Below are 56,362 nucleotides of genomic sequence, written 5' to 3' on the forward strand. Positions count from 1 at the left end.
TGCCCTTGTCGACCAGGAAGGCTTGCGTGGCGATCTTCTGGCGCGGGCGGGCGACGACGGTGCCGGCAGCGTCGCGGATCTCGGCGCCGTCGCGGGTCAGGATGGTCCAGTCACCCTCGTCGAGATAGGTGATCTCGTCGGTGAACGGGGCGAGCGCCAGCGCGTCGGAGCCGAGATAGGTCTCGCCGTCACCGAAGCCGACCGCGAGCGGCGCCCCGTGGCGGGCGCCGATCAAAAAATCCTCCTCGCCAGCGAACAGGAAGGCGAGGGCGAAGGCGCCGCGCAGGCGCGGCAGCGCCGCCTCGACCGCGGAAACCGGCCCGAGGCCGGTCCGCATCAGGTGGGTGACGAGCTGGGCCACCACCTCCGTGTCGGTCTCGGTCTCGAAGACGCAGCCCTCGGCGGCCAGTTCCGCCTTCAATTCGCGAAAATTCTCGATGATGCCGTTATGCACCACCGCCAGGCGCTCGGTGGCGTGCGGGTGGGCGTTGGTCTCGTTCGGCCGCCCGTGCGTGGCCCAGCGGGTGTGGCCGATGCCGATGGCCCCGGCGAGCGGGTTCTGCAACAGCTTGAGCTGCAGGTTCGACAACTTGCCCTCGGCGCGGCGGCGCTCCAGCCGGCCGGATTCCAGGGTGGCGATGCCGGCGGAGTCGTAGCCGCGGTACTCGAGCCGGCGCAGCGCGTCGACCACCTGTCCCGCCACGGCATTCCGGCCGACGATTCCAACGATCCCGCACATGCTCACCGCCTCACGTCTCGCTCGCAGAGTGTCCCGCTGCGGGACGCTCCGGCCATTGTGCGGAGCAATGCGGCAGGATTCCTGCCGCACCGCACCCGCCACGCTCTGGCGCCGTTCTACCGGACCGGCCGGCGCCGAGGCCAGTCAACTTCCGTAACGGTTTGTGACGGCCAAGGTTCACGGGCTGGTGGCATCGCGCGGGGGCCGGGCGGGCCTGCCGCCCGGCCCGGCGACTCAGGGCATCAGCACGGTGTCGATGACGTGGATGACGCCATTCGACTGCATCACGTTGCCGATCGTCACCCGGGCGGTGTTGCCCTTGTCGTCGGCCACGAACAGCCGCTTGCCCTTCTGCATCACCGTCAGGGTGCCGCCCGCGGCGGTCTTCAGCTCGGCCTGGCCGCCGCCCTGCTTCACCAGCCCCATCAGGTCCTTGGCCGTGTAGGTGCCGGGCACGACGTGGTAGGTCAGGATCTTGGTGAGCGTCGGCTTGTTCTGCGGCTGGACGAGGGACTCCACCGTACCGGCCGGCAGCTTGGCGAAGGCGGCGTTGGTGGGGGCGAACACCGTGAACGGGCCGGGCCCGGCCAGGGTGTCGACGAGGCCGGCGGCCTTCACGGCGGCGACCAGGGTGGTGTGGTCCTTCGAGTTGACCGCGTTCTCGACGATCGACTTCGAGGCGTACATCGGCGCGCCGCCGACCATCGGGTTCTTGGCATGGGCGCTGCCGCCCGCCGCCGCCAGGGCAACGGCGAGGATCAGGGGGCGGGCGTATTTCCGGATCGTCATTGGGGATCGTCCCGTCTCTCGTATCGGCCCCGCTCTCGTCGGGGTCGGGGGCCGGTACGGAGGGCCGGGCGGGAAAGTTTCAGGTGGCGGCGATTTTTTCGTGCCCGGCCGCGCCGGGGCGATCGTCTCGCGGCTATTCGCGAATGAGGCGGCCGCGATAGACCGCCGGCCCGGTCGGGGCGCCCGAGGGCGAACCGCCCGGCGGCTCCACGGTGACGGCGAGGCTCGCGCCGTCGAGCAGCCCCCTGTCCCCCGCCGGCAGGGAGAGCCGGGTGCCGGCCTGCTCCTCGACGACGCCGAGGGAGCGCGGGGCGCCGGAGGCCGGCACGACCCAGAGTTCGAGGCTGCGGTCGCGGGGCGCCTCGGCGGCGAGGGCCCGGACCTGAACCGTACCGGCCCGCGTGTCGACCCGCACCACCAGGGCCGGCAGCTCGCCGCCCCGGTTCACGACCGCGAGGTACTGCGCCGTCTCTCCCCTGGGCGCGAGGCGCTCGACGGCGATGAACAGGGCGAGGCCGGCGGCGAGCGATCCCGCGGCGATGGCCGCGCGGCGCCAGCGCCGGAGCGCCGGGCGCAGATCGACGACCGGGGCAGAGGGGCGCGGCAACTCGCCGGCCACGCACGCGGCGATGCCCTCCCAGGCGCCAGGCGGCGGCGCGACCTCCGGCACGGCCTCGGCCAGGGGGGCGAGACGCGCCTCCCAGGCCCGCTCGGCCGCCTGGAGCGCCGGCGAGGTGGCCCGGTCGCGCCGATAGGCCTCGCGCTCGGCGGCGCTCAAGGTGCCGAGCACGTATTCGGCGGCCCGCAGGTCGGTCTCGTCGGGGGCGCTCATGCGGCCTCGTCCAGGCAGCCCCGCAGCAAGGCGAGCCCGCGATGCAGCCAGGTCTTCACGGTGTTGACCGGTCGGTCGTAGCTTGAGGCCAGCTCCTCCCGCGACAGGCCCTCGCAATAGGCCCGCACCACGCAATCGCGCTGCACCGGTTCGAGCCGTTCGAGGCAGGTGAGGAGAGCGTCGCGGCTCAGGAACTCCGCCTCGCGGTCCCGCGGGTCGGCGACGCGCTGGAGCCAGTCCTCCTCCTCGTCGTCGCTTGCCGGCATCGGCACCTCGCCCTTTCGCCGCACCAGGTCGATGGCGCGGTGGCGCGCGATCGCGGCGAGCCAGGCCATCGGCCGTCCCGCCGCCGGGTCATAGCCTGCCGCATTCTGCCAGACCCGCAGGTAGGAATCCTGCAGCACGTCCTCGGCGGCACCCCGGTCCCGGACGATACGCAGGATCAGGCCGAAAAGTTTCGGGGCCGTGCGGTCGTAGAGCGCCCGAAGGGCGTCCTGCCGTCCCGCCGCCACCCGGGCGATCAGCTCGGCGAGGGCGGCGGCCTCCCGGTCGCCGGGCGGGTCTCGCTGGGGACGGTCCTCGACGCGCAGCATCGCTTGAAAGTCTCCGGGGGCGCGCCGCCCCTCTCGACCTCCGCCATAGATCAATCGCGCGAGAAGGACCACGGGGCGGCGGGAACATGACTGGGCCGAAAGCGGCTGCGACCAGCGTCTTCCGGTCCTGCCGGACTCTGCGCCATGATGCCGGCACCCGGGCCCTGACGACGAAGAGGCCCGGCCGAGGGAGGCCTGCCATGATCGCCGCACCGAGGGAGGCCCTCGCGCTCCCGTTTCCGAAGACGCCCTCCGAGACCATCACGGTCCTGGCGCATTATCACCGGGCCGAGATCGCCCGGATGGCCGGCTGGCGCGACCGGATCGACCGCACCACCAACTGGGCGATCACCGTCATCGCCGCGATGCTGTCGGTCTCGCTCTCGACGCCGACGGCGCATCACGGCGTGCTGCTGTTCGCCATGCTGCTGGTGATGCTGCTGCTCGGCATCGAGGCTCGACGCTACCGCTTCTTCGACGTCTACCGCACACGGGTGCGCCAGCTCGAGCGGCACTATTACGCCGAGGTCTTCGCCCCCGGGCCTCCATCCGATCCCGGCTGGACCCGGCGGCTCGCCGAGGACCTGCGCCAGCCGATGTTCCATATCAGCCTGCGCGAGGCCTTCGGGCGGCGGCTGCGGCGCAATTACGGCTGGATGTTCGCGATCCTGCTGCTCGCCTGGGTGCTGAAGATCACCTCCGCCCGACTCCAGGAGACCGGGCTCCAGGCGAGCGTCGGAGAGACCGCCCACGGCCTGCCCGAGATCCTGGCCGGGGCCGGCCTCGGGCCGCTGCCCGGCTGGCTCGTGCTCGCGGGCGTGGCCGCGTTCTACGCCTGGCTCCTCGCGGCGGGCCTGCGGGCGGGCCGCCGCGACCCCGACGACGGGTCGGTGCACGTGTGAGGGCGCGCCCTCACCCCTTTTTCGGCTTCGCCCACCCGGTCTTGATCACCTGGCGCCCGCGGCCGACCGCGAGCGCCCCCGGCGGCACGTCGTCGGTGATGACCGAGCCCGAGCCCACGAAGGCACCGGCCCCCACCGTCACCGGGGCGACGAGCGCCGAGTTCGAGCCGATGAAGGCGCCGGCGCCGATCACCGTGCGGTGCTTGTTCACGCCGTCGTAGTTGCAGGTGATGGTGCCGGCCCCGAGATTGGCGCCCTCCCCCACCTCGGCGTCGCCCACATAGGTGAGGTGGTTGACCTTGGCGCCGGCCCCGATCGCGGCGTTCTTCACCTCGACGAAGTTGCCGATGCGGGCTCCCTCCGCCAGCACCGCGCCGGGCCGCAGGCGGGCGTAAGGGCCGATCTGGACGCCCGCGGCGAGGCGGGCCTGCTCGAGATGCGAGAAGGCGTGGATGGTGCAGCCATCGCCGACGACGACGCCGGGGCCGAACACCACGTGGGGCTCCACCACCACGTCGCGGCCGAGCGCGGTGTCGTGGCTGAAGAACACCGTCTCGGGGGCGATCAGAGTGGCGCCGGCCAGCATGGCGCGACGGCGCAAGGTCGCCTGCACCGCCGCCTCGGCGGCCGCGAGCTGCACCCGGTCGTTGACGCCCTGCGCCTCGGCCTCCGCCACCGGCACCACCGCGACGGCCAAGCCGTCCGCCACCGCCAGGGCGACGGCGTCGGGCAGGTAGTACTCGCCCGCCACGTTGGCGTTGCCGATCCGCTCCAGAAGCCTCAGGGCGTGGGCGCCGGAGAGCGCCATCAGGCCGGCATTGCACAAGGTGACGCGGCGCTCGGCCTCGCTCGCATCCTTCTCCTCGCGGATCGCGGTCACCCGGCCGTCCTCGACCAGCACCCGGCCGTAGCCGGTGGGATTCGGGCTCTCGAAGGCCAGCACCGCGACCGCGGCGCCCTCCGCCAGCGGCGCGCGCAGGCGCGCATAGGTCTCGGGGGAGATCAGCGGCGTGTCGCCGAAGGCCACCACCACGTCGTGGGCGCCCTCGGCCAGGGCGCGGCGGGCCGCCAGCACCGCGTGGGCGGTGCCGAGGCGCTCTCCTTGCGGGAAGGTCTCGGCGCCGGGGAACTCTGCGACGATCCGGGCGACGTCGTCGCGGCCGGGCTCGACCACCACGGCGAGGCGGCCCGCCCCGGCTTCCGCCACCGACGCGAGCACGTGGGCGAGCATCGGCCGGCCGGCGATCGGGTGGAGCACCTTGGGCAGGGCGGAGCGCATCCGCGTGCCCTTGCCGGCGGCGAGCACGACGGCGAGGAGGGAGCGGGGCTCGGGCGTCCCTGCGGGCTTCGGCGTGGCGGTCATCGGCGGCCTGTCAATGTCTCAGGGGTGTCGTCCGGGCGTGGTGCACCCGTCTAGCCGATCGTCCCGGTTCGGCAAGCGCGCGGCGTCCCGACCCGCACGCCCCGACGGAGCGCCCTGCCCTCGCGGTGCCTGAGACGCGATTCTTAACCCCCGGTTCAGTAGGGATCGTGGTAAACGGCCGGCGCCCCCATCCGAATCCGGCACGGCCCCCTCTTTAGCGATGATGCAACCCCCCACCGCTCCGCCCCCTCGTACAGTCCTCGACCGACGCACGGTGCTGGCGCTCGCCGGTGGCCTCGCCGCGACCGGCGCGGCGGGTGCGCAGCCGGCGGAGCCGGCGCCCCTGTCGGACGGCCAGCGCTTCGATCCCGGCCAGGTGGTCGAGCTCGCCCGCGCTCTGGCGAAGAAGCCCTACGCCGCCCCAGCCGCCGACCTGCCCGATCCATTCAAGGACCTCACCTACGAGCAGTATATCGGCGTGCGGGCGCAACCCTCCGCCCTGCTCTGGGCCGGCGAGGGCCGCGGCTTCGTGGTCGAGCCGCTGCACCGCGGCTTCGTGTTCACCACGCCGGTGGCACTCCACGCGGTCGAGGACGGGGTGGTGCGCCGCATCGCCTATGACCGCAGCCGCTTCACCTTCGGCAAGCTGAAACCCCCGGACGAGGGGCGCGACCTCGGCTTCTCGGGCTTCCGGCTCTATGCCAGCTTCAACGGCGCCGCCCCGTCCGATTGCGCGATCTTCCAGGGCGCCTCGTTCTTCCGGGCGCTCGCCGCCGGCCAGAGCTACGGCGTCACCGCCCGCGCCCTGACCTTGAGGCCGGCGGAGGCGAAGGGCGAGGAATTCCCGCTGTTCCGGGCCTTCTGGCTTGAGCGGCCGGGGGCCGGCAGCGGGCAGATCGTGATCCACGCCCTCGTCGATTCCGAATCCGCCACGGCGGCCCTGCGCATGACCTTGCGCCCGGGCGAGGCCACCATCGTCGACGTCGAGGCGACGCTCTGCCCGCGCACGAACCTGGAGCATGTCGGCATCGCCGGCATGACCGGCGCCTACCTGTTCGGGCCCACCGATCACCGCAGCGTCGACGACGCCCGCCCCGCCGCCCACGAGATCGACGGGCTGCAGATCCGCAACGGCTGGGGCGAGGCGATCTGGCGCCCGGTCCAGAACCCCGAGACGCTGCAGATCTCCGCCTTCCTCGACCAGGACCCGAAGGGGTTCGGGCTGATCCAGCGCGCCCGCGCCTATGCCGACTACCAGGACGACGTGCAGCGCTGGGAGAAGCGGCCGAGCCTGTGGGTCGAGCCGCTCGGCAGCTGGGGGCCGGGCGTGCCGCAGCACGGCTGGGGCACCGGCGCGGTGCAGCTGATCGAGATCCCGAGCGAATCCGAGGTCAACGAGAACATCCTGACCTACTGGCGGCCGAAGGACCCGGTCGCCAAGGAGATCGCCTTCAGCTACCGCCAGTTCTGGTGCTGGGCCGTGCCGGGGGCGCCGCCGCTCGCCGCCTGCTCCGGCACCCGGGTCGGCAAGGGCGCCGCGGGCAAGCGCCGGCTGTTCCTCGTCGACTTCACCGGCGAGGCGCCGTTCGCGGAGGGCATCGACCCGAACGCGCTGCAGATTGCCCTGCATACCGCGCCCGGCACCATCACTCGCCAGCGGATCTACCCGTATCCCGAGCGCAAGACCGTGCGGGCGGTGTTCGAGCTCGATCCGGGCAACGACACGTCTTGCGAGCTGCGCCTGATCGTGAAGGCGGGCGACAAACCCGTCAGTGAGACATGGCTGTATCGGTGGACCCCGTGACCCTCGCTCCCGACCTCGACACCCTCCGCCGCGACGCCACACCCCTCGCGGTCGCGCCCGCGGTGCCGGAGGAATCCCCCCTCGCCATGCCGGTGCAGGACCTGCGCCGGTGGTCCGAGGCGCAAGAGCACAAGGTGCCCGGCCGCCGGGCGCCCTGGGGGGCGCGCGCCTTCGTGTTCGGCGGCGGCCTCGCGCTCACGGCCTACGGCGCCGTGCAGATGTACGAGGTCGTGTCGGTCGCCGGCTCGACCACCTGGCTGCAATGGCTGCTGCTGGCGCTCTTCACCCTCAACTTCTCGTGGATCGCGCTCGCCTTCACCTCGGGCCTTCTCGGCTTCCTGGCGCTCTTGCGCCGGCGCCGGCCGGAGGTCCAGCCGGCGCCCCTCACCACCCGTACGGCCGTGGTGATGCCGGTCTACAACGAGGCCACCGCCCGCACCTTCGCAGCGGTCGAGGCGATCCGCGCCTCGATCGAGGCCACCGGCGCGGGCGCGGCCTTCGATTACTGGATCCTGTCGGACTCGACCCAGGCCGATGCCTGGATCGCCGAGGAGCGGGCCTACCTGGCCTTGCGCGCGCGCCTCGGCCAGGACGCCCGCCTGTACTACCGCCACCGGCCGAAGAACCACCACCGCAAGGCCGGCAACATCGCCGACTTCGTCACCCGCTGGGGCGGCCATTACGACCACATGCTGGTCCTCGACGCCGACAGCCTGATGAGCGGCGACTGCGTGGTGACGCTCGCCCGCGCCATGGAGGCCGATCCGGATGCCGGCATCATCCAGTCGCTGCCGCTCATCATCAACCGCAACACCCTGTTCGCCCGGGTGCAGCAATTCGCGGCGCGCATCTACGGCCCGGTCATCGCCACCGGCCTCGCCCTGTGGTCGGGCCGGGACGGCAATTACTGGGGCCACAACGCGATCATCCGCACCAAGGCCTTCGCCGATCATTGCGGGTTGCCCGACCTCTCCGGCAAGCCGCCCTTCGGCGGCCACGTGCTCAGCCACGACTTCGTCGAGGCGGCCTTGATCCGGCGCGCCGGCTGGAGCGTCTACATGCTCCCCGCATTGCAGGGCTCCTACGAGGAGAGTCCGCCCTCGCTGATCGACGTCGCGATCCGCGACCGGCGCTGGGCGCAGGGCAACTTGCAGCACAGCCGCGTCATCGGCACGGCGGGCCTGAAGCTCGCCTCGCGCCAGCACTTCGCCACCGGCATCGCCGGCTACCTCGCCTCGCCGCTCTGGGCGGCGCAGCTCGTGGTCGGTATCGCGCTGGCCCTCCAGACCGCCTATATCCGCCCCGAATATTTCTCCACCGAGTTCCGCCTGTACCCGGTCTGGCCGCGCTTCGACCCCGTCCGCGCGCTCCAGCTCTTCGGGATCACGATGGCGATCCTGCTCGCCCCGAAGCTGTTCGGCCTGATCCTCGGCCTCCTCGACGGCAAGGTGCGGCGCGCGAGCGGCGGGGCGCTGCGCCTCGTGCTCTCGGCCCTGATCGAGACCCTGCTCTCGGCGCTGATCGCCCCGATCGCGATGCTGGTGCAATCCGGCTCGGTGATGCAGATCCTTCTCGGGCGCGACACCGGCTGGAACCCGCAAAGGCGCGACGACGGCTCGATCCCGTTCTCCGACATCGTGCGCCGGCACCGCTGGCACATGATCCTCGGCCTCGTCGCGGGCGTCTCGGCCTTCGCCATCGCCACCTCGCTGTTCCTGTGGATGTCGCCCACCATCCTCGGCCTCGTCCTGGCGATCCCGATCTCCTGGGCGAGCGGACAGCTCGCGCTGGGCCTGGCTCTCAAGCGCGCCGGCCTCTTGATGACGCCCGAGGAGCGCGAGCCCCCGGCGATCGCGGTCGCCGCCAGGGCGATCGAGGCACAGAACGCCGCTCTGGGCTTCGACGACGCCGACGGGTTGCGGGCGCTCCACGCCGATCCGGACCTCCAGGCCGGCCATCTGGCCTTCCTGCCCCCGGCCGAGCGCCGGCCCCGCGGCGCCCCCCAGCCCGACCACGTCATGGCCCAGGCCAAGGTGGTCGAGGCCGAGACCATCGACGAGGCCGCGGGCTGGCTGAACCCGAAGGAGAAGATGGTGCTGCTGCACGACCGGGCGCTGCTCGACCGGCTGGCGCGGCTCGGGGGGTGATTCCCTTCGCCCTTTCCGGCCCCGGAAAGGGCGAGACGCAAGGTGAGTGGCGTGAGCCGATCGACCTCCGATCGGCAACCGCATGACACTGCTCAGAGCCGGCAGCGCATCAGCACGGCCGGGAACGCCGCCGTGCCGCCCATCGGGATCTCGCGCCGTCCGAATGCGCGGAACCCGAGGGCACGGTAGAACGGTTCAGCGTTGAGGCTGGCATAGCATTCGAACGCGGGCACACCGCATTCCTGGGCGTGCGCCCGGCACGCCGAGAACAAGCTCCGCCCGACACCGCAGCCGGTCCAGGCCGGGTGCACGGCGAAATGGCGGATATGGCCGAGGCCGGGTTCGATCTCACCCGTTCCGGGCCGTTCCGGCGTCCAACCACCGACGCCCACGACCGAGTCCAACCTCTTCGCCAGATGGAAGCTGCCGGAGGCGAGCAAGGTCGGATTGGCGCGGACCATCAGCGGCAGCGCCCGCGCCAGCGTGTCAGCCTCGTAGGACGCGGCCCTCAGAACCGGGTAGCTCGCCGACAGCACGGCCGTGACGGCGTCGCCATCGTCGGGGCGGGCGGGGCGGATGGTGATCTCGTGACGGCTTGTCATCCGACCCTGTCGGTGGCGCGGCAGCTTATGCTGCCGGCTTCTCCCACTCCATCATCAGGAACCACGGCACCTGCCGGTAGCGCGCGACCCTCGCCGGATCGCCGCCATGCGGCATCGGCTCGTCGAAGTGGCGCAACACCAGTCCCTGCCCCAGCAACAGGTTCATGTAGAGGGAGAGCGGCCGGTGCCAGTTGTGCACGCGGATGCCGTGCCACTCCGCCCACTCGGCCCGCTCGTCCAGGTAGCCGTCGATCCGGAAGCTCCGGACGCCGTCGGCATCCTCGGACCAGCCTCCGGCGGTGCTGAAGCTCGTCAGGTTGGCGATCAGGAGCGTGCCGCCGGGCGCCAGAACGCGGGCCATCTCGGGGATCGCCGCGCGGATGTCGGGGATGTCGATCAAGGTCAGGTAGCTGACGACGAGATCGAAGGCGCCATCCCCGAAGGGCAGCGCCTCGGCGCGACCGGGAATGTAGGTGCCCTCCGGATCGCGCGCCCGGGCTCGGCGCAGCAGGACGTCGGTCGGGTCGATGCCGACGGTCTCGATCCCGAGATCCCGCACCATGCGGCAGAAGCGGCCCTCGCCGCAGCCGACATCGAGGGCCCGGCGGAAGTCCCGCCCCCGGAGGCGGACGAGCATCGGCGCATCGAGCACGCAGGCGCGGCCGAAATCGCCCGCCTCGCCCATGTCGGCGATCCAGGCGGCGGCCGACTCGTCCCAGCCGTTGCTCATCGCGTGCCCCGCTGATTCCCCGGGGTCAGAGTCTCGCATGCCGGTGCAACGCTCGCCACGGTCCGCGTGACGCGGCGGCGACGCTCGATTATCGATAATTCATGACGACAGCCAAAGACGAACCGATCGCCGTGCGGATCAGCCGGGCCCTGGCCGAGCGCATCATCTCCGGCGCCCTGGCGGCGGGCTCCCGGCTGCGGCAGGACCACGTCGCCGAGGAGTTCGACGCCAGCCACGTCCCGGTCCGGGAAGCCTTCCGGCGCCTCGAGGCCCAGGGGCTGGTGGTGAGCGAGCCGCGGCGAGGCGTGCGCGTCGCCGGGTTCAGCCCGGAGGAGGTGCGCGAGGTGGCGGAGATGCGGGCCGCCCTCGAAGTGCTGGCCCTGCGCCACGCCGCTCCGCACCTCACCGCGGCGATCCTCGACCGGGCCGAGGCGGCGACCCGCGCCGGCGACCGCGCCGGCGGCGACGTGCACGCCTGGGAAGAGGCCAACCGGACGTTCCACCGCCTCCTGCTGGCGCCCTGCGCCATGCCGCGCCTGCTGAAGACGATCGACGACCTCCAGGCAGCGAGCGCCCGCTTCCTGTTCGCCGGCTGGCGCGCCGAGTGGGAGGCGCCGACCGACCGCGATCACCGGGCGATCCTGGTCGCCCTGCGGGCCGGCGACATCGACACGGCGGCGGCGGTCCTGGCCCGCCACGTCCAATGGGTCGGGCACCGGCCCGCCGCCGCGTCCCGCCATGGTACCTGATTATCTATTATTTTGGAGTCATATTGCCTTTACCGCGAGGTTGTGGATTTCTTCCGGCGTCGATCCGACATAATTATCTATAAAAAATGGATGTTGCAATGACCGCTCTCGTCGTCGGCGGCGCGCCCCTGCGCGCAGCCCGGACCGTCGCCCTCGTCCTGTCCGGCGGGCTGCTCATCACGCTGGCGGCCAAGGTCCAGATTCCGTTCTGGCCAGTGCCGATGACGCTGCACACGCTCGCCATCCTGGCGCTCTCCCTGGCCGTCGGACCGCGCCTCGCGGTGGCGATGGTGCTCGGCTACCTGGCGGCGGGCGCCGCCGGCCTCCCGGTCTTCTCCGGCACGCCGGAGCGCGGCCTCGGCCTCGCCTACATGGCGGGACCGACCGGCGGCTACCTGGCGGGCTATCTCGTTGCCGCCGGGCTGGTCGGTGCGCTCGCCGCAGGGCGCGGGTTCCTCGGCCGGGTCGCCGCGATGCTCGCGGGACTTACGGCGGTCTACGTCCTCGGCCTCGCCTGGCTCGCGCTGTTCGTTCCGGCCGACCGCCTCGTCGCCCTCGGCCTCGCGCCCTTCCTGCTCGGCGATCTCGTCAAGGTCGGCCTCGTCGCCGCCGGCGCCGCCGCCCTGCCGGGCCTGCGCCGGATCGCCCGGAGCACGACCCGATGAGCCCGGAGGCGACTTGCCCCCAGGACGGCGCCGTCCGGCACGACTGGACCTCGAGGGAGATCGAGGACCTGCATGACCTGCCGCTGCTCGAGCTGGTCGGCCGGGCCAATGCCGTGCATCGGCGTCACCACGATCCGAACCGGATCCGCAAGGCGAGCCTGCTCTCGGTGAAGACCGGCGGCTGCCCGGAGGATTGCGCCTATTGCCCGCAATCGGCGCATCACCGCACGGTCGACTTGACCCGCGACCCGCTCATGGACCCGGACACGGTGCTGGCGCGGGCAGCCCGGGCCAAGGCGGCGGGGGCGGAGCGCTTCTGCATGGGGGCGGCCTGGCGCCAGGTGCGGAATGGAGCGGAGTTCGATGCCGTGGTGGCGATGGTCGAGGGCGTGCGCGCGCTCGGCCTGGAGGCCTGCGTCACCCTCGGGATGCTGAAGGCCCACCAGGCCGCGCGCCTCGCCCGAGCCGGGCTCACGGCCTACAACCACAATCTCGATACCGGCCCCGGCTTCTACGACCGGATCGTCACCACCCGCCGGTACCAGGACCGGCTCGACACCCTTGCGACGGTGCGGGAGGCCGGCATCGGCCTGTGCTGCGGCGGCATCATCGGCATGGGCGAGGCGATGGCGGACCGGGCCGGCCTGCTGCAGGTGCTGGCGGGACTGACGCCGCACCCCGAGAGCGTGCCGATCAACGCCCTGGTGCCGGTGGAAGGCACGCCCCTCGCCGACCGCCCCCGCATCGATCCCCTCGACCTCGTGCGCATGGTGGCGACGGCACGCCTCGTCCTGCCGGCCTCGATCCTGCGCCTGTCGGCCGGCCGGGCGCAGCTCGGGCGCGAGGCACAGATCCTGTGCTTCCTCGCCGGGGCGAACTCGGTCTTCACGGGGGACACCCTGCTGACGACGCCGAATGCCGAGCAGGACGACGACGCAGCCCTCTTCGCCGCTTTGGCGCCCCGGTCGCCCTCCAGCACACGGACCGCGCCGTCCTGATGGTCGGAGGATTGGCGACGTCACAGACCGACATAACGGCGAGCTGCGGCGGTGCGGATGCAGGCCGCATGGTGAGGCGGCATCTCATCATGCAAAACCGGGCCCTGCGCCAAGAGGAACCCCACCGTACCGCGGCCACGAAAGACGACCCGCAGCTTAATCCATCAATTTGAAGGCAAAGTTCTCAACGCACGGCGCTTGTCGACGCGCCGTGCGGCATCGTATGCAAGATCAGACACCCGAATCGGGAGGAATCGATGAGCGTCTCCGCCCATTTCGTTCGACCGATCTACCCTCAAGCCGTGATCGTCTCGCTGTCCGGCTACCTGGCGGCCGCGGTGATGTGCGCCGACCGGCGGGCTGTGGCGCGCTGAGGCGTACAGACGCGGCGTCAGGCGGCGAGGAGCTGCCGGTCGCGGCGGTAGCTGTCCAGCAGGTCGGCGGACAGCGTCTCCGTGACGGCGTCGACGGCGGCTTCGCTCACCAGGACGCGGGCGAGCACCCGGGCCTCGTCGCGGGCCGCCTCGGCGTCGAAGCGGTTGAGCAAGGCGACGATGGCGTGGGCGTCGGCGAAGGGCAGCCGCTCGCAGGCGGTCACTGCCCGCTCGATCATCCGCCGCGACAGGCCGGCGCCGCTGCTCTCGCGCAGGCCGCTCGCCTCCTCGTGCCAGGCGGACATCGCCGCCGCGAAGGCCGGTTCGAGGGCGGGCGGCAGTCCGGCCCGGCGGTAGAGCGCTGCCATGCCGCTGCCGCGCGGATCGTGCAGCAGCCCCGCCACCCGCTCGACGGCCAGGCCCGAGAGGTCGGCCAGCGCGGCCTCGGTGAAGGCCATCCGGCCCGACAGCATCGCCCGCAGGATCAGCCCGGGGGTGAGCTGGCCGGACCCGCGCAGATGGGCGACGAGGCGGCGCAGGTCGGCGCGGTCCGAGCCTTCGGCGAGCCCGAGCGTCGTGCGCTCCCGCGCCTCCCGGGTCACCCGTTCGCTGCGCTCGGGCGAGAGCCAGCCGCAGCCGCTCACGAAGACCGACAGGGCGCTGGCGAGGCGGGCGGTCACCGCCTGGCGCACGTCGAGGGGCAGGTCGGCCCGGGCGAGGAGGGCCTCGCGCAAGGCGCCGTCGTCGCCGTGGCGCTCGACCATCCGCAGCAGGCTGCCGCGGGTGATCTCGGCGCCCGGATTGGCGGCGAGCATCCTGAGGGCGGCCGCGCCGGCGATCTCGGAGAGCGCCCCGCACAGCATGGGCGAGAGGTGGGGCCTCCCCGCGATGGCGATCCGGCCCGCCTCGTCGCCGACGGCGGCGCAATCGACGAGGTCGGCATCCGACAGGACCGGCGAGCGGGCCAGGACCAGCCCGGCGATCTCGGCCTGGTCCTGGGCCAGGGCGACGACCACGGTCCGGGGCGCCTCCGCGGCGTTGGCGCAGGCCTCGGCCAGCGCCCGCCGCACCAGCGGCGAGGGATCGTCGAGGAGCGCCGTGATGGCGGTCTTCGCCTCCCAGCGCGCGGCGGGATCGAGCTTGGCGTAGAGATAGGCCCGGGCGAGCGACGAGGCCGCCTCGGCCCGTCGCCCGGCGGATTCGTGCTGCGTCCAGAGCAGGAACTGGCGGATGATCATCGGCGCGGCTCCGTGACGGGTCTTCAAGACTGGATCGAGGAAGGCGTGAGGGCGGCGCGGTGGCGCCCGCCGAATTCCCGCGGGCGGGCCGGCGGCAGCGGCACCCCGGGGGTCGCACTGTCTGGGATGGTGTCTTGGCCAGCGTCTTGGATGGTGTCCCGGATCCCGGCCGGCGCGATCGAGGACGGCGCGGGCATCGCTGAGGCGATCACCGGCGCGTCGCTCGATCGCGGGAAGTAGCTCGGCGCCGCGGCCCCGCCCCGGCTGCCCCACAGCTTGGCGACGCTGTCGGAGACCGGGCCGCGGCGGGCATCGGTCTGGAACAGCGAGCGCAGGCCGCTGCCGGCCTCGGGGGCGTAGGCGGTCGGGGCCGCGGCCTGCGCGGCGAGCGTGCCGGTCGCGGCGGGGGCCGCCGGGCTGGTGCCGAGCACGGCGTAGAGCTCGGAGGCGCTGCGGGCCCGGCCGGTGCGGTCGTAGAACAGGCCGCGATTGCCGGCGGCGGCCTCCGGCAGGTCGGCGGCGGCGGAGCGCCCGGGAGCGCTCTCGGCGGCGCGGATCAGGGTCAGCGCGCCACGCACGCCGAGCAGATGGGCGGCGTAGAGATCGGCACGGTTCGGCTCGCGGCCGAGCGCCTCCGAGAGCGCGTCGGCGTTGCGGCGGGTGAGCGCCCCGGCCATCGCCGAGGAGACCTCCGGGTCCCGCCGCAGGTCGAGGATCGCCTGGCGGGCGGCCGGATCGCTGACCGTGTAGCCGCCCGACGAACGGGCGGTGATCGCGTCGGCGTAGGAGCCGAGGCCCAGCGACGGGCCGTCCTGCTTCATCACCCCGAGCCAGGTCTGCTCGATGAACTGGAACAGACCGGTGGCCGAGGAGGAGCCGGCCTTGGCGCTCGGGTTGAGGCTCGATTCGCGCTGCGCCGTCGAGAGCAGGTAATCGAAGGCGGCGCCGGTCTTCTCGGCGCCCTGGCGGATCGCGTCGATCACCGGGTTGCCCGAGGCCGCGCGGCCGGCCGCCTGAGCGGCCCCCTGGCTGGCAGTCCCTTGCGACGGCGTGCTGGTGAACAGGAACATGGCGGCCCGGTGGAGCGGCACCACGACGCGCGGGCCAGCTCTCTCTTGGTCCCCAGGATGCTGGCGTTATGGTAAAGGAAGCTTGAAACGGGGACGGGCGACGGCGTCCCGCGTTCCGTCCAAGCCTCGCCCTCCGGATCGCGACCGAGAAACAGGGCCTCGAAGTCCCGTCCCCCATAGAATTCGTTGGTGACCAGCACCTGGTCCGCCTCCACCAGATAGGTGATCACGGCACCGTGCTCGACCGGCACGGTGCGGAGGCCGGGCTCCAAATCGTCCCGCGGCCGTTCGCCGGTGGAGCGTCGCCGATGCGTGTGCACCGATCCCTGATCCGGCGCACGGAGCCTTTCGCGGTTGTCAGGTTGCGGCTGTCTTGCAGACAACCAGAAAGATGGTGGCCAAGCGGTGCTGTTCGGACGTGATGCCGATCGTCTCGGCGGCCTGCATGGCGGACCCTGTCCGAGATCAGCCATGCCGGCAGCACCAAATCGCGCCCGGATCACGCGCGCGCCTGCGGGTGCGCGGCCCCCGGGCACCGCCCCTGCGGCGCGGGGCGCCCCGTCACCGCTTCGGCACGTCGCCCCCGCCCGGCGGCCGGCGCATCTCGAAGCGGTTCTCGGACTCGACCGTGAAGTAGTCGAAGTAACCGCCGCGCATGATCGGCCGCATCGCCCCGGTATCGACCCGGCCCTCCGGCGTCACGAAACGGTCGTCGATATACATCGACACGACCTGGCCGATCACCATGAAGTAGGCCGGCTCCCCGCCCTCGGCCGGCACGAGAGGGATCGTCTGGAGCCATTTGCATTCGAGGGCGGCGGGCGCGTCGGCGACCCGCGGCGGGCGCACCTTGCGCGACGGGGCGGTGGCGAGGCCGGCGGCATCGAACTCGCTCTCGCCCCGCGGCAGCGGCGCCGAGGAGACGTTCATCCCCTCCCGGAGATCGAAGGTCGCGAGGCTGCAGACGAACTCGCCCCCCTCCTCCGCGAAGGTCAGCGCGTCCTTGCGGCCGAAGGAGGAGAACATCACCATCTCGGGGTTGTCCCCGATCCCGTTGAAGAACGAGTAGGGCGAGAGGTTCAGCTGCCCGGAGGCGCTGAGCGCGCTGACCCAGCCGATCGGGCGCGGCGCCACCAGGGCCTTGAACGGGTTGTGCGGCAGGGTGCGGGTCTCGGCGTCGTAATGCATCGGCGGCCCCGGGGCGTGGCGAGAACTGGCGGCGGCCCGTCGGCATGGCCGTCCGCCGCCAGTTAGATCATCCGCGGGGCCGGGCGCCAGCCCGCCCCGTCGCGTCCTGGGCGGGATCCCGTCAGTACCGCGTCACGATCTCGGCAAGGGCCGGCCGCGGCCGGTCGGGCGGGACCTGCTCGGCCCGTCCGACATGGACGAAGCCTGCCAGCCGCTCGGCCGGGTCGAGGCCGAGCGCGTCGAGCACCCGGCGGTCATAGGCCATCCACTCGGTGAGCCAGGAGGTGCGGAAGCCGAGCGCATTGGCCGCCACGATCAGGTTCATCGCGGCGGCGCCCGCCGAGAGAACCTGCTCCCAGTCGGGGATCTTCACGTGGGGGCCGGCCCGCGACACCACGGCGATCACGAGCGGTGCCTGGGCGAGGCGCCCGGCCTCGAGGGCGAGGCGCTTGTCGTCGGCCTCCGGGTGGTCGGCCCGGTAGGCCTCGGCCACCACCCGGCCGATGCGGGCCTGGGCCTCGCCCTCGATCAGGATGAAGCGCCAGGGGGCGAGCTTGCCGTGGTCCGGCACCCGGGCGGCGGCGGCGAGGATGGCATCCAGCTCCTCCGGGGAGGGGGCGGGGCCGGCGAGGTGCGCCGGCGGCACCGAGCGGCGGGTGCGGAGAAGGTCGAGGGTTGCGTTCATCTCGGCTTCAGTGGCTTGAGCTATAGCGGAAGGGACGGGGAGGACAGGCTGCCATCCTGGCGCCCCGATGCTCCCTTTAAGCACCATTCCGCCCCGGACGGCCACGGCCGGGCGCGACGTGAAGCCGGGCGCCGGGCAAGCCGGGGCCGAGGACGCCGACCGCACCATGACGCGCTCTCCCGCATCCCCCTCCCATGCCTGGACCGCCCGGGACTTCTGGCTGGCGCTCGCCGCCGTGCTGCTGTTCTGGGCCGCCGCCGCCGCGGTGTGGCCGCTCGCCGGTGCGGTGGTGCCCTGGGATTCCAAGAACCACTTCTACCCGATGCTGCGCTACCTCGGCGCGGCCCTGGCGAACGGCGAATTGCCGCTCTGGAACCCCTACCACTTCGCCGGGCACCCCTCGGTCGCGGATCCGCAATCGCTGCTCTTCACGCCGACGATGCTGCTCTTCGCGTGGCTCGACCCCTCGCCGTCGATGGAGCTGTTCGACGCCGTGGTGTTCGCCCACCTGCTCCCGGGCGCGGTCGCGACGCTGCTGATCTTCCGCCGTCGCGGCTGGCACCCGGCCGGCGCGGTCGCGGCCGCGATGGTGTTCGTGCTCGGCGGCTCGGCCTCGGCCCGGCTGCAGCATACCGGCATGATCATCTCCTACGGCTTCGTGCCGCTCGCCTGGTGGCTGCTGGAGGAGGCGCTGGCACGCCGCTCCTACGCTTTCGGTGTCGCCTTCGCGATCGTCGCCGCCGTGATGACGGTGGGGCGCGACCAGGTCGCGTTCCTGTGCGGCCTGAGCCTGATCGGCGTCGCGGTCCATGCCGTGCTCACGGCGCCGGCGCCGCTCGCCTCCCTGCGGGCCCGGATCGGCGTGCTCGCCGTGATGGCGGCGGTCGGCGGCGCGCTCCTCGCCGTGCCCTCGCTGCTCACCATGCAGTTCCTGATGACCTCGACCCGGCCGTCCTTCGGCTACGGGGCGGCCATCATGGGCTCGCTGCCGCCGTCGAGCTTCGCCACCGCGTTGTTCGCCGACGTGTTCGGCTCCCTGCGCTGGACCTACGATTACTGGGGTCCGGACTGGCAATCGATGGACGGCAACACCTGGACCGACCGGGCGGTAAACTATCTCTTCGCCGGCACCCTGCCGGCGGTCCTGATCCTCTGGCACGGCATCGCGGGCGGGCGCCTCGCCGCGCGGGAGATCCGCTATCCGGTCATCGTGCTCGCCGCCGCCACGCTCTACGCGCTCGGGCGCTACACCCCGCTCTTCGCGCCGGTCTTCGACCACGTCCCCGGCGTCGACCTGTACCGCCGGCCCGCCGACGCGACCTTCGTCATGAATATCGGGCTCGCGCTCACCGCCGGGTACCTCGTCCATCGTTACGTGACCGAGGGCGCGCCCCGGTTCCGGTGGTCCGGCGGTGCGGGCCTCGCGCGCGCCGCCCGGCTGGCCGTGCCCGCCCTCATCCCGCCCGCTCTGGCCGTCGCGATCCTCGGCGGCATCCTGCTCGTGTCCTACGCCTACGCGGCCAAGGCCCACCACCTGCCGGATGCGCTCCGCGACGGCCTGATCGGCACCGGGATCGCGCTGGCCGCCATCGTCGTGATGCTGCGTGCTGCCCCCGGCCGGCGGGCGCTGGCGGCCTCGTGCCTCGTCGCGCTGCTCGGCGCCGAGCTCGTCTGGCGCAATGCCGGCAACTCCCTCAACGCCGAGCCGGCAGGCCGCTACGCGGTGTTCCAGCACCTGCCGCCGGAGCAGCTCCAGGGCCTGACCCTGCTTAAAGCCGAGCTCGATGCCCGCCACGCCAAGGGAGAGCATCCGCGGGTCGAGATCCTGGGACTCGGCGGTGCCTGGCAGAATGCCTCGATGGTGCTCGGTCTCGAGGACACGATCGGCTACAATCCCCTGCGGCTCGCCGATTACGAGCGCGCCGTCGGCCCCGGCGAGAACGCCGCCGACCCGAACCTGCGCCAGTTCCCAGGCCTGTTCCGCGGCTACCGCTCGCGGCTCGCCAGCCTGCTCGGCCTCGAATACCTCGTCCTCGACCGGCCGGCCGAGCGGCTGCCGCGGCACTTCCCGCAGCTGACCGGCGCCAAGCTGCTCTACGGCTCGGGCGAGATGTGGATCTACCGCCTCGATCCGGCCAAGCCCCGGGCCTATCTGGCGACCCGCCTCGTCCCGGTCGATTCCGAGAGCGTGCTCAGCCAGGACGAGCTGCCGGAATTCGAGGCCAACGAGACGGCCCTGGTCGACCAGGACAGCGTGCCGAAGATCAAGGGCGAGTTCGGCCTCAAGGACCCGGCCGCGCCGGTCGCCGCCGCGAAGGGCACCGCGACCATTCTCGCCTATCGCCGCAATGTCGTCACGGTGGAGGTCGAGACCGACCGCGACAGCGTGCTGGTGCTGCACGACATCTTCTATCCGGGCTGGCAGGCGCGGGTGGACGGTGCCCGCCGGCCGATCCTGCGCACGAACCTGCTGTTCCGCGGGGTCGAGGTGCCGGCCGGCAAGCACGTGGTCGAGTTCCGGTTCCGCCCGCTCTCGGTCGACAACCTGGTGGCGGCGGCGAGCGAATTGCTGGCGAGGGACGATGACGCGGGCGAGACGGCGGTTCGGTAAAACCCTGGCGCTCGCGCTCGCGGCGAGTCCTGCGGCGGCAAGTCCTGCGGCGGCAAGTCCTGCGGCGGCAAGTCCTGCGGCGGCAAGTCCTGCGGCGGCAAGTCCCGCCCTCGCGCAAGGCCCCAGCCTGGCGCAAGCGCCCGGTCCGTCGCCGGTCGTCCCCCCGGGCGGCGCGCCGCAAGGGAGCGCCCCCCAGGGCGTGGCGCCGCAGGGCGTGACCCAGGGGCCGCCCCCGGCGCCGGCCCCTGCCGAGGCCAGCCTGTCCCTGCGGGCGGTGCTGACCAGCGAGGCGAAGCCCCTGCGCGGCGGCCTGACCTGGCGGATCTACGAGGACCGGCCGGAGGGCGGAAAGCCCGTGGTGCTGGCCCGCTCCGAGGAGGCGCAGCCGACCTTCCGGCTGCCGCCGGGGAGCTACCTCGCCAACGTCACCTACGGCTTCGTCAGCACCTCGAAGCGCGTGACCCTGAATTCGGGCGCGACGAGCGACCAGCTCACCGTCAATGCCGGGGCGTTGCGCCTCTCCGGCGCGGTCGGCGAGGCGAAGATCCCGGGCGGCCAGCTCGCCTTCGCGGTCTTCGTGCCGATCGGCAACAACCCGGAAGGGCGGCTCGTCCGCGACGGCGTCAAGGCCGGCGAGGTGGTGCGCCTGCCCGAGGGCACCTATCACGTCGTCTCGACCTGGGGCGATTCCAACGCGATCCAGCGCGCCGACCTGAAGGTCGAGAACGGGCGCCTCACCGACGCGACCCTCAACCACCGCGCCGCCACCGTGACCCTCAAGCTCGTCGCCGCTCCCGGCACCGAGGCCTTCGCGGGCACGGCCTTCAGCGTGCTCACCCCCGGCGGCGACACCATCCGCGAGGCGATCGGCGCCTTTCCGCAGGTGACCCTGGCGGAGGGCGAGTACCAGCTGATCGCCCGCCACGACGGCAAGGTCTACACCCAGGACTTCAAGGTCGAGAGCGGTGTCGACCGCGACATCGAGGCGATCGCCAAGGACCCGTGACGGGTGGTCGGGTGGGAACGGCGGACCGCGGCATCATAGCTTTCGGCGAGCGGGCTAACCCCTGGTTAAGCGAGCGCCACATGAGTGCCTGCCTGATCGCCAATTAACGTAGGGTCATGCGCATCTCTGGCGTCCGCTTATCCGGATCTTAACCGAGTGACGCAAGGTTGGTCGCATGCCATGCATGCCCGACCTCATCCATGACAAAAAGGGAGCGACGACCGTCGAGTTCGCGCTCGTCGGCATGCTGTTCCTCACGGCGCTGCTGTTCACGATGGTCGTGGCCGAGGTCCTATACTTCGGCCAGAAGCTCGACTACGCGACCGAGCAGGCGTCGCGGAATATCCTCATCGGCACCTCCCAGCAGAAGCAGCAATCGAATCCGGCCAATCCGGCAACCCTGGCGAGCTTCACGCAGGAACTCTGCGGCTATCTGCCCGCCGCGATGTCCTGTAGCGACGTTATCGTCAACCTATACAAGGTGCCAGCAGCGAATCCAGGCTACTACGCCTACGTCAAAACCGACATGAGCGGCCTGGCGCTGCCGCCCCTGACGCCGGGCAGCGGCCAATTCGCTCTCGGAAGCCAGGGCGACTACCAGTACCTGCAGGTCATCTATCCGGTCACGCTGCTGCCCGCCTTCATGACGAGCTGGCTCGACACCAACGCGACCTACAAGGGCAAGGCGGCCTATCTGGTGATCTCGACCGCCGCCTTCCGCGTCGAGCAATTCTGATGCGTGCCGCTCCCTTTGCCAGGATCCGGCGCTTCCGCTCCTGTCAAGGCGGGGTCGCCGCCGTTGAGCTCGCGCTGATCCTGCCCATCCTCCTCACGCTGATGCTCGGCGGCATGCAGATCGTCGCCTACATCAACGCGTCGCGTAAGGTCGACCTTGTGGTGCGGTCGATCAGCCAGATGATCTCCCAGGCCAAGCCCGAGGGCGCGACCACCGTCGCCACAGTCAACCAGGGCGACCTGCATTTCAGCTTCGACTCTGCCCTAGTCCTGTTCCCGTTCCTGTTGAGCGAGGGCAAGCGCCAGCGCAAGCCATGGTGGCAGATCATCACGATCAACTACGCCAGCGTCCGGTTCAAGCCGGTCGCGGCGACCTGCCAGGACCCGAGCGACCAGAGCGCCTGCTACAGCGCCGAGGTGGTCTGGACCAGCACCGGAACCACGCAGCCGGCGAGCGGGCCGCTCTATCGGCGGTGCGGCACCGCGCTCACCCCGGTCGACAACACCGCGGCCCCGAGCCCGACGACCCTGCCGCGCTCCCTGTTCGGCCCGGCCACGATGGTCGTGATCGACGTGGTGTTCACGTTCGTCCCGACCTTCGGGGCCCGATACCTCCCCTCGATCCAGATAGCACGCTCGGCCTACGTCCAGCCGCGCTACGCCTCGCTGATCGATTACGATCTCACCGGCAACGACGGAATCGCCACGAAATGTCCCTGAACTGCGTATCCCGGTTCGCTGCGGCGCTGGCGTCGCTGATGCGGGGCCGCAACGGCGGCGTCGGCGTCGTGTTCGGACTCAGCCTGATCCCGATCATTGGCCTCGTCGGGCTCGGGATCGATTACGGTCTTGCCATCACCAACCGGTCCCGGCTCGACCGGGCAGCGGACGCCGCGGCACTCGCCGCCGTCGTGACCGCCAAGGCCTACGTGGCTGCCAACTCGTCGCAGGTCGGCGTGATGGAGGCCGCACGCATCGCAGGCAAAGTGCAGGCCACCAATACCTTCAATGTCAATGTCGGCAAGATCCCGATGGCGGACGTGTCGCTCCAAACACCGGACTTGACGATCGACGGACAGACGATCAATGCCAAGGTGACCTACACGGTGACGATCCATAACATCTTCGCCAAGTTGTTCCGGGTGCCAACCACGACGGTAACCAACACGAGCAAGGCCTCGGCCGATCTGCCGAGCTATCTCGACTTCTATTTGATGGTCGACGTATCGGGTTCGATGGGCTTGCCCACAACCTCGACCGGCATGATTCAACTCGCCAAAGACAACGACGACATGGTCGAAGACTATAAGCAGGGCTGCCAGTTCGCTTGCCATTTCTCCGGCCGGAAGGGCTGGGGCCTGGCGGCCGGCAAGATCCAGCTGCGCTCGGACGCGGTGAATAACGCGGTTTGCGCCCTGCTCCAGCGGGCTTCGTCTTCCGTCGTTCCGGGCCAATACCGGATCGGCATCTATCCGTTCATCAACCAGCTGGCGACGCTGGCTGCCCTCACCGGCGACGTGAGCGCCCTGAAGACAGCCGCCCAGTGCTCGAACACTTGGCCGCTCGCCTTCACCAATCTCCTCGACACCGGCACGACGCAGCTCAACTCTCCCGGGGACCCAACCACCGGAGTCGGCTCGGGCGGCACCCACTTCGAGACCGCCTTCCCGCAGATGAAGGGAATCGTTGGCCAGGGTGGCTTCGGGGACGGGTCGACCAGCACGAGCCGCAAGCCGTTCGTGTTCCTCGTCACCGACGGGATGCAGAATGGACAGCACTTCTTCGTCACGGCGAACGGGAAGAACGCTTACCCCGGCCGACCGTCGCAGTTCCCGGGCTACAACGATGCTTGGTGGTCCGAGGGCGGCTCTAAGCCGTCCCAGATAGACCCGAAAAACTGCAACGCCTTGAAAGCCGCCGGCGCGACGATCTCCATCCTCTATATTCCCTATAACCAGATCAGCTTCGTTGATAAGGGCGGAGGCATCGCTTGGGAGAACAACCGGGTCAACGGCTTCAGCCCGAGCTTGGCAAGCCCGCTCCAGGCCTGCGCGTCCCCGGGCTACTTCAAGACCGCCGACTCGCCGGAAGCTATCACTGCCGCCCTAAAAGCGATGTTCGATCAAGCTTTGAAGGTCGCCCGTCTTATCCAGTGATACGACCATGCCTTCGAACGGACTCGTTCAAAGGCACCGGCTAAGCCCGAAGGGGCGCCGGATGCTTTCGCATCGACGTGTCGATGCGAAAGCCCGATGATATGAAGGGACGCAAGACCGAGCGCAACTTTCCGCCGGCGACCGGCCGGACGTGTCCTAATCTGGACGCGAGGAAATGGAGCCCGGGCGGGCCCAGCTCCAGGCAGCAGGGTCCCGCGAGTGACGGCCGGACGGCGGTCTTACGACGGCCGTTCCGCCCGGTATGCCCCCTACGGCACCGGCGTTTCCCCGTGCTGCCCGTCCAGCGCCACGCCCTCGCTCGGCACGCTGTCCGCCACGGCCTGGGCCCGGCGCAGGTCCGGGAAGGTCGCCTCGGCCACCAATTCGGCGAGCGCCTGATCGAGCGGCAGGGTGCGGCTCTGCGGAGAGCCGAGGCGGCGGATCGAGACGGTGCGCTCCTCGCCCTCCTTGCGGCCGACGACCAGCATCACCGGCACCTTGGCGTGGGAATGCTCGCGGACCTTGTAGTTGATCTTCTCGTTGCGAAGATCGGCCTCGGCCCGCAGACCCGCCGCGTCCGCCGCCTTCAGGACCTCGCGGGCGTAAGGATCGGCCTCGCCGGTAATCGTCGCGACGACCACCTGCAACGGCGCCAGCCAGAGCGGGAAGTGGCCGGCGAAGTGCTCGATCAGGATGCCGGTGAAGCGCTCCATCGAGCCGCAGATCGCCCGGTGGACCATCACCGGGGTCTTCTTCTGCCCGTCGGCATCGACGAAGAACGCGCCGAACCGCTCCGGCAGGTTGAAGTCGACCTGCGTCGTGCCGCATTGCCAGTCGCGGCCGATGGCGTCGCGCAAGACGTACTCGAACTTCGGCCCGTAGAAGGCCCCCTCGCCCGGGTTGATCGCGGTCTTGATCCGTCCGCCGGACTGCTCCTCGATCTGGGCGAGCACCCGGGTCATCACCTCCTCGGCATGGTCCCAGAGGGCGTCCGACCCGACGCGCTTCTCCGGCCGCGTCGAGAGCTTCACCACGATCTCGTCGAAGCCGAAATCGGCGTAGGTCGAGAGGATCAGGTCGTTGATCTTCAGGCACTCGGCGGCGAGCTGGTCCTCGGTGCAGAAGACGTGGGCGTCGTCCTGCGTGAAGGCGCGCACCCGCATCAGGCCGTGCAGCGCGCCCGAGGGCTCGTAGCGCGACACCGAGCCGAACTCGGCCAGCCGCAGCGGCAGGTCGCGGTACGACTTCAGCCCATGCTTGAAGATCTGCACGTGGCCGGGGCAGTTCATCGGCTTGATTGCGAAGACACGGTCGTCCTCGGTCTTCGTGACGAACATGTTCTCCCGGTACCAGTCCCAGTGGCCCGAGGTCTCCCACAGAGCCTTGTCGAGGATCTGCGGGGCGTTCACCTCCTGGTAGTCGCCCTTCAGGCGCCGGCGCATATAGGCGATGAGGGACTGGAACAGGGTCCAGCCCTTCGGGTGCCAGAACACCACGCCCGGCCCCTCCTCCTGGAAGTGGAAGAGGTCCATCTCGCGACCGAGTTTGCGGTGGTCGCGGCGCTCGGCCTCGGCGAGGCGGTTGAGGTAGGCGTCGAGGTCGGCCTGATTCGCCCAGGCCGTGCCGTAGATCCGGCTCAGCATCGGCTTCGTCGAATCGCCGCGCCAATAGGCGCCCGCCACCTTCATCAGCTTGAAGGCGGTGCCGACCTTGCCCGTCGAGGTCATGTGCGGCCCGCGGCAGAGGTCGAACCACTCGCCCTGCCGATAGAGCCGCAGATCCTCGCCCGGCGGGATCGCGTCGACGAGCTCGACCTTGAACGCCTCGCCCTTCTCCGCGAACAGCGCGCGCACGTCGTCGCGGGCCCAGACCTCCTTGGTGAAGGGGGCGTCGCGGGCGATGATCTCGCGCATCCGCGCCTCGATCGCCGGAAAGTCGTCCGGCGAGAACGGGGTCTCGCGGTGGAAGTCGTAATAGAAGCCGTTCTCGATCACCGGGCCGATCGTGACCTGGGTCTCCGGCCACAGCGATTGCACCGCCTCGGCGAGCACGTGGGCGCAATCGTGCCGGATCAGCTCAAGCGCCCGCGGGTCGGTGCGGTCGAGGAACTCGATGCGGACGTCCTCGGCGATCGTGTCGTCGAGGTCGCGGACAGCACCGTCGAGGGCCATCGCCACGGTACGCTTGGCCAGCGACTTGGCGATGCCCTCGACGACGGCGCGACCGGTCACGGCACCATCGTAGGACCGCGTGGCGCCATCGGGAAATGTCAGGATCGGCATGAGACTTTACAGACTCCTCGGGGCTCACTCCTGCGCACGGTGCAGGTAAGCGGGGCGGCAACGGGTCCGGCGGGCCGACGGGCCGCGCACCGGACCGGCGCCGTATACCAGCGATGGCGGGACATGTCAGGCAGTCCGGCGCCGTCTCGCGGTCGAGGCGATCAGCCCTCGACGCCCTCGCAGAGCGGCGGCGGCGCATTGACCCCGCGCCAGCGGCCATAGGCCCAGGGGCGGTGCCAGGCGGCGCCGGCGGGCGGCGCCTCGGGCACGAGATCGATGCCGTGGGTGCCGAACGGGCCGCAGCGGCAGAGGCGGGCGACGCCCATCCAGCCGCCGGCCCAGAGGCCGTGGCGCTGGATCGCCTCGTCGGCATAGGCCGAGCAGGACGGCCAGTGCCGGCACTGGCGCCCGACGAGGCCCGACAGGGTCAGCTGATAGCCGCGGATGGCGAGATGCGCCGCGCGGCGGGCCGGGCTCACGCCGGCACCGCCTCTTGCGTGGCGGCTTTCCGGGCCTCGATCTGGTCGAGGGCGTCCACCACCGCGTCGAAGGTCAGGAGCGTCGAGGCGTGGCGCGCCTTGAAGTCCCGCACCGGCTCCAGCACCGCGAAATCGGCGAATGTCCCTGTCGGCGCCGGCCCGCCCTCCTTGAGCATCCGCCGCACGGTCTCGCGCAGGGAGCGCAGCTCCTCGGCGCTGGCGCCGACCGCGTGACGCGCCATGAGCGAGGAGGCGGCCTGGCCGAGGGCGCAGGCCTTCACGTCGTGGGCGAAATCGGTGACCCTGCCGCCCTCGGTGACGAGGTCCACCGTCACGGTCGAGCCGCACAGCTTCGAGTGCTTGGACGCGCTCGCCTCCGGCTGCGGCAGACGGCCGAGGCGGGGGATGTCCGCCGCGAGGGCGAGGATGCGGGCGTTGTAGATGTCGTCGAGCATGGCATTCGTACTTTGGACGAGAGGGGCCGCGGGACGGACGAATCGGGCTTGACCGGACGGGTCTGACCTTGGCTTGACGAAGGGATGGGCTCGGAAGGCGCGGTGACCTGCTGCGCGCCCGGTGCATTGCGTGCGCCGGGCGGATTCCCGATATAGGCACGGTTGCCCGGCAGCGCGAGGCGCGGCCGGATCGGGGCGCATCTCGAGTCCCGGCATGGCTCTCCCTGCGGGGCGGCCTGGATCTTGGAGGCGTGATGGATGCGGTGCTGAAGTCCTTGTCGGTCCGGGCCCCGGAGGCGGCCGACAAGCGCAGCGACGCCCCCCGGCCGGAGCGCGTCACCGAGCGCCCGACCCGCCAGGAGGCCGAGGCCGCCGTGCGCACCCTGCTGCGCTGGGCCGGCGACGATCCGGAGCGCGAGGGCCTGCTCGAGACGCCGCAGCGCGTGGTGAAGGCCTACGAGCAGATTTTTGGGGGCTACCGCCAGGACGCGGATGCCATCCTCGACCGGGTGTTCGAGGAGGTCGAGGGCTATTCCGACATCGTGCTGGTGCGCGACATCGCCTTCCACTCCCATTGCGAGCACCACATGGTGCCGTTCATGGGGCGTGCCCACATCGCCTATTACCCGCGGCGCGGCGTCGTCGGCCTGTCGAAGCTCGCCCGCGTCGTCGATGCCTTCGCCCGCCGCCTCCAGACCCAGGAGACGATGACGGCTCAGATCGCCGACACGATCGATTCGGTGCTGCATCCCCGCGGCGTCGCCGTGATGGTGGAGGCCGAGCATCTGTGCATGGCGATGCGCGGCGTGCAGAAATCCGGCGTCTCGACCATCACCACCCAGTTCACCGGCGTGTTCAAGCAGGATCCGAACGAGCAGGTCCGCTTCCTCACCCTGGTCCGCGACCGGCGATGAACCCGCTTCCCGCCTTCGCCGCCCCCGGCTCCAAGCACGAGCTTGAAGAGGGCGAGACCTTCACGCCGCGCTTCGGCCCGGACGGGCTGATCACCGCGCTCGCGGTCGATGCCGACAGCGGCGCGGTCCTGATGCTCGCCCACATGAACGCCGAGTCGCTCGCCCGCACCCTCGCCACCGGCGAGGTCTGGTACTGGTCGCGCTCGCGGGCCGAGCTCTGGCACAAGGGCGCCACCAGCGGTCAGATCCAGACCCTCGTCGAGATGCGGGTCGATTGCGACCAGGACGCCCTGCTGCTGCGCGTGCGCGTCGGCGGCGATGGCGGCTGCTGCCATACCGGGCGCCGGGACTGCTTCTACCGCGGCGTCGTCTACGAGGCCGGGAGCGGGACTGTGACGCTGGTCTCCCGCCCCTCTTAGTCCACCCGCGAGATCCTCCTGCCCTGCATGGGCAGGGGCGGTCTCAAGCCCCTCACCCCCCTGGCCACCACCCCCGCCCCCGCGCTAGCACAAGCTCCGGACCCCCGATCCGGAGCCGCCCCTTGCCCGACGACCGCCAGCCGCCGCCCCGCTTCAACGGCGCCCGCTACTGCCTGGAGGCGAATGCCCGGGTGCGGGGCGACAAACCGGCCCTGGTCATGGTCGGCGACAACGGCCGGACCGACATCATGACCTTCGCCGAGGTCGACCGGGCGGTGCGCGGCGTCGCGGCGGGCTTGCGCGAGCTCGGCCTGCCGGCCGGCGCCCGGGTGATGATCCGCATGGGCAACGACGCGGATTACGTCGTCACCTACTTCGCGGCGCTCGCCGCCGGGCTGGTGGCGCAGCCCTCCTCGCCCCAGCTCACCGCCGGCGAGGCGGCGTTCCTGATGCAGGATTCCGGCGCCGCGGTGATCGCGGCCGCGGACGACTGCCCCCTCGACCCGGAGGCTTGCCGCGGCCGGATCGTGCTGCGCCGGGACGACATCGCCCGCCTGCGTGCCGGTCCTCCGCTCGACGGTTACGCCGACACCGCCGCGGACGATCCGGCGACGCTGGTCTACACCTCCGGCTCCACCAGCCGGCCCAAAGGGGTGCTGCACGCCCACCGCACCATCTGGGGCCGGCGGCCGATGCACGATTTCTGGCTCGGCCTGCGCGAGGACGACGTGGTGCTGCATGCCGGCACCATGAACTGGACCTACACCCTCGGGGTCGGCATCCAGGATCCCTGGGCACGGGGCGCCACGACGGTGCTGTATAACGGCCGGCGCGATCCCGCCCTGTGGCCGGCCCTGATCGCCCGCCACCGCGCCACCCTGTTCGCGGCGGTGCCGAGCCTCTACCGGCAGATCCTCAAATACGCCGATCTCCCGGCCCACGACCTCTCCTCCCTGCGCCACGGCATCACGGCGGGCGAGGCGCTCTCGCCCCAGCTGCTCGCCGAGTGGCGGGAGGCCACCGGCACGCCGCTCTACGAGGCGCTCGGGATGAGCGAGATCTCGACCTACATCTCGACGAGCCCGCGCGTCGCGATCAAGCCCGGCTCCCCGGGCAGGCCGCAGCCGGGGCGGCGCGTCGCGATCCTCCCCGTCGAGGGGGCGCCGGAGCCGCTGCCGGTGGGCGAGGTCGGCCTGCTCGCCATTCACCGCTCCGACCCGGCCCTGATGCTCGGCTACTGGAACCGCCCCGAGGAGGAGGCGGCGGTGATGCGGGGCGACTGGTTCACCGGCGGCGACCTCGCCTCGCTCGATGCCGACGGTTACGTCTGGTTCGAAGGGCGCAACGACGACATCATGAACGCCTTCGGCTACCGGGTGTCGCCGAACGAGGTCGAGAGCGTGCTGATCGCCCATCCGGACGTGCAGGAGGTGGCGGTGACCGAGCTGTCCGTCCGCGACGACGTGCGGGTGATCGCCGCCTTCGTGGTGCCCAAAGCCGGCGCCGAGCCGCAGCGGGACGCCCTGCTGGCCTGGTGCGGCGAGCGGCTCGCCGCCTACAAGTGCCCGCGCGAGGTCGTCTTCCTGGAGACGCTGCCGCGCACCCCGAACGGCAAGGTACAGCGCAAGCGGCTGGCGGCGGCCTGACGTCAGGCCCCGCGCCGCGTCACGTTGCGCGCCATGACGAGGAGCGCCCGCTCGGGCAGGCGGACGGTCCCGCCGGCCTTCACGCTCTCCCGCCCGCCGGGCCGTCCGTCCGGCTCCGTGGTGTCGAAGAGCGGGGTCCACAATCCCCCGATCACCGGGGCGAGCCGGAAGTCCAGGGCCGCCTCCCCCGCATTGGCGAGGATCAGGAGCCGGCGCCCGTCGGGGGCGTCGTTGCCGATCTGCATGCCGAAGGCCCGGCGCTCGCCGTCGCCCCAGGCGCCGTCATCCATCTCGGCGCCGCAGGGCGAGAGCCAGTGCACGTCCCTCAATCCGCCCGGCGCCACGGTCTCGCCGGTGAGGAACTTGCGGCGGCGCAGGGCCCGGTGGTCGCGGCGCAGGGCCAGCAGGTTGCGCACGAAGGCGGTCAGGCTCGGGTCGCCGTGATCGTTCTCCCAATCGATCCAGGAGGTGGCGTTGTCCTGGCAATAGGCGTTGTTGTTGCCGCCCTGCGTGCGCGAGCGCTCGTCGCCCATCAGCAGCATCGGCACGCCCTGCGCGAGCAGGATCGTGGCGAGCAGGTTGCGCTTCTGGCGCGCCCGGACCGAGAGGATCGCCGGATCGTCCGTTGACCCCTCGACGCCGTAGTTGCGCGAGACGTTGTGGCCATGGCCGTCGCGGTTGCCCTCGCCGTTGGCCTCGTTGTGCTTCTCCTCGTAGGCGACGACGTCGGCGAGCGTGTAGCCGTCATGCGAGGCGATGAAGTTGATGCTGGCCCCCGGGCCCCGGCCGGAAGCGGAAAAAATCTCCTTCGAGCCGGTCAGCCCCTGCGTCAGCTTCGGCAGCTGGCCGGCATCGCCGCGCCAGAAGCCGCGGGCCGCGTCGCGGAACTGGTCGTTCCAGTCGCTCCAGCCGACGGGGAAGCCGCCGAGCTGATAGCCGCCCATGCCGATATCCCACGGCTCGGCGATGAGCTTAACCCGCGACAGGATCGGGTCCTGCGCCATCGCCTGGAGCACCGCGGCGCGGGGCGTGAAGTCGTGGGGGGCGCGGGCGAGGCTCGAGGCGAGGTCGAAGCGGAACCCGTCGATCCGGTAGGCCTCGACCCAGTGGCGCAGCGAATCGAGCACCATCTGCATCACCCGGGGCACCGCCACGTCGAGGGTGTTGCCGCAGCCGGTGCAATCGATGTCGCGTCGCGGATCGTCGGGATTCAGCTTGTAGTAGCTGGCATTGTCGATGCCGCGGAACGACAGGCTCGGGCCGGTATGGTCGGCCTCGCACGTGTGGTTGTAGACCACGTCCATCAGCACCTCGATGCCGGCGGCATGGAGCTGGCGGATCGCGGCCTTGAGACCGGCGGCGCCCGCCGGCCCGAGATAGCGCGGCTCGGGGGAGAAGTAGTTGAGCGGCGAGTAGCCCCAGAAATTCGTCAGGTCCTTCTCGACCAGGAAGCGGTCGTCGACGAAGGCCTGGATCGGCAGCAATTCGATCGCCGTGACGCCGAGGCGCACGAGGTGATCGACGATCGCCGGATGGCCGAGCGCGGCGTAGGAGCCGCGCCAGGGCAGCGGCACGCCCGGATGGGTCTGGGTCAGGGCCCGGACATGGGCCTCGTAGATCACGCTGTCGACGAGCGGGTGGCGCAGCGGCGGATCGTCGTGGACCGGCGCCTCGGGCGCGGTGACGACGCCCTTCGGCATCATCGGGGCGCTGTCGCGCCGGTCGAGCACGTCCTCGCGGTGGCTGCCGCGGCGATAGGGATAGAGCGCGTCGTGCCAGCGCACCCGTCCATGCAGCTCGCGGGCGTAGGGGTCGATGAGGAGCTTGTGCGGGTTGAAGCGGTGGCCCCGCGCCGGCTCCCACGGGCCGTGCACCCGGTAGCCGTAGAGCTGACCCGGCAGCACGCCCGAGAGGTAGCCGTGCCAGACGTCGTCGCTGCGCCGCGGCAGGCGGACTACGTCGGTCTGCACCCGGCCGGTGGGGTCGAACAGGCACAGGTCCACCGCCGTGGCATGAGCGGAGAACAGCGCGAAATTGACCCCGCGCCCGTCGAAATGGGCGCCGAGCGGGCCCGAGGCGCCGTCATCGAGTGCGATCATCCGGTCCGTCCACCCTCGGGCGCGAGCCTGTTCGGAACCGAACATGCCCCTGGACCGGCCGGCTGCCAAGCTGACGGCGCGCGCCGTCCTCAGGCGGCCGCGCTCGCCGCCTCGCGGGAGACGAACGCCACCGCCTCCCGCAAGGTGTGCAGGCCCGCGTCGGACCGCGTGCCGGCGACCGAGAGGTGGCGGCGATAGGGCCGCGCGCCCGGGCGGCCGTTGAACAGGCCGAGCATGTGCCGGGTCATGGCGTGCAGGCGCACGCCCTCCTGGAGCCGCGCCGCGATATACGGCTCGTAGGCCTCGATGGCCGCGAACGGATCGGCCACCGGCGCCGGCTCCCCGAACAGTTCGGGATCGACGCCCAGCAGCAGGGCGGGTTCCGCATAGGCCGCGCGGCCGAGCATCGCCCCGTCGAGGGCGAGGCCGTCGCGCGGCTCCAGCTCCGCCTTCGCCGCCGCCAGGTCCTGCAGGCCGCCGTTGAGGGCGACGGCCAAGTCGGGGTTGGCACGTTTGAGGCGGTGGACCCGGCCGTAATCGAGGGGCGGGATATCCCGGTTCTCCTTCGGCGACAGGCCCTTGAGCCAGGCCTTGCGGGCATGGACGACGAGCGCGTCGACACCCGCCGCCCGCACCGTCGCCGTCAGGGCGTCGAGGGCCGCCTCCGGGTCCTGGTCGTCGACGCCGATGCGGCACTTCACCGTCACGGGCACGGACACCGCGGCCTTCATGGCGGCGACGCACTCGCCGACGAGCGCCGGCTCCCGCATCAGGCAGGCGCCGAAGCGCCCGTCCTGCACCCGGTCGGAGGGGCAGCCCACATTGAGGTTCACCTCCCGGTAGCCGAACTCTTCCGCGATGCGCGCCGCCGCCGCGAGGTCGCGCGGGTCCGACCCGCCGAGCTGGATCGCCACCGGATGCTCCGCCGCGTCGAAGCCGATCAGCCGCTCCCGCGGCCCATGCAGCACGGCGCCGGTCGTCACCATCTCGGTATAGAGCAGGGCGCGGGCCGTGAGGGTGCGGTGGAAGGCCCGGCAGTGGCGGTCGGTCCAGTCCATCATGGGTGCTATGGAAAAGCGCCAGGGACTGAAATTGACCATTTTTTCAACCATGGCAGACACCTAGCTCGACCTTCGCGCTGTCCGATTTGCCGCTGTATCGGACGGTTTGAGCCCATTTCTTGCCCGGAGTACAGCAATGCTGCACGCCAGGGACCCATGCTGTACCGCGCATGCGGGCGTCGTGGGTACCATCGTCGAGCGCAAGCGCAAGGACGGGTCCGTGGGGGACCACGCTCCGCCGACCCTGGCGGCTTCTCCGAAGCGGAGAGTCCAGCAGCTCAGCTTGTTGGTCTTGGTCGCGCCAGGAACGGAGGCTCCTCGACGTGCAGCGAGAACGCGCTCTTGTGACGGCAGCCCCGACGTTGCCGATATTGACATAGTTCAAAGTATAACCGGATATAGGTGTTATTTTTTGGGTATGTCGCCTTCATTGGTCGCCCTGTTCCGACCCAGAGGCTGACAAGCGCGACACGATCAATCCTTTGGGGAGCGACAATCCATGTGTTTCGCTTGCAGTCCGTTCGCCGACGCCCTCAGCGCCGCCCTCTCGCGCCGCGCGCTCCTGAAACATACGGCTGCGGCTGTCGCATGGGCCGGGGTGGCGGGGGCTACGCGCAGTTTCGTCTGCCAGTCGGCGCAAGCAGCCCCTCGCGTGGTCAAGCTGATTGGGTTCTGCCCTTGAACCCGGAACCCACCCGCTGTCCGCCCGTTGGCTGATGGATCTTCAAGACCCGAGACCCCGCCTTCAGTCCCGCCGGCAGCCACCGAGCGGGGTTTTTTTCCATGCGAGTGTCACTCCACCATCGGCGGAATTGACTCTCTACTTAGGCCCTGCTTCAATCCAGAGGCAATCGGTGGCTTTCAGTTGTCCGCGCGATTGCTAACTAAGCATGTTTGTCGGGAGGAGATGGTATGTCGGAAATTCATCCCGCCTATCGCATGAGCGTTCGCCCTTCTCCGCAAGACCGCACGCGGTTTCTCTGGTCAATCCATGGTACTCAGTCCATGTTCTGGGAAGAGTCATCAGTCGCCTTCCTCTCAGTCGAGCAAGCCCTGAGCGCTGGGAGAGAGCGGCTGGCCGAACTGACGCGCTGATGCCATCTCGCGCTGGAATGCGCCGAGCCCAAGGGCTCAAGCTGCTGGCCGCTGTGGGCCCCGCCCGTCCGGCCACGGCACGTCGTCGCCAATGACGAGGCTCACTGGGATTGCCCGGTTTTCTGTGGATCTTGCTCACTTTGCGTGGATCAGGCCGCCAGAACCATGCGGCATTTCAGGAGATCGAGGCCTGCCCGTCCATAGCATTGGCGCTTGATGAGCTTGAGCCGGTTGACCTGACCTTCGGCCTGGCCTCTACTCCCGGGCTCCGTCCGACACCTTGGCGCTACAGCGAGGCAGGGCTTGTCACTCCCGACCTCGTGCCGCTCGACGAGGCGCCCCGGCCTCTGTTCGACGCTCTCGACCGGGAGCAGTCCGGCGCGCTGATGGCGGCGATGGACGCCTGCAACTGCCGGTTCGGGCGCGTGGCCATGGTGCCGGGGCGGGCGGGGTTGGTCGAGAAGCGCACCGAGTCGACGAAGTTCGAGATGCGCTCGCCGCGGTTCACGACGCGGTTGAGCGACGCGCCGAGGGTGAGCGCGGCCGCTCTGTGACATCCTGCACCTGGGCCGCTCATCAGTGGCTAAGGGATCAGGCTATGTGGAAACGCTGGCGCGCGCCGACATCGTAGAACAATCCTTTGCATGGTAGACGTTCAAGCTTGCTGAGGGCTTCTCGGCGCCATCAAAATGCCTGGTCTGGTGCCCCGCTTTGTACGAGGTAAATCATTCTGCCGCTTCCGCGCACCGAACGTTTCCAGATCGATTGGTGATATGTTTGTTCACGATGCTTTCATTCTACTATCGGGGCATGAAATGCCCGGATTTTACCGATATTGCACACGATAAACTCTATTCTGCGGTGTCGAATAATGGCATCTGAGAGCATCCAGCGAACGCCCGCGGAAAACCGCGCAACTGATCGAAGCTGAGTTGCATCGAAATCTTACAGATTTCTGTCTGATCAGAGCATTCCAGCCATCACGGCCTGAAACGACCGGCGGCATGACACCGAAACATTTAAAGTTAGGCCAATAGGCGAGATTGGCCGCTTCAGACTTACCTGAGGCGGAAAGATGCTCTACAGCTACAGGGTGTGGAAGCAATCGGTCGGGCGCCGTGGCAAGCCGTCGGTCTTGCCGACGTTCCATCCGAGGTTTCCATATTCCTGCATCGGATTCAGCTCGCCAGGTTCGAGCACGCATCATGGCATCGTAGAACAGCATGCTGTCTCAGTTTCTTCGCTCAGCGACTTGGGCGCCTACAATCGCTTTATCGTGGTTTTGGGGGCTCGGATTTTTCTACTCGATCCATGTTACTTTATTATATGGATGGATGGGATTTCTGTCATTTGCACTACCAAATGCAGCTGGGCTTGGTCTGTTTGGCTGGATACTCGGCGCTCCGAGGCGAAATCCTGATAAGATTGCGGCTGCCATTCAAGGGCCTTACGCCGTTCTTTTCCTTGCTTGCCAGTTCCTCGCGGTTGCAATCACGATCTTCGGCTTCGCGGCTTACGCTTGGGCACCCGTAGTCGGTCGCGACGCCGCGATGGGCGTGATCGGGCTCGTCCTTGTGGCCTCCTCGCTTGGGCACGCCATGCCGCTTCGTGGCATCAAGATCTTGCATGGCGTCGCTCTGATCCCGTTGATCTGCGCCGGCGTCGCGATGCTCGTGGGGCTCACGACCGAGTCGAGCGGCTTGGGAGTTCCGCTGTCGTCCTTCGACGAGCGCTTCTACGGTCTCGCGCTTCCCTCGCTGGTAGGCTTCCTGCTCGGTCCGTGGATGGACGTGCAGCAGTGGCAACGCGCGGTCGAGATCCGGCGCGCAGGTGCTTCCGTCCGGCTGTCCTACGCGACCGGAGCGATCCTCTTCCTCGGCCTGCTGACGATGAACGCTCTGCTCGCGGCCACGGCAGGCCTCGGTGAGCCGGTCGTGTCGTCCGATGGCTTGCCTGGGGCGTACACCGCCTTGGCGCAGGCGATCGCACGAGACGGCTCGGCCGGCGTGACCGTTGCGTTCCTGATCTGGACCGCCGTGGCAGCGGCTACCACGATCGACAGCTTCTACTGCGCGACGCGGTGGCTGATGGCGTCCGTTACGACGCGCAGCAACTCTCCGCTCCTCGCGTTCGTGCCGGCGGCTCTGGTGTCGTCTCCGATCTGGACCCTGATCGCGGCTCTCTCCGCTGCGGTCGTTGCGGCCCAGATCAATCTGTCGCTGATGTACTTGATGATGCCTTTCGCGACGATCCTCGTCGGAGGGGCGGCCTGCCTCGTCTGCGAGACGCTTGGTGCATCCCGGCGGTACGACCCGGTCCTCTGCTATATGATCGGTCTGGCCTCTGCCCTCATTTTCTTCACCGGTTACATCGCGCCGAGCTGGTCGTTACTGGCGATCGCGCCGCTCGCCGGTCTCGTCGGTGCGCTGCCGATGATGGCCGAACTGGCTGGACGAGGCAGCAAGCCGGCAGCAGGTGCACCGGTACTGACGGACGAGACCGCTGCGAGGACAATCGTGATGACCGTCTCGCGGAATGAAGGGATCACCTCGCACGGCTTCGACGGACAATGGTTCGTTCTGAGGTTGGTTCCCACCTACGACGACACCAATTCAGTCGGAAATATCTATTTCGCGAACTATGTTCGCTGGGTAGGCAAGGCGCGGGAACTGTTCTTCAATACCTGCATGCCAGATTTCAATTTGAAATCGACCGAATTCTACGTGTTGACAAAGACATTCCAGCATGATTTCCGACGAGAAGCGGTCGAGTTCGAGCCAATCTCGGTTCGCGTCCGCATTGCCAGCCACAACCGGAAATTTGTCACGCTAGCGCATGAGATTCATAGCGAAATCAACGGCTTGCTTGGGAGAGGGGAACAGTCCCTGATGTTCGTGGACGCGACGCAATATCGTCCGCTGGATATTCCACGATCCATTATCGAGGGCTTTCTTCCGTATTGGCCCAAGAGTTCTCCGCATGCGGCTTCGCCCGCGCCACATGCCTTGCCCGTCAAGAGCCCGGGCGCCTAGGCCACCTCGTATACGCCAGCGTCGTCCAACGGACGTGTTCGACGGCGCTGGCTAAGTGTCTCTCACAAAACTCCCGGTCCCTCTTGTCGCTCGCTGTGGCGGCGCCGGTGCAGCGGGAGTTTTGTGAGCTACACTAAGCCTGGATCGGCACCGGCGATGATGCGCCGCTGGCAACGTCGCCGTGGTATCAGGCGGCATGGATCTTCCCGCGTCGCAGTCCCAGCCTGTTCGTCAGGATCTTGGTCTCTTCGGCCGGAACGGGTGTGCTGAACAGGTAACCCTGAAGCTCGTGGCAGCCCAAGCTCGCCAGGCACCGACGCTGCGCTTCCGTCTCGACCCCTTCGGCGATCACGGTCATTTTCAGGCTCGTTGCCAGATCGATGATCGCACGGACGATTGCTGCGCCGCTGTGTTCGTGCGGAAGATCTCTTACGAAACTCTGATCGATCTTGATCTTATCGAAAGCAAGGCGTCGAAGGTAGCTCAAGCTGGAATATCCGGTTCCGAAATCATCCAGGGACAGACTTAAACCCATCTCCCGCAGTTCGGCGAGCGTGACCTTGACGGCAGGTGTTGCCTCGAGGAACACCGACTCCGTGATCTCCAGTTCGAGTCGCGAGGCCGCCAGGCCGCTCTCGCGTAGGGCGGACCGCACCAGAAGCGGCAGATCCGAGTGGCGGAACTGGATTGGTGACAGATTGACAGCGACGCTGACATCGGCCGGCCACTGCTTCGCGATCGTGCAGGCTTGCTGCAGGATCCATTCGCCCATGGGAATGATGATGCCCGTTTCCTCGGCCAGAGGAATGAATTCGGCAGGTGAGACGAAGCCGCGCGTCGGGTGCTGCCAGCGCAGGAGCGTTTCGAAACACCGAAGATGACCTTCCTTCGTCACAATGGGCTGGAAGTAGAGCAGGAACTCATTACGGTCGAGAGCGCCCCTGAGATCGGTTGACAATGCACGACGTGCCTCGATCCGCTCATCCATTTCGGCTTCATAGAAGCAGTAACCGCTGCGGCCCTCGCTCTTTGTTCGATATAATGCGAGATCGGCTCGCCGCATGATCTCCAAATCGCCGTCCTGCGGAGCGACAGCGATGCCGATGCTGACCCCGATGTTCAATCGGATGCTCTCGATGGTGAAAGTCGAACTGACCGCTGTGACGATATCGCTCGCCAGGACCGCGAGAGTGTGGCGGTCCCGCGCCGCCTTCCCGGTCGCCAGAACCGCAAATTCGTCTCCTGCGAGCCGGGCGAGTTGCACGTCTGACGACTTAAAGGCCTGCAGGCGTTCGGCAACGGCCCGAAGCAGCTTGTCGCCAGCGGCATGCCCGAATGTGTCGTTCACGCTCTTGAACTCGTCAAGATCAAGAGCGAGCACGGCGAATCTCTCCGACGCTGCAAGCTGATCACGCGCATGATCCAGAAACTTCTGAAACAGGACTCGATTCGGGAGATCGGTCAACGAGTCGTGCATCGCGAGATACGATAGGCGCTCCTCCGAGCGCCGCTTCTCCGTCACATCGGACCCAACGCCGCGATACCCCGCAAAGCTGACACCATCGGTAAAGGTCGGCTTTCCACTCACCACCCATGTGCGTTGCTCGCCCGCAATGGTGAGCGGAAGGATGAGGTTGCGAAACGCGCGACGCTCCGCGATGCAGGTCCAGAGGGCGATGCTTGGATGCCCATCGGGCGGAGCGGTCGCGGGCAGCAGCAGCCGTTCCAGGGGTAAGCCGAGAAGCTGGCGCTCCGACGAGCGGGCGACCTCGATCAGCCTCGTCGACACATGTTGAAGGCGGAGTTCGGCGTCCGTTTCCCAGAGCCAGTCGCTGGCATTCTCCTCGAAATCGTTGAGCAGCAAGTGTGTAAATTCCTGCTGACGCTCCAAGTCGACCTGTGCAACAACGCGCATCGTCACGAGGTGGCTGAGATGAACGATCGTAAAAACGATGAATGCGGCATAGAATGCAAGAAGGATAGCAACGTAGGTATAGAATAACTCCCCGGTTGCCGCCAGTCCGAAGAATGATCCGACGATGATGGGGCCGGAGAACCCGACGGCGATGCGCGGCAGCACGGCCGCGCTTAAGCCTGTTGCGATCAGTCCTGCACAACTGGCGGCGATGAGGAGGCGGCCGTGCGAATCCGCGCCAGCAAACAGCATGACGGGGATCGAGGCGAGGAGACAGCCATACGCGTACGCGGCCGAGACGGCGAGACGGACGAAGGAGCCGACCACTTCACGCGGCTTGGGACGCGAACGCCAGAGCCAGCATTGGTGGAGCACAGCGATCGCCAGCGGCAGGATGGCGGCCTCCAACCCAGCCAGGTACGCCCGATTGGCGGGGATCCAGAACAGGTAGACGATTACCTGCACGACACTGAGGCTGACGAGTACGGTGAAGGGAACGAGACGGAGGGCGACGTCGAACTGCTCCACGCGCACACGCGCCCTCAAACTCGCGTCGAGAGAATTGTGTTCGCGATCGGTGTCGACCAGGAAGGAAGCGTGCATCTCAAGTGACACAGACATCTCATCGAGAAAGCATCAGATACGGTATTCAAACTCGCGAATTCGACGATAAGGCATGCATACGCAACCTTCCATTGTAATATGAAATTTTAAGATTAATTAGCGGTTAATGACAAATAGGCAATTTGAGTTTTTTGGTTTATATCGTAGTAGTAAACTAATTTCGATTCACTGCGCAGTAGCACTGATAAATTGGAATTCACGCTTCCGTCGAGGCTCGATCCCGACTGCCGTAATGGTCGCATCAATCCTGGCATGGATGGTCGCGTGTTGCGAGTTCATCCGGTTAGGTCGAAGGTTTTGAACGGCGGCCTGACGCACTCGCTGCAGGCTGACCGCACTCTCTCAAACGATGCACGCTGACGCTAGCTGTCCGATAGATGCTCCAGTGCTCGAGAGTGCCGGTGCAATTAGCGTAATCTCGATGCCGGTCATCCGCCAAGCCATCCTGGACCATCTCAGCCGGCCATCGCCGCAGCGATGCCCGCATTGTGATGCCGCCCCCGACCAGCCACCTTAAGGGCAATCTGCCAAAGTAGTGATATTGGTCTGAGTTCGAAGAGGTTTGACACTTTAGCCGGGTGGGCGGATCGTTGGGTGCTTCCTGATGGAGGTGCGCCATGTCGCGTGGCCCAAAGGCAGTCGCTCTCGATCTCAGCCAGCAGGCGCAAGGTGAGATACAGCGCCTGCTGCGCCGACACGGGACCGGGCAGGCGCTGGTTTCGCGCCTGCGCATCATCCTGGCCTGTGCCGAACCGGGCGCGACCAACCTGGGGGTGGCGACGGCACTGGGGGTCAGCCGTCAGACGGTGGCGCTCTGGCGGAGCCGCTTCGCCGCGCATCGGCTGCCGGGGCTGGTCGACGCGCCGCGCTCCGGAGCGCCCCGCAGCATCGGTGACGAGGCCGTCGAGCGCTTGGTCGCTCTCACTCTGGAAGAGGCACCGGCCAACGCCACGCACTGGAGCACCCGCGCGATGGCGCGCCGTACGGGCATGAGCCAGACGGGCATGAGCCAGAGTGCGGTGTCACGCATCTGGCGCGCCTTCGGTCTGCGGCCGCACCAAGCCGACACCTTCAAGCTCTCCGCGGATCCCGCGTTCGTGGAGAAGGTGCGCGACGTGGTCGGCCTCTCCCTGGCCCCACCCGATCGCGCGCTGGTGTTGTGCGTCGACGAGAAGCCGCAGATCCAGGCGGTGCAGGGTACGGCTGCAGCCTTTCCCCTCCGGCCGGGCCAGGCCGAGCGCGTGACACACGACTATCGCCCGCATGGCACGCTCGACCTGTTTGCCGCCCTCGACGTGAAAGCCGGAACGGTGATCGGGAGCTGCAAGCCGCGTCATCGCAGCGTCGAGTTCCGCGCCTTCCTGGAGCAGGTCGAGAGCAGCGTCGCACGCGATCTGGAGGTGCATCTCGTGCTCGACAACCTGAAGACGCACAAGACGACCCTGGTGCATGACGGGTTGGTCCAGCATCCGCGGTTCCACCTCCACTTCACGCCGACGAGCGCGTCGTGGCTCAACCTCGTGGAGTGCTGGTTCTCCGTTCTGAGCCGGCGTCGGCTGGAGCGCGGTGCGTTCAGCAGCACAGAGGGCCTGGAGGCAGCGATCCGAGACTACATCGCCGAAACCAACGCTCATCCCAAGCCATTCGTCTGGACCAAGTCAGCCGACGCGATCTTGGCCAGTGTCGGCCGCTTCTGCACACAGATCTCTAACTCAGACCAATAGGCAAAAACGCCTTAGTCCGCCCCATCCATCATGGGTGCTGTGGAAAGGCGCCAGGGACTGAAAACGCCGGATTGCTCGATCGAGACCGTCACCTGTTCGCCGTCCCGTGCTGCATCGCCGCTTCCACGAGAGACAGCTCTCCGCTCGCATCGGCGCCCGGGTTGTACCGCGGCCTCGACGGCGCGGGTCCCCCGGCCTGTCATGGGACAGGAGCAGCGACGAGCGCACGCCGCCCCGCCCTCACGCCGCCTTCACGCCGCCCAGGAAGGCATCCACCTCCCCGCGCAGCCCCGTCGCGGTGCCGGCGAGCGCCTCGGCGGCGGCGAGCACCCGGGCGGCGGCCTCGCCCGCTCCTTCCGCGTCGCGGCGCACGTCGCGGATGCCGGTCGAGACCACCTGTGTTCCCTGTGCGGCCTCGCCGACGTTGCGGGCGATCTCCTGGGTCGCCGCGCCCTGCTGCTCCATGGCGGCGGTGATGCCGGTCGCGATCTCGGACATCTCGCCGATCACCCCGCCGATCGCCTGCAGGGCCGCGACGGCCTCGCGGGTCGCGCCCTGGATGCGGGCGATCTGGTCGCCGATCTCCTCCGTGGCCTTGGCGGTCTGACCGGCGAGCTGCTTGACCTCCTGGGCGACCACCGCGAAGCCGCGCCCGGCCTCGCCGGCCCGCGCCGCCTCGATCGTCGCGTTGAGCGCCAGCAGGTTCGTCTGCCCGGCGATGCCCTGGATCAGGGCTACGACCTCGCCAATGCGCTCAGCGCCGGCGGCAAGCGCCGCGATAACGGCATCGGTCTCCCGGGCGCGGCCGACGGCGTTCGTCGCCATCTCGGCCGAATGCGCGACCTGGCGGGCGATCTCGCGGATCGAGATCGCCATCTCCTCCGTCGCGGCGGCGACCGTCTCGACATTGGCCGAGGTGCGCTCGGCGGCGTCCGCTACCTCCGCCGACCGGACGTTGGTGCGCGCGGCTGCCGCGGACATCGACGCGGCCGTGCCTTGCATGGTGTCGGCGGCCTGCGACAGGCCCCGGGTCGAGGACGCCATCGTCTCCTCGAAGCCTGCGGTCAGCGTTCCGAGCCGGCGTGCCCGCTCGGCCTCGGACCGGGCCGCCTCCGCGGCTTCGGCGTCGCTCTGCGCCTTGGCGACGAGGGCCTCCCGGAACACGCCCACCGCCCGCGCCATGCCGCCGATCTCGTCGCGCCGCTCCCGGGCCGGGACCGCGACCGAGAGGTCGCCGGCCGCGAGCGCACGCATCGCGGCGCCGAGCTGCCCGATCGGCCGCACGATGCCGCGGGCGAGCCATAACGCCGCCGCGATGCCGAGGGAGGCGGCCAGCGCCACGCCGACGAGGAGGAGGATCTCGGCGGCGCGCCGCTCGGACCCGATCCGGGCGAGCTCGCCGTCGCCCGCCGCGTGGGCGGCGACGACGAGGGAGGCCAGGTGCCCGTCGCGCTCGCGCAGGATCGCGGCTTGCGCGCCGTTCGCCGCCACGATCCCCGGCACCTGGCCCTTGATGTCCCGCACCTTCGCGATCAGGTCCTCGATCGATTGCCGCACGGCCGGGTCGGTCTCGACCCGGAGGATCGTCTCGACCGCCTTCATCAGCGCGTCGGCGCTGGCGACGACCGCCGCGCCTTCGTCCCGGGCCGAGAACAGGGCGGTCTCGGCGATCTGGAGCGACTTCGAGGCGTCGATCGCCTGCGCGCTGGCGCCGAGGAGCGCCGCCGCCCGATCGACCCGGTCCTGCTCCGCTTGCAACCGGGCCTGGACCGCGCTCCCGGCATCGCTCTGCACCTGCTCGACCTCCCGCAGGGCCGCCATGATCGCCGCGAAGGACTTCGTGATCGTCTCGGCCCGCCCCGCTTCCTCCGGCGGCAGGTCGATCGCGTCGAAATAATCGTCCAGGGCGTCGATCGCGGCCTTGGCCGGGATCCGCATCGCGTCCTGCCCGCCGAGGCGCTTCAGGATCGCCGACAGGAGCCGGTAGCGCTCGGCGATGGCCGCCCGGTCGCCGCCGGGGGCCTGCTCGCTGTTGCGCATCTCCAGCGCGCCGCGGACCGCGGAGCCCGCGAGCGAGCCCGCGGTGGCGGCTTCCTTGAGCGCCTCGACGCTCTCCTGGAGTGCCCGGCTCGCCGCCGCCAGGCGGGCCTGCTGCGCCTCGCCGATCCGGCTGGCCGCCGCCTGCAACTCCCCGATCAGGGCGAGATGCGCGGCCTGGACCCGCGCCTTGCGGTCGTGCTCGGCGGCGTAAGCGGTGCGGGTGAGCGCGAAGGCATCCGTGCCGCGGGCCATCGCCTCCGCGCCCGGAACGGCGGGGAAGCCGGCGCGGACCTGCGCCAGGCCGTCCGTCACCGCCCGCTCCCCCTGGCCGGTGGCATCGTGCAGCGACCGCTCGGCGGCCAGGGCGAGGTCGCCCACCCGGCCCGCGAGCGTCTGCGCCGCGTTCGCGGTGTCCACGCGCTGGGCGAAGCCGGAGAGGCTGACCCAGCCCGAGGCGGCGACGCCGGCGGTCAGCGCCAGCATCACCGAGAAGCCGCAGAGGAGGCGCGCCTTGATCGTCATCGGACCGTGGACCCAGGTCTTCCTGTCACCGGGCTCAAAGATATGACAGCCGGCTTAAGTCCGACTTAAGACTTCGCCGAAGGATTGATTTTGCACCGCACAAAAATCCTAAGTCGCGGCTCGTCGAGCCGAGTGGACGGGCAGTGACGCGGCCGGCATCGGCCCCCGGCGCAGGATGCCTGCCGGACGAGCGAAGTCTCGCCCGGCAGACGACGGATCATCCCACCCCGGCGGCGGGCGACCGGGGGGACCGGACGACCGCGCCGGACTGGTCAGGAACGGCGCAGGGACCGCGGTCAGTGGCCGTGCTGGCAGCCCGGGCCGTGGACGTGCCCGCGATCATCGCCATGATGCTTGCGGTCGTGGCTGTGGCCGTGGTCGTGATGGGCGTGGTCGTGATGCCCGTGAGCATGGTCATGAGCATGGTGGTCGTGGCCATGGTGGTCATGATCGTGGTGACCATGGGCCTGGGCCTCGTGCCCATGATCGTGATGATGGTGATCGTGGCCGCAGGTGCTGTGGTCGTGCGCCGCCGCCTCCTTCTCGGGACGGAACGGGCGCCGGAGCGCCGTGGCCTTGCAGCCCTGGCCGCGGATCAGCTCAGCCACCACCGGATCGTCGAGGACGTAGAGCGCCTCGGGCGTCACCTCGGCCTGGACGTGGTTGCTGCCGAGCTGCCAGGCGAGGCGGGTCAGGCGGACCGGGTTCTCGGCCGTGACCGCGAGCAGCGCCTGCGGGGCGGCCAGGATGCGCACCAGGCGGCCATCCTCCAGGCGCACCGCGTCGCCGTCCTCGAGGGTCGTCGCCCGGTCGAGGTCGAGCCGGATGGCGAGGCCGCCCTCGGCGGTCAGCTCGGCGCGGCGGCGGGAGCGGGCGGCGTGGTCGAGGGCGACCTCGTCGGCGACGGCGTCGGGGCGCACGGCGGCTTTGCGGACGATGGTGGTGGCGCGCTGCATCGGGTCCTCGCGGTCATGCCGGGAATTTCGCCCCCCCCTGTAGAGCATTTGCCGGTCCGGTGGCAGGGCCCCCTGTGGCTTTGGCGCCGCACCTCCGCGTTTCGTGTCCCGCCCGGCCTGGCGCCCGGGAACCATCCGACGGCCAAGCTCATTTGGCGTTCAGCCGCGATACGGCTAAGCTCGGAGGCAGGGTGCGGGGTCGACGACCCGGTTCCGGACCGCGACATGCACGAGGGGAGAATTCCATGAAGAAGCTCATCGCCGCCACGCTCGCTGGCGCCATGGCGCTGTCGCTCGGCGCCTGCAACACCCCGGGCGACCGCGCCGCGGGCGGCGCCGCCCTCGGCGGCCTGACGGGCGCCGCGGTCGGCGCGGCGGCCACGGGCCGGGCCAGCGGCGCCCTCGCGGGCGGCCTGATCGGCGCGGCCGGCGGCGCCGTGGTCGGCGCGGCCACCGCGCCGCAGTGCCCCTACGGCACCTATCGCGATCCCTACGGCAACGTCTACTGCCGCTGATCGGCCTCGCCTGAGCGCACCCGGCGGATTCGCCGGGTGCGCTACCACATTCCGCGGGCGGCTCGGGGACGCTACAAGGGCGCCATGACGCCTGCGACGACGCCCTTGCCTCCCCGGGACCGCCTGGCTTGCCGGAATTTGGCTTGCCGGACCCTGGCTTGCCGGAACCCGAGACGCCTCCCCCGATTGGCCGTGCTCTGTCCCGAGATCCGGAGGCGCGCGTGACCCAGGGCGTGTGGGGCAAGCTCGGCGGTGCGGGCATCGGGCTGGCCGCCGGCGGTCCGCTCGGCGCGCTGATCGGCGCGGTGGCGGGCCATTTCCTCCTCGACCGCGAGGGCTCGCTGTTCGGGCCTACCCCCCGGGAGGTGGTGTTCACCACCGGGCTCGTCGCGCTCGCCGCCAAGATGGCGAAGTCGGACGGGGTGGTGACGCCCACCGAGGTCGCGGCCTTCGCCGATATCGTGCAGGTGCCCGACGACGAGCGCGCCGGAATCGAACGGCTGTTCGACCTCGCGAAGCGCACCACCAGCGGCTTCGAGGGCTATGCCCGCCAGGTCGCCGACACCTTCCACGATGAGCCGGCCCTGCTCGAGGACGTCCTCGACGGCCTGTTCCACATCGCCAAGGCGGACGGCGCGATCCACGAGAGCGAGGCGCGATACCTCGCCGAGGTGGCGGCGATCTTCGGCTTCGACGAGGCGCGCCTCGCCGCCATCACCGCCCGGCACCTGCGCCTCGCCGACGATCCCTACGAGGTGCTGGGCGTCGCCCGCTCCCTCACCGATGCCGAGCTGAAGGCGCGCTACCGAGCCCTCGTCTCCGAGAACCATCCCGACCGGGCGATCGCCCGCGGCCTGCCGCCGGCCGCGGTCGCCATCGCGACACGGCGGCTCGCCGCCATCAACGCCGCCTATGACCGCATCGCCGCCGAGCGGCGCCTGAGCTGAAGAGCCTCGCCCCTGCATGAGCCTCACCCCCGACAGCCCGGTCGCCACCCAGGTGGTGCCCTCCCCCAATCACGACGAGCGGACCCTGCCGGTCGACGCGCTGATCCTGCACTATACCGGCATGGCGAGCGCCCCCGAGGCGCTGCTGCGGCTCTGCAACCCGCTCGCCAAGGTCTCCGCGCACTACCTCGTCTTCGAGGAGGGCCGGGTGGTGCAGATGGTGCCGGAGGCGCGCCGGGCCTGGCACGCCGGCGTTTCGGCCTGGGAGGGAGTGCGGGACATGAACTCGCGCTCGATCGGGATCGAGATCGCGCATCCGGGACACGCCGAGGATGGCAGCCTCGCGCCCTATCCGGAGGCGCAGATGGCGGCCGTGACGGCGCTCTGCCGCGACATCCTGGGGCGCTGGCCGATCCGGGCCGACCGGGTGCTGGCTCACTCCGACATCGCGCCGGAGCGCAAGATCGATCCGGGCGAGAGCTTTCCGTGGGACACCCTGCATCGGGACGGCATCGGCCGCTGGGTGCCGCCGGTCCCGATCCGCGACGGGCGCTTCTTTTCCGAGGGCGATGCCGGCCAGCCGATCGAGGCGCTGCAATCGATGTTCGCGCTCTACGGCTACGACGTGCCGGTGAGCGGCACGTTCGACGCACGGACGAAGGCCGTGGTCACCGCGTTCCAGCGCCATTTCCGCCCGGCCCGGATCGACGGGGTGGCCGATGCCTCGACCATCACCACGTTGCGCGACCTGCTGGCGGGCAAGCCCGCGTGAGGCGAATCAGCTGAAGCCCTCCGTCATCCCAGGTTCCGCTGCGCGGGCCCGGAATGACGAGGAGATATGCATTGGGTCGACCGAGGCAGGCAGCCCGCGAGGTATGCCGGGCGGTGCGCGATCCGCGCCGCTCTCGCCCGGCCTCGCGTCAGGCGGCGCCCAGCGCGTCGCGCGGGACCGGCGGCAGCGGACGCTTGGGGAACGGGATGACCTGGCAGCGGCTCTCCGAGTCCGCAGCCTCGCGCCGGCGGGCGGCCGAACGCTCGACCGCGGAGGCGATCGCCAGCTTCGCGCGCGGGGAATAGCCGCGCCGGCGCAGCCAAGCCGGGATCGGGGAGAAGCTTTTGTTCGACATGGTCCGTGTGCCGATGCAGGTGGGCGACGGCGTTAGTTCAAACATGGATGCCGGACCCGGGAAACGCCGCAGCGTCCCAATCTCTTGTCCCAGAATCCCAACGCGTGGCCGGCTACCTTGAACTCCGCGGCTGCGGCCCGACCTCGATCGGCCGCGCCGCGGCGACGGCGCCAGGAGAGGACGGCGCCAGAAGAGGACGGCGACAAGCGGCGCCGAGCGGCCGCTGCCAGGGGCGCGGCTGCCCCGGTGCGGACCACCTCCACCCTTCGCCGTATCCCCTCTCGCCCTTACGGCCGGTGGCCGGTGGCCGGAAGGTGCGGCTCTCCGGCGCTGGCCTGCCTGCTAATCAGGAGCCGGACGCGGCGCGGCCTCTCGCGCCCCAGCCGGGAATTCCGCCATGGCCTCCTCTCCCTCTCCCGCCGTCTCCGTCGTGGTCCCACTGTTCCAGAAGGCGGACGTGATCGGGCAGACCGTCGAGGCGGTTCTCCGGCAGACCTTCCCGAACTTCGAGCTGATCGTCGTGGATGACGGCTCGACCGATGGCGGCGGCGACATCGTCGCGGCGTTCACGGATCCCCGGATCCGCCTGATCCGCCAGGCCAATGCCGGCTCCTCGGCGGCGCGCAACCGGGGCGTCGCCGCGGCGCGGAGCGGCTGGATCGCCTTCCTCGACGCCGACGACATCTGGGCCGGCCGGCATCTCGAGAACCTGATGGCGGCCGGCTCCCGGGGGATGCGGTCGCGGTCTTCGCCAACCACCTGCTGGCCAGCCGCTCAGCGCCGGTGATGAAGACCGACGTGCCGGACCAGCGCGTCGACGACGTCTTCGCCTTCGTGCTCGCGACCTACCCCTATGCCGTGCATCCGAGCAGCCTCATGGTGGAAAGGGCCGCGCTCATCCGGGCCGGCCTCTTCCCGGTCGGCGCCGTGATGGGCGAGGACACCGACACCTGGTGCCGCCTCGCCTTCGAGGGACCGTTCCGCTACGTCGCCGAGCCGACGGCCGTCTACCGCGACGGCCATCCGACCAGCGTGCTCGCCGGTCAGCTGCGCCGGCGCCCGCTGCCGCCGCCCTTCGACCGGACCCTCACGGCCCTCCTGCGCCACGGCGCGGTGCCGCCCCACCTCATGCGCTCCGCCGGCCGCTACCGCAACTTCCTGATGCTCGAATACGCCCGCCAGCTGCTCGACAGCGGCGACGCGGAGGCGGCGCGCGATACCTTACGGCGGCATTGCCGCCTCGCCGACGATCCCGTGCGCTATGTCCGGCGCTTCCTGCGGACCTGGTCGTTCGGGCACCGGCTCTATGCGCTGTCGCGGCAATGGGTGCCGTCGCGGTGAAGCGATCCTGCGGGACGCGGGTCAGCCCTCCGGCCGCGCCAGCACCCCGCCGGTGATCGCCTGGCTCACGCCCGTCGTCGACGGGAAGGTGATCGGCAGACCCTCCAGCGACCGCACCGCCAGATACGCGAAGGCCTGGGCCTCCAGGAAGGCGGAGGACCAGCCGATGGCGTCCGCCGTCGTGATCTCGGCGCGCAGATAGTAGTTGAGCTGGCGCAGCAACTCGCCGTTGCGGGCCCCGCCGCCGGCGACGATCCAGCGGGTCGGCGGGTCGGAGGCGTGGTCGAGGGCGCGGGCGACGGCCCGGGCCGTGAAGGCGGTGAGCGTCGCGGCCCCGTCCTCGGTCGAGAGCTGGCCGGCGAGCTTGTGCGAGAACCAGTTCCGGTCGAGGGACTTGGGCGGCTTGCGCGAGAAGAACGGGTGGATCAGGAGCCAGGCGAGCAGCGGCTCGTCGGGCCGGCCGCGGGCGGCGGTGCGGCCGTTGTCGTCCAGCGCATGGCCGGTGCGCTCGCGCATCCAGTCGTCGATCAGCGCGTTGCCCGGGCCGGTATCGAAGGCGAGGATCGTTCCGTCCCGGGCGATCAGCGTCGCGTTGGCCACCCCCCCGATATTGAGGATGCCGAGGCTGTCGGTGAAGCCCGAGGCTTGCGCCAGCGCGCGGTGGAAGACCGGCACCAGCGGCGCCCCCTGCCCGCCGGCCTCGATATCGGCGTTGCGCAGGTCCGACACCACCTTGATGCCGAGGCGACGGCTCAAGGCGGCGCCATCGCCGATCTGCACGCTCATCTTCTGGTCGGGCCGGTGCACCACGGTCTGGCCGTGGAAGCCGATCACGTCGATGTCGGCGGCGCTCAAGCCGTTCTCGGCCAGAAAATTCTCGACCGCCTCGGCATGGAGGCGGGTCACCAGGTCTTCCGCCTCCGGCAGGCAGCCCGGGCGCTCGCTGCGCTCGGTCACCGCCTCGGCGTCGATCAGCGCCTGGCGCAGGAGCGCCCGGTCGTCGTCCGAATAGGCGCGGTAGCCGGTCGGCCCGAGCGGCTCGAGATAGCCGTTATGGCTGCGCTCGACCCGAACCGTCTCGCCGTCGGTCTCGATCAGCGCGACGTCGACGCCGTCGAGGGAGGTGCCGCTCATCAGCCCGATCGCGCGCCGCATCGCCATTCCGAATCGCCCCCGTGCCTTTCGGGGCCGGCTTTGCTATGAGCCGACCCGTTCCGAATCCGACGGAGCTAGCATGGCGGCGCCGCGCTGTCGCGCTGCCGCCCACCCGCGAGACTGATCGAGAGTTCCATGGCCGCGCCCACCGACTTCGCGCCGCGTTCCGACTTCCTCCGCGTCCTTCTGGAGCGCGGCTACGTCCACCAATGCTCCGACTTCGCGGGCGTGGACGAGGCCGCCCGCGAGGGCCGGCTGACGGCTTATGTCGGCTACGATTGCACGGCGCCGTCGCTGCATATCGGACACCTGCTCTCGATCATGATGCTGCACTGGCTCCAGGCGACCGGCGGCAAGCCGGTGGCGCTGATGGGCGGCGGCACGACGCGCGTCGGCGACCCGTCGGGACGCGACGAGAGCCGCAAGATCCTGACGCTCGACCAGATCGAGGCCAACAAGCTTGAGATCGGCAAGACCTTCTCGCGCTTCCTCGATTTCGGGGCCGGCACCCATGCCGCCCTGATGGCCGACAACGCCGAGTGGCTGACCACGCTCAACTACATCGAGATGCTGCGCGAGATCGGCCGGCACTTCTCGGTCAACCGGATGCTGTCGATGGACAGCGTGCGGCTGCGGCTGGAGCGCGACCAGGAGCTGTCGTTCCTGGAATTCAACTACATGATCCTGCAGGCCTACGACTTCGTCGAGCTGAACCGCCGCTACGGGGTGACGCTGCAGATGGGCGGCTCGGACCAGTGGGGCAACATCGTCACCGGCATCGATCTCGGCCGGCGCCTCGGCACGCCGCAGCTCCACGCCTTGACCTGCCCGCTGATGACGACGGCCTCGGGCGCCAAGATGGGCAAGACGGCCTCGGGCGCGGTCTGGCTCAACCCGGACATGCTGAGCCCGTACGATTACTGGCAGTTCTGGCGCAACACCGAGGACGCCGATGTCGGCCGCTTCCTGCGCCTGTTCACCCTGATGCCGCTCGACGAGGTGGCGAAGCTCGAGGCGCTCGGCGGCCAGGAGATCAACGAGGCCAAGAAGGTGCTCGCCACCGAGGCCACCGCCCTGCTGCACGGCCGCGAGGCGGCGGAGGCCGCCGCCGAGACGGCGCGGCGCACTTTCGAGGAGGGGGCGCTGGCCCAGAGCCTGCCGAGCGTCGCGGTGCCCCGCGCGGCGATCGAGGCGGGCCTCGGCGTGCTCTCGGCCTTCGGACCGGACCACGCGGCCCTCGTCCCCTCGACCAGCGAGGCGCGGCGCCAGGTGAAGAGCGGCGGCCTCAAGGTCAACGACGCACCCGTCACCGACGAGCGCGCGGTGATCGGCGTCGGGGACGTCACCCCGGAGGGCGTGGTGAAGCTGTCCTTCGGCCGCAAGAAGCACGTGCTGCTGCGGGTGGTGTAGGCGGTCCGGGCCGGATCGGCCCGGACACCGCGGCGTCATCCTGTCCTCGACAGGTCCCGGGCGAGCCCGGGACCTGCGGGCGGGATCGGCGATCCCACCACCTCGCCGCCTCACGCGGCCGGCGGGTAATCCGCGTAGCCCTGCGCCCCGCCGGTGTACCAGGTCTCGGCGTCGTCGGCGGCGAGCGGGAGGTTTTGCGCGATCCGGCGCGGCAGGTCGGGATTGGCGATGAAGGGGCGGCCGAACGAGATCGCGTCGGCCTCGCCGGCATCGAGGGCGGCCTGGCCCCGCGCGCCGTCATAGTCGGAATTGAGCACGAAGGCGCCCCGGAAGGCCGCCCGCATCCGCGGCGCCACCGGCGGGCGCTCGGCCTTGCCGTTGGTGCCTTCGAAGCCTGGCTCGCGCACCTCCAGGAAGGCGACGCCGATCTCCGACAGGGCCACCGACGCCGCCTCGAACAGCGGCTCGGGGTTGCTGTCGTTCACCCCCTGGCGCTCCTCGTTGGGCGACAGGCGCACGCCGGTGCGGTCCGGCCCGACGATGTCGGCCACCGCCGCCGCGACCTCGCGCAGGAACCGGATCCGGTTCTCGATCGAACCGCCGTAGCGGTCGGTGCGGAAATTCGCGTTGTCACGCAGGAACTGGTCGATGAGGTAGCCGTTCGCGGCGTGGATCTGCACCCCGTCGAAACCGGCCTCGAGGGCGTTGCGGGCCGCCTTGCGGTAATCCTCCAGGACGGCCTGGATGTCGTCCTCGGTCATGGCCCGCGCCTCGACATGGGGCGCCTTGCCCTCGTAGGTGCGCGCCAGGCCCGGCATGGTGGTCGCCGAGGAGGAGACCGGCTGGCCGCGCCCGGGCAGGCTCGGATGGACCACCCGCCCCATATGCCAGAGCTGCGACACGATTTTGCCGCCCGCCGCGTGCACGGCGGCGGTGACGGGCCGCCAGGCCTCGACCTGCTCGGAACTCCAGATCCCGGGCGCATAGGGCCAGCCGAGCCCCTGAGGGCTGATCCCGGTCGCCTCGGAGATGATGAGGCCGGCGGATGCGCGCTGGGCGTAGTAATCGACCATCACGGTGGTCGGCACGTGGTCGCGCGTCGCCCGCGCCCGGGTGAGCGGCGCCATGAGCACCCGGTTGCGCGCGTCGAGCGCGCCGAGGCGAATCGGGTCGAGGAGGCTGGGCATCGCGGGCTCTGCTGGGCGGATCGGGGAAGGTCGGCAAGACCGGTCGGGGGGTTCAGCGGGTCGTCTGCTGCTGCGGCCGCCGCGAGGCGGCGAGCGACGCGGCCTTGCCGGCGGCGGCGTAGAGGTTCAAGCGCGAATAGACCCCGAAGGCCGAGCCGTCGTCGAGGAAGCCGCCGCCGGGCCCCTGTGTCTCGGTCAGGATGGCGTTCGCCTCGGCGAGGCTCAGGGACGGGAAGGCCGCAGTGAGCAGGTGGCCGGCCTCCGGCGCGAGCTTGCCCACATCCTCGACCGTGTTGGCGGTCTCGGCGTGGACCACCGGCAGGCCGTAGGTCTGCGTCGTGTTGTAGAAGGCCTCGTTGGCCGCCGCATCCCGGAACCGGCCGGTATCGGTGGCCGCGCAGGCCGCGACCGCGTCGCCGCAGGCATCCTTCAGCACGAGGGCGAGGTCGTTGCGCGCCGCCTCCAGGGCCGCGCGGTAATCGGTGATCGCGACCGCGTCGTTGGTCTGGCGGCTCATCTCGTTGATGATGGCCGGATTCTTGCGGATCTGGCCGACATAGGCCGGATCGTTGGCCAGCAGATGCGCGACCGCGTGGAGCGCCACCGCGCGCCCGCCGAGCACGTCCATGGCGTAATGCGCGCCGACGACGATGCGGTTGTTGCCGTACTCGGCCGCCCGCACGATCATCTGCTGGTAGCGCTCCGGCACCAGCAGCGCGAGGACGAGGGATTCGGTGTAGCCGTAGGTGGTGTGACCGCTCGGATAGGACGGGCTGTCGGTCAGGTTCTGGCTCGGCCCGTGCAGCCAGTCCAGGCTGTGCGAGGTGCGGCCGAAATAATCGTCGCCCCGATAGGCATAGAGGCGCGGCAGGGTCTGGAACGGGCGGGAATCGCCGAAGGCGTCGGCCCCCTTGCTGCCCGCTTGCCGGTCATAGGCTTTGCCGAACACGTCCGGAACGCCGCCCCGCGCCCCGAAGAGGCCGGCAGCCGCCTCCGAGACGGGAGTCTTTCCGTCGGTCGTGCCGTTGGCGAAGAAGTACTTTCCGGAATTCGAATCCGACTTCGTGATGTTGTTGGTGTAGCCGAGCAGGTCGGCCACCGTCTGCGTCACGTTGCTGAACGTCTTGTAATCGGCGTAGCGCGCCTTCTCCTGGTAGATCGCGCCGAGCCGGCTGCTGAGACCGTCGGCGAGTTCGGTGGCGTTGCCGTCGGTGATGAAGCAGTCGCGGAGCGCCAGCTGCCGCTGCTGGTCCAGCGGCAGCAGATGCGGCTGCGGGTGGGTGCCGAACTGGATGTCGCCGGTCACCTGCAGGTTGGCGGCGAGCGCCGCCCGCCCCTCGGAGGTCTTCGGCAGGACGCTGACCGGGGCGAGACCCTGGAGGGCGACGAGGTTCGTCGCCGTCTGCGCCGCCGCCGCGACGGGCAGCAGCAGGCAGAGAATTGCCGCTCCGTGGATCGTGGCCCTGCGCATGATGTCGCCCCCGATGGTCCTTGAGGCGGCAGAAGACGATGCCGGCCGCCTCCTGTCCAGCCCAGGTCTCACTCTCGGGGTCTCACTCTCGAAGTCGTACCCTGAAGGCCGCACGGTCCGGGTCGGGCCCTCGCGGCGTCGAACCGGCCCGGACCGGATTCGGGTGACGACGCGACGAAAATTCCTCCCCGTTCGCCCGGCGGGCGGGGTTCATCGATCGCGATCCTGTCGTTCTATAAAAAGAACAATCTCGTTGACTTGAAGAACGCTGACGGACACCCTCGGAGACCCTGCATACCCGCTCACAGGATCGTCATGCCGCAGCACCCGGATCCGGCCGTCTCCGTGCCCGCCATGCCTCACCCGTCGGAGCCGAGCCCCGGGCTCGTCGCCGTCGCGCTCTGCGTCACGCTGGTCCTCGCCGCCTTCGCGATCCTGCTGCGCGCCGGCTGAAGGGGTGTTCGGATGAACCCGGTCATCGCGGTCGTCGGCGCCGGCTTCAGCGGCAGCATGGCGGCACTCCACCTCCTCGCCGCCCTGCCCCGGTCGTGGTCGGTGCTGCTGTGCGAGAAGGGCGGCCGCTTCGGACGGGGGCTCGCCTACGGCACGCAGGCGTCGGATCACCTGCTCAACCTGCGCGCCGCCAACATGAGCGCCTATCCGGACCGGCCGCAGCATTTCGCCGATTGGCTGGGCCGCCTGCCCGAGGCGGAGGCGTCGGACGTCGTCGCGACGCCGGCCGGCACCTTCGCGCCGCGCGCCCTCTACGGCCGCTACCTGGCCGAGCTGCTCACGCAAGCGGTCGTCAGCGAGGGCGCGCCACGGCTCCACCTCGTCCACGACGCCGTCGCCGACCTCGTCCCGGTGGCCGGCGGATACCGGCTGCGCACCGAGGGCGGGACGTCCTACGCGGTGGCGGGCGCTGTGCTCGCGATGGGCAACCTCACCGGCCCGGGAGCGCCGCCGAGCCGCCACCGGCTCGATCCGTGGCGGCCGGACGCGTTCGGCCGGCTGCACCCGGACCGGCCGGTCCTCGTCGTCGGCACCGGCCTCACCATGGTCGACGCGGTGGCGTCCTTGCGCGGGCGGGGCTTTTCGGGCCGCATCGTCGCCCTGTCGCGCCGCGGCCTGGTGCCGAAGGTCCATGCGCCGACCCGGGCCTGGCCGGTGCCCGATCTCGCCGCCGCCGACCTGGCCTCCCTGACGCGCCTGACCCGGCGGATCCGGGCCGAGATCATGGCCGCGAGGCAGGCCGGGCGGGACTGGCGCGACGTCATCGACGCGTTGCGGCCGATCACCACCTATCTCTGGCGCAGCCTGCCGCCCCGGGAGCAGGCCCGGTTCCTGCGCCACCTGCGGCCGTTCTGGGACGTGCATCGCCACCGGGCCGCCCCACCCGCCGCCGCGGCGATCGCCGCCGAGATCGCAGCGGGAGGCCTGGAGGTGCGGGCCGGGCGCATCCTCGCCATCACGGACGGCCCCAGCGAGGCGGTGGTGACGATCCGGCCGCGGGGCGGCGGCCCGGACGCGGCGCTCACCGTCCAGGGGATCATCGACGCCACCGGAATTGGGCGCGTCGACGAGACCGGAGACCCGCTGCTGCGCCGCCTCGTCGCGAACGGCCTCGCCCGGCCGGGCCCGTTCGGGCTCGGTCTCGCGGCAGGGGACGATTACCGCCTGCGCGGCCCGCAGGCCGGCCGGCTCTGGACCCTCGGGCCGCTCCTGCGCGGCAGCTTGTGGGAATGCGTCGCGGTGCCGGACATCCGCAACCAGGCCGCCGAGGTCGCCGCCCTTGTCGCCGCCCTTGTCGCCGCCCCCTTGGCCGGGGAGGTCGAGCGGCCGGCGCCGTCGCTCCGGCAGGCGGGCTGAGCCGGTCGCCCGGCCTCACTCCCGCTCGAGGCCCGGCACCGTCGCCATCGCGCCGGCGAGCGCGTCGACCAGCATCCGCACCCGCCGGATGCGCGTTCGGC

The 56,362-nt window shown here is 70.0% G+C and carries 50 protein-coding genes (2 of these 50 running past the window's edge); 26 read left to right on the plus strand and 24 right to left on the minus strand.

Annotated elements, in window-relative coordinates:
- From glmS to DA075_RS32590, 4 genes are all read right to left on the minus strand, one after another.
- Positions 1–739, minus strand: partial view of a glutamine--fructose-6-phosphate transaminase (isomerizing) gene (gene glmS, locus DA075_RS32575; RefSeq protein ID WP_099957251.1) — the 5' end (the start) only. Its footprint begins 1,088 nt before the window's first position; only the first 739 of its 1,827 coding nucleotides appear in the window; its start codon is at positions 737–739; its stop codon lies beyond the left edge, outside the window.
- A gap of 234 nt (positions 740–973) precedes the next feature.
- Positions 974–1,528, minus strand: a complete 555-nt coding sequence (locus tag DA075_RS32580) for a fasciclin domain-containing protein (protein ID WP_099957252.1) — start codon at positions 1,526–1,528, stop codon at positions 974–976.
- A gap of 133 nt (positions 1,529–1,661) precedes the next feature.
- Complete coding sequence (locus DA075_RS32585) at positions 1,662–2,360, minus strand: anti-sigma factor (RefSeq protein WP_099957253.1); 699 nt, start codon at positions 2,358–2,360, stop codon at positions 1,662–1,664.
- The gene (locus tag DA075_RS32590) at positions 2,357–2,953 is read right to left on the minus strand and encodes a sigma-70 family RNA polymerase sigma factor (protein ID WP_099957254.1); all 597 of its coding nucleotides are present in this window, start codon (positions 2,951–2,953) and stop codon (positions 2,357–2,359) included. Before DA075_RS32590 ends, DA075_RS32585 begins: the two co-directional genes overlap by 4 nt.
- 200 nt (positions 2,954–3,153) lie before the next feature.
- On the opposite strand from DA075_RS32590, the gene DA075_RS32595 reads away from it, so the two are divergent.
- Entirely contained in the window at positions 3,154–3,855 is a 702-nt protein-coding gene (locus DA075_RS32595) for a DUF2270 domain-containing protein (RefSeq protein ID WP_099957255.1), read from the plus strand.
- A gap of 10 nt (positions 3,856–3,865) precedes the next feature.
- On the opposite strand, the gene glmU is transcribed toward DA075_RS32595, so the two are convergent.
- Positions 3,866–5,218 carry a bifunctional UDP-N-acetylglucosamine diphosphorylase/glucosamine-1-phosphate N-acetyltransferase GlmU gene (gene glmU / locus DA075_RS32600; RefSeq protein WP_099957256.1) on the minus strand — a complete coding sequence of 451 codons (1,353 nt, stop codon included), beginning with the start codon at positions 5,216–5,218 and terminating at the stop codon, positions 3,866–3,868.
- 220 nt (positions 5,219–5,438) lie between these two features.
- On the opposite strand from glmU, the gene DA075_RS32605 reads away from it, so the two are divergent.
- Together DA075_RS32605 and mdoH are read left to right on the plus strand one after the other, a co-directional pair.
- Positions 5,439–7,022 carry an OpgD/OpgG family glucan biosynthesis protein gene (locus tag DA075_RS32605; RefSeq protein WP_099957257.1) on the plus strand — a complete coding sequence of 528 codons (1,584 nt, stop codon included), beginning with the start codon at positions 5,439–5,441 and terminating at the stop codon, positions 7,020–7,022.
- On the plus strand, positions 6,998–9,169 hold the full coding sequence (gene mdoH / locus DA075_RS32610; RefSeq protein ID WP_099957258.1) for a glucans biosynthesis glucosyltransferase MdoH: 2,172 nt from the start codon (positions 6,998–7,000) through the stop codon (positions 9,167–9,169). The genes DA075_RS32605 and mdoH overlap by 25 nt, the downstream gene beginning before the upstream one ends.
- A 92-nt stretch (positions 9,170–9,261) precedes the next feature.
- Here mdoH and DA075_RS32615 read toward each other — a convergent pair whose 3' ends face one another.
- Complete coding sequence (locus DA075_RS32615; protein ID WP_099957259.1) at positions 9,262–9,771, minus strand: GNAT family N-acetyltransferase; 510 nt, start codon at positions 9,769–9,771, stop codon at positions 9,262–9,264.
- 25 nt (positions 9,772–9,796) lie between these two features.
- A complete protein-coding gene (locus DA075_RS32620) occupies positions 9,797–10,501 on the minus strand; it encodes a class I SAM-dependent methyltransferase (protein ID WP_099957260.1) in 705 nt (234 codons plus the stop codon).
- Positions 10,502–10,602: 101 nt separating this feature from the next.
- On the opposite strand from DA075_RS32620, the gene DA075_RS32625 reads away from it, so the two are divergent.
- From DA075_RS32625 to bioB, 3 genes are all read left to right on the plus strand, one after another.
- Positions 10,603–11,250, plus strand: a complete 648-nt coding sequence (locus DA075_RS32625) for a GntR family transcriptional regulator (RefSeq protein WP_099957261.1) — start codon at positions 10,603–10,605, stop codon at positions 11,248–11,250.
- A 98-nt stretch (positions 11,251–11,348) separates the two neighbouring features.
- A complete protein-coding gene (locus DA075_RS32630) occupies positions 11,349–11,915 on the plus strand; it encodes a biotin transporter BioY (protein WP_099957262.1) in 567 nt (188 codons plus the stop codon).
- Positions 11,912–12,913, plus strand: a complete 1,002-nt coding sequence (gene bioB / locus DA075_RS32635) for a biotin synthase BioB (RefSeq protein ID WP_099957263.1) — start codon at positions 11,912–11,914, stop codon at positions 12,911–12,913. Before DA075_RS32630 ends, bioB begins: the two co-directional genes overlap by 4 nt.
- 391 nt (positions 12,914–13,304) lie before the next feature.
- Here the strand turns inward: bioB and DA075_RS32640 are convergent, their stop codons facing one another.
- From DA075_RS32640 to DA075_RS32660, 4 genes are all read right to left on the minus strand, one after another.
- A complete protein-coding gene (locus DA075_RS32640) occupies positions 13,305–14,525 on the minus strand; it encodes a DUF2336 domain-containing protein (protein ID WP_099957264.1) in 1,221 nt (406 codons plus the stop codon).
- Positions 14,526–14,548: 23 nt separating this feature from the next.
- Positions 14,549–15,619 carry a transglycosylase SLT domain-containing protein gene (locus DA075_RS32645; RefSeq protein WP_420813165.1) on the minus strand — a complete coding sequence of 357 codons (1,071 nt, stop codon included), beginning with the start codon at positions 15,617–15,619 and terminating at the stop codon, positions 14,549–14,551.
- Between the two features lie 537 nt (positions 15,620–16,156).
- The gene (locus DA075_RS32655; protein ID WP_099957266.1) at positions 16,157–16,783 is read right to left on the minus strand and encodes a flavin reductase family protein; all 627 of its coding nucleotides are present in this window, start codon (positions 16,781–16,783) and stop codon (positions 16,157–16,159) included.
- 121 nt (positions 16,784–16,904) lie between these two features.
- Positions 16,905–17,468, minus strand: coding sequence for a nitroreductase family protein (locus DA075_RS32660; protein ID WP_099957267.1), 564 nt, complete (start codon positions 17,466–17,468; stop codon positions 16,905–16,907).
- A 166-nt stretch (positions 17,469–17,634) separates the two neighbouring features.
- Here DA075_RS32660 and DA075_RS32665 point away from each other — a divergent pair, with 166 nt between their 5' ends.
- The 5 genes from DA075_RS32665 (at position 17,635) to DA075_RS32685 (ending at position 23,976) form a co-directional block, all read left to right on the plus strand.
- The gene (locus DA075_RS32665) at positions 17,635–20,079 is read left to right on the plus strand and encodes a YfhO family protein (protein WP_099957581.1); all 2,445 of its coding nucleotides are present in this window, start codon (positions 17,635–17,637) and stop codon (positions 20,077–20,079) included.
- Positions 20,051–21,085 (plus strand): hypothetical protein, encoded by a 1,035-nt coding sequence (locus DA075_RS32670; RefSeq protein WP_420813166.1) that lies wholly within the window; start codon positions 20,051–20,053, stop codon positions 21,083–21,085. Before DA075_RS32665 ends, DA075_RS32670 begins: the two co-directional genes overlap by 29 nt.
- Positions 21,086–21,269: 184 nt before the next feature.
- Positions 21,270–21,821, plus strand: coding sequence for a TadE/TadG family type IV pilus assembly protein (locus DA075_RS32675; RefSeq protein WP_099957268.1), 552 nt, complete (start codon positions 21,270–21,272; stop codon positions 21,819–21,821).
- Complete coding sequence (locus DA075_RS32680) at positions 21,821–22,540, plus strand: TadE/TadG family type IV pilus assembly protein (RefSeq protein ID WP_099957269.1); 720 nt, start codon at positions 21,821–21,823, stop codon at positions 22,538–22,540. Before DA075_RS32675 ends, DA075_RS32680 begins: the two co-directional genes overlap by 1 nt.
- Positions 22,531–23,976: a pilus assembly protein TadG-related protein gene (locus DA075_RS32685; protein ID WP_099957270.1), complete on the plus strand. Its 1,446-nt coding sequence runs from the start codon at positions 22,531–22,533 to the stop codon at positions 23,974–23,976. The genes DA075_RS32680 and DA075_RS32685 overlap by 10 nt, the downstream gene beginning before the upstream one ends.
- 269 nt (positions 23,977–24,245) lie before the next feature.
- Here DA075_RS32685 and thrS read toward each other — a convergent pair whose 3' ends face one another.
- From thrS to DA075_RS32700, 3 genes are all read right to left on the minus strand, one after another.
- Positions 24,246–26,258, minus strand: coding sequence for a threonine--tRNA ligase (thrS, locus tag DA075_RS32690; RefSeq protein WP_099957271.1), 2,013 nt, complete (start codon positions 26,256–26,258; stop codon positions 24,246–24,248).
- A 161-nt stretch (positions 26,259–26,419) separates the two neighbouring features.
- Positions 26,420–26,737: a membrane protein insertion efficiency factor YidD gene (yidD, locus tag DA075_RS32695; protein ID WP_099957272.1), complete on the minus strand. Its 318-nt coding sequence runs from the start codon at positions 26,735–26,737 to the stop codon at positions 26,420–26,422.
- Positions 26,734–27,192, minus strand: a complete 459-nt coding sequence (locus DA075_RS32700) for an iron-sulfur cluster assembly scaffold protein (protein WP_099957273.1) — start codon at positions 27,190–27,192, stop codon at positions 26,734–26,736. The genes yidD and DA075_RS32700 overlap by 4 nt, the downstream gene beginning before the upstream one ends.
- 254 nt (positions 27,193–27,446) lie before the next feature.
- Between DA075_RS32700 and folE the strand changes: the two genes are divergently transcribed.
- The 3 genes from folE (at position 27,447) to DA075_RS32715 (ending at position 30,171) form a co-directional block, all read left to right on the plus strand.
- On the plus strand, positions 27,447–28,106 hold the full coding sequence (folE, locus tag DA075_RS32705) for a GTP cyclohydrolase I FolE (RefSeq protein ID WP_099957274.1): 660 nt from the start codon (positions 27,447–27,449) through the stop codon (positions 28,104–28,106).
- Entirely contained in the window at positions 28,103–28,525 is a 423-nt protein-coding gene (gene hisI / locus DA075_RS32710) for a phosphoribosyl-AMP cyclohydrolase (protein ID WP_099957275.1), read from the plus strand. The genes folE and hisI overlap by 4 nt, the downstream gene beginning before the upstream one ends.
- Before the next feature lie 122 nt (positions 28,526–28,647).
- The gene (locus tag DA075_RS32715) at positions 28,648–30,171 is read left to right on the plus strand and encodes an acetate--CoA ligase (RefSeq protein ID WP_174800194.1); all 1,524 of its coding nucleotides are present in this window, start codon (positions 28,648–28,650) and stop codon (positions 30,169–30,171) included.
- Positions 30,172–30,173: 2 nt separating this feature from the next.
- On the opposite strand, the gene glgX is transcribed toward DA075_RS32715, so the two are convergent.
- Together glgX and dusA are read right to left on the minus strand one after the other, a co-directional pair.
- Positions 30,174–32,270: a glycogen debranching protein GlgX gene (gene glgX / locus DA075_RS32720; protein WP_099957276.1), complete on the minus strand. Its 2,097-nt coding sequence runs from the start codon at positions 32,268–32,270 to the stop codon at positions 30,174–30,176.
- An 89-nt stretch (positions 32,271–32,359) separates the two neighbouring features.
- Complete coding sequence (gene dusA, locus DA075_RS32725) at positions 32,360–33,370, minus strand: tRNA dihydrouridine(20/20a) synthase DusA (protein ID WP_099957277.1); 1,011 nt, start codon at positions 33,368–33,370, stop codon at positions 32,360–32,362.
- A 460-nt stretch (positions 33,371–33,830) separates the two neighbouring features.
- On the opposite strand from dusA, the gene DA075_RS38710 reads away from it, so the two are divergent.
- The 3 genes from DA075_RS38710 (at position 33,831) to DA075_RS32740 (ending at position 37,458) form a co-directional block, all read left to right on the plus strand.
- Positions 33,831–34,013 (plus strand): twin-arginine translocation signal domain-containing protein, encoded by a 183-nt coding sequence (locus DA075_RS38710; RefSeq protein WP_099957278.1) that lies wholly within the window; start codon positions 33,831–33,833, stop codon positions 34,011–34,013.
- Between the two features lie 799 nt (positions 34,014–34,812).
- Positions 34,813–34,980 (plus strand): DUF4113 domain-containing protein, encoded by a 168-nt coding sequence (locus DA075_RS38465; RefSeq protein ID WP_338068040.1) that lies wholly within the window; start codon positions 34,813–34,815, stop codon positions 34,978–34,980.
- A 669-nt stretch (positions 34,981–35,649) separates the two neighbouring features.
- The gene (locus DA075_RS32740) at positions 35,650–37,458 is read left to right on the plus strand and encodes an acyl-CoA thioesterase (protein ID WP_099957280.1); all 1,809 of its coding nucleotides are present in this window, start codon (positions 35,650–35,652) and stop codon (positions 37,456–37,458) included.
- Between the two features lie 187 nt (positions 37,459–37,645).
- Here the strand turns inward: DA075_RS32740 and DA075_RS32745 are convergent, their stop codons facing one another.
- Positions 37,646–39,988, minus strand: coding sequence for a putative bifunctional diguanylate cyclase/phosphodiesterase (locus DA075_RS32745; RefSeq protein ID WP_276330943.1), 2,343 nt, complete (start codon positions 39,986–39,988; stop codon positions 37,646–37,648).
- A gap of 626 nt (positions 39,989–40,614) precedes the next feature.
- On the opposite strand from DA075_RS32745, the gene DA075_RS32750 reads away from it, so the two are divergent.
- Positions 40,615–41,721, plus strand: coding sequence for an IS630 family transposase (locus tag DA075_RS32750; RefSeq protein WP_099957282.1), 1,107 nt, complete (start codon positions 40,615–40,617; stop codon positions 41,719–41,721).
- A gap of 240 nt (positions 41,722–41,961) precedes the next feature.
- Here the strand turns inward: DA075_RS32750 and DA075_RS32755 are convergent, their stop codons facing one another.
- Together DA075_RS32755 and DA075_RS32760 are read right to left on the minus strand one after the other, a co-directional pair.
- Entirely contained in the window at positions 41,962–44,283 is a 2,322-nt protein-coding gene (locus DA075_RS32755) for a methyl-accepting chemotaxis protein (protein ID WP_099957283.1), read from the minus strand.
- A 296-nt stretch (positions 44,284–44,579) separates the two neighbouring features.
- Positions 44,580–45,239: an urease accessory protein UreE gene (locus tag DA075_RS32760; RefSeq protein WP_099957284.1), complete on the minus strand. Its 660-nt coding sequence runs from the start codon at positions 45,237–45,239 to the stop codon at positions 44,580–44,582.
- A 245-nt stretch (positions 45,240–45,484) separates the two neighbouring features.
- On the opposite strand from DA075_RS32760, the gene DA075_RS32765 reads away from it, so the two are divergent.
- The 3 genes from DA075_RS32765 (at position 45,485) to DA075_RS32775 (ending at position 47,473) form a co-directional block, all read left to right on the plus strand.
- Positions 45,485–45,754 carry a glycine zipper domain-containing protein gene (locus DA075_RS32765; RefSeq protein ID WP_099957285.1) on the plus strand — a complete coding sequence of 90 codons (270 nt, stop codon included), beginning with the start codon at positions 45,485–45,487 and terminating at the stop codon, positions 45,752–45,754.
- Positions 45,755–45,975: 221 nt separating this feature from the next.
- Positions 45,976–46,701 (plus strand): TerB family tellurite resistance protein, encoded by a 726-nt coding sequence (locus DA075_RS32770; RefSeq protein ID WP_099957286.1) that lies wholly within the window; start codon positions 45,976–45,978, stop codon positions 46,699–46,701.
- A gap of 16 nt (positions 46,702–46,717) precedes the next feature.
- The gene (locus tag DA075_RS32775; RefSeq protein WP_099957287.1) at positions 46,718–47,473 is read left to right on the plus strand and encodes an N-acetylmuramoyl-L-alanine amidase; all 756 of its coding nucleotides are present in this window, start codon (positions 46,718–46,720) and stop codon (positions 47,471–47,473) included.
- A gap of 148 nt (positions 47,474–47,621) precedes the next feature.
- Here the strand turns inward: DA075_RS32775 and DA075_RS32780 are convergent, their stop codons facing one another.
- A complete protein-coding gene (locus tag DA075_RS32780) occupies positions 47,622–47,828 on the minus strand; it encodes a hypothetical protein (protein WP_099957288.1) in 207 nt (68 codons plus the stop codon).
- A gap of 397 nt (positions 47,829–48,225) precedes the next feature.
- On the opposite strand from DA075_RS32780, the gene DA075_RS32785 reads away from it, so the two are divergent.
- Together DA075_RS32785 and DA075_RS32790 are read left to right on the plus strand one after the other, a co-directional pair.
- On the plus strand, positions 48,226–48,615 hold the full coding sequence (locus tag DA075_RS32785) for a glycosyltransferase family 2 protein (protein ID WP_099957289.1): 390 nt from the start codon (positions 48,226–48,228) through the stop codon (positions 48,613–48,615).
- The gene (locus DA075_RS32790) at positions 48,615–49,169 is read left to right on the plus strand and encodes a hypothetical protein (RefSeq protein ID WP_099957290.1); all 555 of its coding nucleotides are present in this window, start codon (positions 48,615–48,617) and stop codon (positions 49,167–49,169) included. Before DA075_RS32785 ends, DA075_RS32790 begins: the two co-directional genes overlap by 1 nt.
- A gap of 21 nt (positions 49,170–49,190) precedes the next feature.
- Here DA075_RS32790 and DA075_RS32795 read toward each other — a convergent pair whose 3' ends face one another.
- On the minus strand, positions 49,191–50,330 hold the full coding sequence (locus tag DA075_RS32795) for an anhydro-N-acetylmuramic acid kinase (protein ID WP_174800196.1): 1,140 nt from the start codon (positions 50,328–50,330) through the stop codon (positions 49,191–49,193).
- 129 nt (positions 50,331–50,459) lie between these two features.
- Between DA075_RS32795 and tyrS the strand changes: the two genes are divergently transcribed.
- Positions 50,460–51,734: a tyrosine--tRNA ligase gene (tyrS, locus tag DA075_RS32800; RefSeq protein WP_099957291.1), complete on the plus strand. Its 1,275-nt coding sequence runs from the start codon at positions 50,460–50,462 to the stop codon at positions 51,732–51,734.
- Positions 51,735–51,844: 110 nt separating this feature from the next.
- Here the strand turns inward: tyrS and DA075_RS32805 are convergent, their stop codons facing one another.
- Entirely contained in the window at positions 51,845–52,921 is a 1,077-nt protein-coding gene (locus DA075_RS32805; protein ID WP_099957292.1) for an alkene reductase, read from the minus strand.
- A gap of 52 nt (positions 52,922–52,973) precedes the next feature.
- Positions 52,974–54,392 carry a phosphatase PAP2 family protein gene (locus DA075_RS32810; protein ID WP_099957293.1) on the minus strand — a complete coding sequence of 473 codons (1,419 nt, stop codon included), beginning with the start codon at positions 54,390–54,392 and terminating at the stop codon, positions 52,974–52,976.
- A 315-nt stretch (positions 54,393–54,707) separates the two neighbouring features.
- On the opposite strand from DA075_RS32810, the gene DA075_RS36895 reads away from it, so the two are divergent.
- Positions 54,708–54,845: a hypothetical protein gene (locus tag DA075_RS36895; protein ID WP_164712582.1), complete on the plus strand. Its 138-nt coding sequence runs from the start codon at positions 54,708–54,710 to the stop codon at positions 54,843–54,845.
- 12 nt (positions 54,846–54,857) lie between these two features.
- The gene (locus DA075_RS32815) at positions 54,858–56,261 is read left to right on the plus strand and encodes an FAD/NAD(P)-binding protein (protein ID WP_099957294.1); all 1,404 of its coding nucleotides are present in this window, start codon (positions 54,858–54,860) and stop codon (positions 56,259–56,261) included.
- Between the two features lie 15 nt (positions 56,262–56,276).
- Here DA075_RS32815 and DA075_RS32820 read toward each other — a convergent pair whose 3' ends face one another.
- Positions 56,277–56,362, minus strand: partial view of a LysR family transcriptional regulator gene (locus DA075_RS32820; RefSeq protein WP_099957295.1) — the 3' portion only. 835 nt of this gene lie beyond the right edge of the window; the window shows 86 of its 921 coding nt (coding positions 836–921); its start codon lies beyond the right edge, outside the window; it ends in the stop codon at positions 56,277–56,279.

Source organism: Methylobacterium currus, from assembly GCF_003058325.1.
GTDB lineage: Bacteria > Pseudomonadota > Alphaproteobacteria > Rhizobiales > Beijerinckiaceae > Methylobacterium > Methylobacterium currus.

Coding starts and splice junctions, on each gene's coding strand:
- DA075_RS32585 (WP_099957253.1), bottom strand. CDS start 2,360: ATGAGCGCCCCCGACGAGACCGACCTGCGGGCCGCCGAATACGTGCTC.
- DA075_RS32755 (WP_099957283.1), bottom strand. CDS start 44,283: ATGACGATCAAGGCGCGCCTCCTCTGCGGCTTCTCGGTGATGCTGGCG.
- tyrS (WP_099957291.1), top strand. CDS start 50,460: ATGGCCGCGCCCACCGACTTCGCGCCGCGTTCCGACTTCCTCCGCGTC.
- DA075_RS38710 (WP_099957278.1), top strand. CDS start 33,831: ATGTGTTTCGCTTGCAGTCCGTTCGCCGACGCCCTCAGCGCCGCCCTC.
- thrS (WP_099957271.1), bottom strand. CDS start 26,258: ATGCCGATCCTGACATTTCCCGATGGCGCCACGCGGTCCTACGATGGT.
- DA075_RS32775 (WP_099957287.1), top strand. CDS start 46,718: ATGAGCCTCACCCCCGACAGCCCGGTCGCCACCCAGGTGGTGCCCTCC.
- DA075_RS38465 (WP_338068040.1), top strand. CDS start 34,813: ATGGCGGCGATGGACGCCTGCAACTGCCGGTTCGGGCGCGTGGCCATG.
- DA075_RS32605 (WP_099957257.1), top strand. CDS start 5,439: ATGATGCAACCCCCCACCGCTCCGCCCCCTCGTACAGTCCTCGACCGA.
- dusA (WP_099957277.1), bottom strand. CDS start 33,370: ATGGTCAATTTCAGTCCCTGGCGCTTTTCCATAGCACCCATGATGGAC.
- DA075_RS32685 (WP_099957270.1), top strand. CDS start 22,531: ATGTCCCTGAACTGCGTATCCCGGTTCGCTGCGGCGCTGGCGTCGCTG.
- DA075_RS32680 (WP_099957269.1), top strand. CDS start 21,821: ATGCGTGCCGCTCCCTTTGCCAGGATCCGGCGCTTCCGCTCCTGTCAA.
- glgX (WP_099957276.1), bottom strand. CDS start 32,270: ATGATCGCACTCGATGACGGCGCCTCGGGCCCGCTCGGCGCCCATTTC.
- DA075_RS32620 (WP_099957260.1), bottom strand. CDS start 10,501: ATGAGCAACGGCTGGGACGAGTCGGCCGCCGCCTGGATCGCCGACATG.
- bioB (WP_099957263.1), top strand. CDS start 11,912: ATGAGCCCGGAGGCGACTTGCCCCCAGGACGGCGCCGTCCGGCACGAC.
- mdoH (WP_099957258.1), top strand. CDS start 6,998: ATGGCTGTATCGGTGGACCCCGTGACCCTCGCTCCCGACCTCGACACC.
- DA075_RS32675 (WP_099957268.1), top strand. CDS start 21,270: ATGCCCGACCTCATCCATGACAAAAAGGGAGCGACGACCGTCGAGTTC.
- DA075_RS32660 (WP_099957267.1), bottom strand. CDS start 17,468: ATGAACGCAACCCTCGACCTTCTCCGCACCCGCCGCTCGGTGCCGCCG.
- DA075_RS32780 (WP_099957288.1), bottom strand. CDS start 47,828: ATGTCGAACAAAAGCTTCTCCCCGATCCCGGCTTGGCTGCGCCGGCGC.
- DA075_RS32615 (WP_099957259.1), bottom strand. CDS start 9,771: ATGACAAGCCGTCACGAGATCACCATCCGCCCCGCCCGCCCCGACGAT.
- DA075_RS32640 (WP_099957264.1), bottom strand. CDS start 14,525: ATGATCATCCGCCAGTTCCTGCTCTGGACGCAGCACGAATCCGCCGGG.
- DA075_RS32815 (WP_099957294.1), top strand. CDS start 54,858: ATGAACCCGGTCATCGCGGTCGTCGGCGCCGGCTTCAGCGGCAGCATG.
- DA075_RS36895 (WP_164712582.1), top strand. CDS start 54,708: ATGCCGCAGCACCCGGATCCGGCCGTCTCCGTGCCCGCCATGCCTCAC.
- DA075_RS32805 (WP_099957292.1), bottom strand. CDS start 52,921: ATGCCCAGCCTCCTCGACCCGATTCGCCTCGGCGCGCTCGACGCGCGC.
- DA075_RS32625 (WP_099957261.1), top strand. CDS start 10,603: ATGACGACAGCCAAAGACGAACCGATCGCCGTGCGGATCAGCCGGGCC.
- DA075_RS32810 (WP_099957293.1), bottom strand. CDS start 54,392: ATGCGCAGGGCCACGATCCACGGAGCGGCAATTCTCTGCCTGCTGCTG.
- DA075_RS32790 (WP_099957290.1), top strand. CDS start 48,615: ATGAAGACCGACGTGCCGGACCAGCGCGTCGACGACGTCTTCGCCTTC.
- hisI (WP_099957275.1), top strand. CDS start 28,103: ATGAACCCGCTTCCCGCCTTCGCCGCCCCCGGCTCCAAGCACGAGCTT.
- DA075_RS32785 (WP_099957289.1), top strand. CDS start 48,226: ATGGCCTCCTCTCCCTCTCCCGCCGTCTCCGTCGTGGTCCCACTGTTC.
- glmU (WP_099957256.1), bottom strand. CDS start 5,218: ATGACCGCCACGCCGAAGCCCGCAGGGACGCCCGAGCCCCGCTCCCTC.
- DA075_RS32590 (WP_099957254.1), bottom strand. CDS start 2,953: ATGCTGCGCGTCGAGGACCGTCCCCAGCGAGACCCGCCCGGCGACCGG.
- DA075_RS32740 (WP_099957280.1), top strand. CDS start 35,650: ATGCTGTCTCAGTTTCTTCGCTCAGCGACTTGGGCGCCTACAATCGCT.
- folE (WP_099957274.1), top strand. CDS start 27,447: ATGGATGCGGTGCTGAAGTCCTTGTCGGTCCGGGCCCCGGAGGCGGCC.
- DA075_RS32750 (WP_099957282.1), top strand. CDS start 40,615: ATGTCGCGTGGCCCAAAGGCAGTCGCTCTCGATCTCAGCCAGCAGGCG.
- DA075_RS32595 (WP_099957255.1), top strand. CDS start 3,154: ATGATCGCCGCACCGAGGGAGGCCCTCGCGCTCCCGTTTCCGAAGACG.
- DA075_RS32765 (WP_099957285.1), top strand. CDS start 45,485: ATGAAGAAGCTCATCGCCGCCACGCTCGCTGGCGCCATGGCGCTGTCG.
- DA075_RS32630 (WP_099957262.1), top strand. CDS start 11,349: ATGACCGCTCTCGTCGTCGGCGGCGCGCCCCTGCGCGCAGCCCGGACC.
- DA075_RS32580 (WP_099957252.1), bottom strand. CDS start 1,528: ATGACGATCCGGAAATACGCCCGCCCCCTGATCCTCGCCGTTGCCCTG.
- DA075_RS32760 (WP_099957284.1), bottom strand. CDS start 45,239: ATGCAGCGCGCCACCACCATCGTCCGCAAAGCCGCCGTGCGCCCCGAC.
- DA075_RS32655 (WP_099957266.1), bottom strand. CDS start 16,783: ATGCATTACGACGCCGAGACCCGCACCCTGCCGCACAACCCGTTCAAG.
- DA075_RS32795 (WP_174800196.1), bottom strand. CDS start 50,330: ATGGCGATGCGGCGCGCGATCGGGCTGATGAGCGGCACCTCCCTCGAC.
- DA075_RS32665 (WP_099957581.1), top strand. CDS start 17,635: ATGACGCGCTCTCCCGCATCCCCCTCCCATGCCTGGACCGCCCGGGAC.
- DA075_RS32700 (WP_099957273.1), bottom strand. CDS start 27,192: ATGCTCGACGACATCTACAACGCCCGCATCCTCGCCCTCGCGGCGGAC.
- DA075_RS32670 (WP_420813166.1), top strand. CDS start 20,051: ATGACGCGGGCGAGACGGCGGTTCGGTAAAACCCTGGCGCTCGCGCTC.